This window comes from Acrocarpospora macrocephala (genome assembly GCF_009687865.1).
Taxonomy (GTDB): Bacteria; Actinomycetota; Actinomycetes; order Streptosporangiales; family Streptosporangiaceae; genus Acrocarpospora; species Acrocarpospora macrocephala.
Genome location: NZ_BLAE01000073.1, coordinates 1 through 57,671 on the forward strand (window position 1 = coordinate 1; position 57,671 = coordinate 57,671).

Below are 57,671 nucleotides of genomic sequence, written 5' to 3' on the forward strand. Positions count from 1 at the left end.
GTGGAGGCGGCGGGGGAGGCGTCGTCGGGACGGGCGAAAGAGGACCAGGATCGGGGTCCTCCGTGCATATCAACTCCCCGTTCGTTTGCACCGAGCAGCGGGCGTAGCTCGCGGGGGCGGCCACCACCTGCACCAACCCGACGAACGCCGAGGCCGCCGCGATGGCCGCCGCGGTCACCGCACGGGACCTGCGCGAGCGGCGGCGTTTGCGCCGCACCTCCCGTCTGGCCCGGCTATCTGATGCTGCCATGGGTTTTCTCCTTTCTTCCATTTCTGCCGAGCAGGACGTGGACGTTGGCGGCCGAGGTCACCGCCAGCTCCGCCACGTACCGGCACCAAAAAGCGCGGTCGCCCTCGCGGTAGCGGCGATGCGCCTCCAGGAACCGGGGCATGTTCGCGGCGAACAGCAGGCCCAGCGGCGGAACCAGCGAGCCGACCAGGCCGCGCCGACGGGGAATCACTTGCATCAGGCACCTGCCGAGGCGCCCGTTGCCGTCCATGAACGGATGGATGAACTCAAGCTGGGCATAACCGACGGCCGCCTGCTCCAGCGAAGTGACCAGTTGGTCCGCGCGGCGGTGCCCGGACAGGATCGCGTCACACTCGCGCGCCGCCTCCTCGGCCTCGCCGAAGCCGCCGCAGCTCTCCGCCGTGGCGATCGGTGCGGGAACCAGCGCCGCGTATTCACGGCCGTCGGACCACACGCCGTGCACCACACGCGTCACCGCGCCGGACGCCATAGCAGTCATCGCTCGCTCCCGTCACCGGCCGACTGCCTGGCGGGCACGGTAGTGACGGATCGCGAACACGTACCAGATCAGCGGGAGTTACCAAATTTCCGCAGGCATAACCATGCCACCGGCGGCTTAACCATCTGGCGTCGGCGGAACGTACCACGCCCAGCAGGAATGTGCTGGTCAGCGGCAGAGGGTACAGGCCGACCATCGGCGGATGCGTGCGCTACTGCAGCCGCACTTCTCCCCCCGCCAAATGCGCGCCCTGCGGCCCCGCATCGCCGAATTGACCCGCGGCCTGCTGGACGACCTGGCCGCGCACGGCAGCCCCGCCGACCTGCAGAAGTCCTGCGACATGATCCACTCGTAGCCGGTGGGCGGCACGGAGGATTTCTCGTCACCCTGCTGGGTGACCCAGTGCTCGAGTTTGTGCTCGCTGGCCTGCCCGCCGATGCTATCGACAGGCATCTCGCACAGTCGTGGCTCACCCTAGGATGAGCCGGGACGTGGCGAAACGGCTGGGCGGGGAGAATGCCGGGATTCAAGGTGCGGGCCGTGGTCGAGGATGACATGCCCGCCGTGCGGCACGTGGCCAAGCGCTTTGGGCTGTTGACCGGGTGGCCCGCGGCGTGCGACTTCCTCGACGCCGAGCGCGCTTTCGGCACGCTGCTCATCGCGTCGGCGGATCCCCGCGCCGCCCAGGGCTTCGGTGGCACCCTGCGACGGGAGGCCGTCACCCACCTGGGCGACCTGTTCGTCCTGCGCGAGCACCAGTCCTCCGGGGTAGGACGGGCACTGCTGTCGAATCTGCTCGCCGGCGACGGTCCGAAGGTGACGTTCGCCTCGTCCGACCCCCGTGCGGTGAGTCTCTATGTCCGGTACGGGCTGCGCCCCTGGTGCCCGCTGCTCTACCTGACCGGGCCGGCCGCCGGGCTACCCGCGCCACCGGTGCGGGAGGCGCGGGTGGAGGACGTAGCACCGTTGGACGCTCGCGCCGCGGGAGGGGCCCGGCCAGACACGCTCGCCTGGTACGCCGCCATCCCGGGCGTCACGCCGTACACGACCGACCAGGGATACGCCTTCGCGCGCGTAACCGACGGTCAGATCGTGATCGGCCCCGCCGGCGGCGAGACTCCGCAGGACTGCGCGCAAACCGTGCTCGGCGCCCTCGCCGCGACCGCCGAAGGAATCGGCGCCGGCCCGTTCCCCCAGGCGGCGCGAACGGCCCGGATCGCGGTGCCGGGCGTGCATCCGCTCGTGCCAGTGCTCATCGGGGCCGGCTGGCGAATCAGCGACATGGACACGTTCATGGCCAACGACGCCGCCCTCACCATGATCCACCCCAGCCGCTACATCCCACACCCCGACCTCGGCTGACAACGCGCCCACCGTAGGACGACAGCACGTAGGGGCCCTCCCAGAGCGGGGGCGTCCATGGCTTGGTCTCGCTGGCCGGGGGGGGTTCGTTCGTCGCGGAGATGATCAGGCAGGATGCGCTGGGCGGTGAGGCGGACCCGGCGCTCCGTTTTCGCTTTTGATCTTGACTAAGACCAGCAAGTTGTTCACCGCGTCGACGTCACCCGCCTGGCCAGCCTTACGTAGCCAGGTCTCGGCCTCGACCCACTCGCCCTTCTTCATGAGCACCATCCCCAGCACATTCATCGCCCGCACGTCGCCGAACGTGGTGCTGCGCCGAGACCAAGCCTCGGCCTCGTCCAGCTCATCCCGCCTGATCAGCAGCAGCGCCAGATCCGTCATGGCGCTGTGGCCGCCCGCCTCGGCAGCCCTGCGCCACCAGGGTTCGGCCTCCTCCAGGCGGCCCTGCCGCCGCAACACGATTCCCAACCGGGTCATCGCCATAGTGTCGCCGGCCTCGGCTGCCTTGGCATACCAGCGCGCAGCCTCGTCGAGCTCGTTCCGCTGGTCGTGGAGCACGGCGAGGTGGCGGATGGCGTTCATGTCGCCGGTCTCGGCCGCCTGGCGATACCAGTCGACCTCCTCTCCGAACGGATCGGCGTCCTGCTCGCGTAGCCATTCCGGTACCGGTTCGTTAGTGATCCGCTTCCATTCGGCGGCCACGTCCTTGGGTGCCATTCGATAGGCGGCGCGGAGCAGCCGGGACGCCTGGTAGGTGACCATTTCGCTGCTCTCGAGAGTGATCGCGCCGGGGTGGCCAAACCAGATCGTCGATATCAGCGGCACGGCGGCGTCCACCGGCCGACTCGCCTCCAAGCGCAGGAACCCGAGCAGCAGCAGCACTTGGAGATAGCCGGCGCCGAAGCGCGCCAAGGAGCCCACGGCCAGCTCTCCCCAGAGCGGGGCCATCCTTTCGGCCACATCCAGCGCTCGACCGTGCTCCCCGAGGTGGGCGAGCAGGGACGTGAGAAGGTTCAGCGATCGGGCCAATCCCTCTTGGTAGGCGTCGGGGTCGGCCTCGGCCAGCGGCTCATAGATGTCCACCGCGCGCTGGGCGTGGGCCAGCGCTCCATCGGGCAGCCTGGCGGTCGCGCAAATCATGACCAGGGCGCCCAGCGCCGCAGCGAGGGCAGGGCGCTTCCCGGCGTCCTCCTCGGCCGCCTGCTCATAGAGGGCGACCGAGCGCCGCATGGCAGTCAGAGCCTCGCTTGTTCTTGATGTGGGAAACATCTCCGCGAAGTCTCTCAGCGTGGACGCCAGGAGGAGCCGATGGGCACCTGGGTCCGCTGCGGCAAGGCGTTCGCTGATGTCGAGTGCGCGCTGGATCGCGACGGTGGCGTTGTGCCGTTCCCCCATCTTGGCGAGCTGCTTGGCGAGGTCGGCTAGCACGGAGGCGAACGCGGGCAGGAACAGGTCGGGCTCCTGCTCGGCCAACCACTCGTAATAGCCGACCGCGAGCCGGAAGCCCTGCAGCGCGTCGTGCGTTCGGCTCTGCGCGACCATCTGCCGCGCCAGGTTGGTGGCGGCGGCGGCGAAGGCGTTTAGATCGGCGGCGGTGCGCAGGGAGCCGGTCTCCAGGTGAATGGCGCCGATGGTCGTGTAGACCTGGACCTTGAGGTCGCCGAGGAGCCGACTGCGGGCAGGGAGCGCGCCAGCCAGCTCCCACAGCGGCTCCAGCGACTCGGTTCGGCGGGGCATGTTCTCGACAGCTTCAGTCAGAGCCGACAGCAGCGGATCAGGGTTCTCGGTCTGCAGCGCGATCGCCACGGCGTGCCGGGCGAGATCGGGCTGACCGCCGATCAAGCTAGTGAGCTGGCCGACGAGGTCAGGCTGGTGGAGCGCGGCGCGGGCGAGGACGTGCAGGACATGCCGCGCCCGGGTAGCGGAGGGTTCGGTGAGAGCGCGGGCCAGGAAGCCGGGGTTCTCACGGGTGACCGCCGCGACGAGGTACTCGGCGAGCAGGTCGGGATGCAGCGATCCCCAGTAAGCGTCGCCTGCTGCCGGATACAGTTCATGCAGCCAGACCGCGACGCGGATGTGCAGGTCCTCGTCTCCGGCGGCGATACCGGGTACGGCCGCTATCAGGCGCAATGCCTCGCCCTGGGTTGACGCCCCGCACAACGCGGCCATAGCCACCGCACGAGCCAGAACATGGTTGTGCAGATTGACGCGAGTGTTGGGCGGACGCCGGAGGGCGGTGCTCTTCCAGTAGCGCCGCTCATGGCGCAGGATCTCCTGCTCGGGCATACCGCCTGCGTCCGAGCCGCCCAGCACGACGACGAGGGCAGCCATCTGTATGTCCAGCGCGGTGCGGTAGCGCTCAGCACGCAGATCCGGTGTGCCATCGCCAGCCCCGGTGCCAACGTCGACACCATCGGCCTGGTTACGTCGTGGGCTCGGCTCCGGTACTGCGGGCAGACTCAGCCGACCGGGTCCGGAAAGCCGGTTCAAAGCGGTGCGCAGCTGGGTCACGGCGTGAGTGAATGCCTGTTGGCGGGCGGTGAGGCTGTCGTCCAGTACGGGCAGCGCGGTGACGTGGCCAGGGTCGGCCAGGTAGGCCAGTTCGCCCAGATCATCACCCAGTGTCTGCCACCAGTCGCCCGCCGAGCGGGCCAGCAGCAACACCCGGGTCGGCGCGCCCCGTTCGGCCAGCGCGCGCAGCAGGTCCAGCACTTGCCCGGCGCGGGTCTCGGCGTAGTCGACGATGACCAACAGCCGCTCGGCGCCGGAGGCCAGCCGGGCGAACGCCGCCCGCTCGACCTGGCCGCCGCCCCCCACGAGGGAATCGGCCAAGACCGCGATCACCCAGGAGCCGGCCAGGTCATGGGCGAAGGCGCGGGCCAACCGGGTCTTGCCCTGCCCACCCGGTCCGGTGTACAACCGCACCCTCACCCCACCGCTCCGGTCTTCGGCGTTGGCCCAGGCACGTAGTCCGGCCAGCTCTCGCTCACGGCCGTAGAAGCCCACCGCCTCGGCGTCGGCACGCAGCAGCATCGCCGGCGAGCGCGGCCGCACCCGGGCCGGACTGGTCAGCACCGCCGCCAACTCGGCTGGTTCGGCCACCGCTCGCTGCCCGGTCGCCTGCTCGATGAGGGTGCGGAAGGCGAGATCGAAGACGAACGCACGGACCGGCACCACGCTCAGACGACGGGCTCCGTACTTCGGGGTCTCCTCCACCACCACCCCGACGATCAGATCCCCGGCCAGCACCGCAGCACCGGACAGGCCCGCCCACCGCAGCCCGTCAGGGCGTTGTATCGGGACCGGGCCCTCGATGTCGGCCTGAGCACGCCCGCTGAGCCAACCGGCCCCCGAATTGACCGACATCTGCAAATGCTCGACATCCCGGCTGCCATCTCCGGCCTGCTGAGCCCAGGGAAACCCCATCGCTTCGACCGGGTTGGCGGCGCTTATCCCGGTGTAGACACCCCACCGGGCCGTCGGCACCGCCAGCACCTGGTCCTGCTCGACGGTGACAGCCAGCACCGCCACATCCTCGACCGGGCTTCGCCAGGCGACCCGGCAGAGCCGTTTCCGGTCGTCGCCGAGCAGCCGCACCCCTACCTCGACGGCGGCTTCCACCGCGTGGCGGGCGGTCAGCACCAGACCCGGCGCGATCAGATAGCCACTGGCCAGAGCCAAAGGCCTCGCATCGCGGCGGGCGAGGATGTCGACGACCGGACTCTGACGCATGCCACCTCTCCAGAGCCGCTGGCCAGGCTGATGCCCGCGTACCGGTTACCAGGACCGCGACGGGCGCGACTGCGCCTGGGCCACCTCGTCATTGATCACCGGGCGCTCACCGGTCGCAACCGAGAACGGCGCCAGAGAGAACATAATGCGGTGGGTGTCGGTGTGGCTCCGCTTGCCCGAGGCACCCGCCTCGACCACGCCGAGGGTCAGCTTGCCCTCCCCGCCCTTCTCCCTGCCGATCTGCACCAGGAACTCCACCTCCACCGCGTCCACGGTGAACCGCAACTCCTCCCCCAGCATCTCTGCGCGGTTGCGCGCCTTGACAACCTCACCGCGCACCAACTCCATCGCTTCGGCCAGCGACAGCAACTCATCACCCACGACCGGCTCCCGTCTTTAGGACGCTGCACACACAGGACCTGCCAGTCCTCTTCGAGCTTGACCCCGTACCGGCTCCCGTCTTTAGGACGCTGCACACCCTAAACGCCACACCCGCCGCCGGTCGGCATATGCACCGATTTCCCCAAGATGCCTCACCGACCCTTACCGATCAAGGCCGAGCCGACCGATAGCGCATTGACGGGCGGTCAAGCCGCGTGCTGGCGGACGGTTGATCGCGTAGGGCCGCTGACTCTTAATCACCAGCGGCTCGGACTCGGCGGAACACCATGCCGGCGGTGATGGCGGCCGCTGCGCCCAGCAGCGCGAGTACGGCGGGGATGAGGGTCTCCGTCCAGGGCCACGCGCGGCCGGTCAGCTTGACGTCCTGCAGCGGGTACTCCAGCGTCTTGGCGGCGAACCGGGCGGTCTGCACGTCGTACGTGCGGGCGATGTCGCGCAGCACCGGATCGAAGGCGAACTCCTCGGTGGTGTGGAGGTATTCGGGCCGCAGGCCCGCGGTGCCCGGCACCTGGAGCCTGAAGGCGTCCAGGCCGGGCACGAGCAGCCGATCGAGGTCAGCGGCAGCCGCCGCGACCGTCGAGCGGGGCACGAACGTCAGGCCATGCCGGGAGCGGACCGGGCCGTCGCCGACCGCGACGGTCCGCCCGACCATGGACTCCTCGGTGTAGGAGACGAACGTGGCGGCGAGCTCCAGTTCGCCGATGCCTTCGGTGAGCCGTACGCCGATGGTCGACGGCCTGCTCTGGTAGGAGGAGTTGAGGGCCACGACCACGTCTGATGCTGCCCAGTCTTACACGGGGATCCGCGCGGAGACGCCGGGCGAATAGTGGCGCCAGTGGACGGCCTGGGCCGCCTCGCGGGCGGTGTCCATGTCGACCAGCCGTTCCACGATCCGGAGGGCGCCGTCGGTGCCGGACAGCACGCCCGCCGTGGTGATCACATTGCCGTCGTCCACATATCGCTCGCCACTGATCCAGTTGACGTCGGGGAAGTCGTCGCGCAGGCCGGCCAGCCGGGTCCAGTGCGAGGTCGCGGGCCTGCCGTCCAGCAGCCCGGTCGCGGCGAGCGTGCGCGCCCCGGCGCAGACGCTGACGGTCAGCGTGCCGGCGGCCGACTGCTGCCGCAGCCAGGCGTTGATGGAGTCGAACTCGGCGGGCGCGGGTGGCTGCAGCGCCGGAATCACCACGGCGTCGAGCTTGTCCCGCCGCTCGCCCAGCAGCCGCCCCAGTTCGGCGAAGGTGAGGTCGGGCACGATGTCCAGGCCACCGGTCAGGGGCACCAGCCGGGAGCCGGCCGACACGACGTAGGTGTTGAACCTGCCGGTGCCTGCCAGCACCTCATACGGGCCGAGCAGGTCGGCCACGTTGGCGCCGCTGCCGCCGACCAGGAGCGCCACCGTGGGCTTGGCCGGATCGTGGACCTTCGCCGCGGGCTGAACCGAGACCGCGTCCGCGCGCGCCCGGTACAGGTCGCCGAACTTGCCGACGGTGTTGACCGCCGACACCCCGGCCGGGACCAGCAGCGCGGCCAGCACCACGGCCACCCTCCTGACCCACACGCGGATCTTGCCGGTGCCTGCCTCATGAACTGTCATCGCCAGGCTCCTATCGAAGAACGTGATGTCCCTGGCCGGCCGACGCCAGTTCAACGCTTCGGTCAGGCCCCGGCAAGCGGCCGCCGCACGGTTGTCCGAAAGGGTGGGTTTTATGTCCGATGTGGGCGCTAGCGACCATTGAGCATGGCGACCGGGCCGTACCGGGCATGGGGTGCTCCCACGGCGAACGCCCAGTACCGGTCGCCGTACGACCAGTGCCACCACTCCGTGGGATAGTTCACGAACCCCGTCGCCGTCATGGCGACGATCAGGATCTGCCGGTTGCTCCGCGCCTCCGCGGAGATCCCCGGCGCGTCCGTGTAGCACTCTTCGCCGTGTTCCGGAGGCGTGGCGTTGACCTCCGCGCCCATCGGCAGCTCGGTTCCGTCCACGGTGCACAGCGTGACGTCGACCGCTCCGCCGGCCACGTGCGGCGCCACCTCGGGCGGTGCGACAAACTTGCCCGCCTCGGCGCGCAGCCGCTCCCGCGTCCAGTCGGGGTGGATGCGCCGCATCCTGGCCTGCCAGTCGGCGAAATAGCGTTCCTGGAGCGCGTACGGGCGGTAACCCTCCACGAGCAGCAGCCGGAGCCCCCGGGGGAGCTGGGTCTGCGCGCCCGTCAGGCGGTCGGCGACGCCGAGCCGGACGTGCGCGTAGGCGCCCGCGGGGTCGGCCAGCCGCGGGTCCACGTGGATGACCTGCTCGCCGCGGAGGTCGATGAGGGGCTCGTCGCACTCCCGCACCGGCATGGCGGCGATGCGCGGGTCGGACAGAAGTACGTGCTGCGCCATGGGGCTCTCCAAGCGGACAGACGAAAGGGTCCGACGCAGCATGGACCGGGGCGCTTCGAATACGCTGTAATCCGCTTTACAGCGACAGGCCCGGCGATGACAGCTCGGCGTACTCCCTGGAGCCGTGCAGGCGGAAGATCTCCAACGCCGCCGCGGCGGTCCGCTCGGCGGTGGCGACGTCGCCGAGGGCCTCGTGCACCCGGGCCAGGTCGCGGAGGGTGCGGGCGCGGAACAGCGCGGCGCGCAGGCGTTCCCAGATCCGCAGCGACTCCTCCAGGCAGTCCTTGGCCTGGTAGAGCCGCCCCTCCGCCAGGTGCAGCTCGCCGAGCGTGCGCAGCGTGCAGGCCTCGCCGAAGGAGTCCTGCAGCGTACGCAGGACCGCCAGCGCCTCCTGCAGCGGCTTCCTGGCCTCGTCGAACCTGCCCTGCCGCAGCAGCGCCTTGGCCAGCGCGCGCTCGCAGTACGCCGTCATCATCCGGTCGTCGGCCGTCTGGAAGATGGCCAGCGCCCGCCTGGCGACCTCCTCGGCCCGGGCCGCCTCGCCCCTGGCGCGGTGGTAGAGCGACATGCTGCGCAGCGTCAGGCCCTGGCCGCGGCGCGAACCCGCGGCGGTGAACAGCGCCAGCGCCGCCTCCAGATCGGCCCACGCGCCGGGATAGTCCCCGGTCTCCAGCCGTACGGTGCCGGCCAAACGCCTGACGTGCCCCAGCGCCGAGGCGTCGTCGAAGTCGGCCAGCAGCTCCCGCGCCCGGTCGAGGAAGTGCAGCGCCTCGGGCAGGTACCCCTGCTCCCGGCAGGCGGCGCCGAGTGAGGCCAGCGCGGCGGCCTCGCCGCGGGTGTCCTTGGCCGCGCGGAACATCGACAGCGCCTGGCTGAGGTGGGCCCGCGACTCGGCGAACGAGTCCCGTTCGTAGTGCAGTTGCCCGAGCCCGGCCAGCAGCGTCGCCTCGCCGAGGGCGTTGTCCATGCGGCGGGCGGCCGACAGCGCCGCCTCATGCGTCCGGTGCCAGCTCGCGAAGGGGTCGTCGAAGACGTACTGGTGGCCGCCGAAGGCGGTGCACGACAGCGCGGCGGTCAGTTCGACAGCGAGTTCGTCCAGGTTCATCCCGGCGGCGAGCTCGACGCCGGCGATCAGCGCCTCCTGCTCGCAGCGGAACCAGGCATGCGGATCGGCCACCACCGACCGTGCCACCCTGTCGTCCACCGGGCGGGCCAGCCGGTAGGAGGCCGACACCGAGATCAGGTACGGCGGCGTCGACTCGTTGATCCGCTCGACCAGCCAGATCCACCCGCCCAGGACCCTGCTGACGGCGGCGGCGCGCGCCGTCGTGTCGTCCTCCGCCAGGGCACGTTCCCTGGCGAACAGCCGGATGAGGTCGTGGAGCCGGTAGCGGAGCTGCCCGATCGGGTCGTCTCCCTCGACGTCGACGAGGGAGACGTCCACGAGGTGCTCCAGGATGCGTTCGGCCTCGTCCAGGTCCGTTTCCAGGGCGGCGGCGGCCACCCAGGCGGGGAAGGACGGCAGGCCCATGAGGCCGAGGCGGCGCAGCGCCGTCCGCGCCTCGGGCGGCAGCAGCGCGTAGCTCAGGCTGATGCCGGCGCGCACCTGCTGGTCTCCGACGGTCAGCTCGTCCAGCCTGCGCCGCTCGTCGGCCAGCCGGTCGAGCAGCCGCGCGAGCGGCCACTGGCGCCGCGAGGCCAGCCGGGCGCCGGCGATGCGGATGGCCAGCGGGAGCCGGCCGCACAGCTTGACGATGGCGGACGCGGCGTCGTGTTCGGCCGCCACCCGGTGCTCACCCGCGATCCGCGCGAACAGGTCGATCGCCGTGCCGGAGGGCAGCACGCCCAGCTCGACGAATGTGGCCCCGGCCAGGCCCACGAGCCGGTTGCGTGAGGTGACGAGGACCGCGCAGCCGGGCGCGCCGGGCAGCAGCGGCCGTACCTGCGCCTCGGCCGATGCGTCCTCCAAGACCACCAGCTTGCGCCGGTTCGCCAGCAGCGTGCGGTAGCGGCCGACCCGCTCCTCCAGCGTGGCGGGCGGCCGCGACAGGTCGGGATCGAGCTCCCGCAGCAGCCGGCCCAGGACCTCTTCCGCACCGGCCGGGGCGTCGCTCGTGCCGCGCAGCTCGACGTGCAGCTGGCCGTCGGGGAAGTGCTCGGCGACCTCGTGGGCCACCCGGAGGGCGAGGGCCGACTTGCCCATGCCGCCGGCACCGGAGATCACGCAGATCGGCATCGCCTCCGGCAGGGTCAGCGTCGCGCGCAGCGTCGCGATCTCCTCCTCCCTGCCGATGAAGTCGGCCGGCGGCGGGGGCAGCTGCCGCAGTCTCCTGCGCCGGGCGGGGGGCAGCAAGGCGGGGTCCGAGCGCAGGATCGCCTCGTGCGCCTCCCGCAGCTCAGGCCCCGGCTCGATGCCGAGCTCGTCGATCAGCACCTGCCTGCCCTCGCGGTACACGGCCAGGGCGTCCGCCTGCCGGTCCGCCCGGTAGAGGGCCACCATGAGGTCGCGGCGCAGCCGTTCGCGGGCGGGATGGAGGGCCACCAGCTCGGCCAGCTCGTCGAGGAGGCGCTCACCCTGGCCCAGCGCCAGCTCGGCGGCGATCCGCTCCTCGATGACGGTGACCCTGAGCTCGTCCAGCCGCATGGCCTCGGCCCGCAGGAAGGAGTCGGTGATCCCGCCGAGCGCCGGTCCCCGCCAGAGCGCCAGGGCGGCGCGGAGGCTCTCCCGTGCCTCCTCGTGCCGGCGGTCCCGGACAGCCTGCCGGCCCTCACCCACGAGCCGCTCGAAAACCCGCAGGTCGAGCTCGTCTGCCGGCACCTCGGCGAGGTAGCCGACGGGGTGCGAGACGATCACGCCGGTCATGCCGGCGCTCTCCAGCGACCGGCGCAGCGACGCGATGTACGTCTGCAGAACGGCTCGCGCGGTGGTGGGCGGGCTCTCGCCCCAGATCGCCTCCATGAGCCGTTCGACCGGCACGATCCGGCGGTGATCGAGCAGCAGCGCGGCGAGCAGCGCACGCGGCTTGGCTCCGCCGAGCTTCGCCTGCTGTCCCCCGTTCCACGCCTCGACCGGGCCGAGAAGCCGGAACTTCATGCGTCCTCCCCAAGGACGAGGGCCTCATCGCACTGAGACTAAAGGTCATTTGTCAGGGCGTACCAGGCTCAAGACTGCCCTAAAGCGAAGTTGCAGCGGGGTCACCCACGCTCTCGGTGTCCGATCGAGAACGACCCCGAAATGAGGGATCACCATGGGTGACATTCGTTGCACTGGCCGGCGGCTCGCCGCGGCACTGGCCGCCACCACCGTCGTGGCCACCGGCCTCACGGCCGTCACGGCCGCTCCGGCCTTCGCGGTGAGCAGGCCCGCGATCGTCTCCGCCGCCCAGAGCGAGCTGAACAACGGCACACGCAACCACGAGAGCCCGATGGGCAGCGGTTGCAACTACTACACCGGTTTCTTCCGCCCGTGGAAGCCGGGGACCGGCTGCCCCAGCACCGGTGGCGTGCAGTGGCGCGACAGCGACTGGTGCGCCGACTTCGCCAAGTACGTCTGGCGCAAGGCAGGCGTGAAGTACGCCGACATCCCCGAGGGCAGCGGCGGCGTCCTCGACGGATGGGCCGCCTCGTTCAAGAACTACGGGACCACGTACGGAACCTGGCACACCAGGGGGAGCGGGTACACGCCGCAGCCGGGCGACGCGGTCGTCTTCGACTGGGACCAGAGCGGCGACATCGACCACGTCGGAATCGTCAAGAGCGCCGACGGCTCCACGGTCTACACGATCGAGGGCAACAGCGGCGACAAGATCCAGGCCAAGTCGTACTCCCGGTCGAACGTCGACATCGTCGGCTACAGCGCCCCGGTCAATGGCACGTCCACCCCGGAGGCGCCTCCGGAGGGCCGGGACTCGACGGGTTACTACAACCCGGCTGACGGCACCTTCCACCTGCGTAACGCACTCGGCGACGGCGCTTCCAGCACTGCCTGGGACACCGGGCTGGAGACCATTCCCGGCGCGGTCATCCTGACCGGCGACTGGAACGGCGACGGCAAGGACTCCACCGGCTACTACAACCCCGCCGACGGCACCTTCCACCTGCGCAACACGCATGACGACGGCGCTTCCAACGCCGCCTGGGACACCGGACTGGAGACGATCCCCGGCGCCGTGGTCCTGACCGGCGACTGGAACGGCGACGGCAAGGACTCCACCGGCTACTACGACCCTCGCGACGGCACCTTCCACCTGCGCAACACGCATGACGACGGCGCTTCCAACACCGCCTGGGGCACCGGGATGGAGACGATTCCCGGCGTGGTGGTCCTGATCGGTGACTGGAACGGCGACGGCAAGGACTCCACCGGTTACTACAACCCCGCCGACGGCACCTTCCACCTGCGCAACGCGCACAGCGACGGCGCTTCCGACTACGCGTGGGGCACCTCACTCGAGACCGTTCCCGGTGCGGTGGTCCTGACCGGCGACTGGAACGGCGACGGCAAGGACTCCGTCGGCTACTACGACCCTCGCGACGGCACCTTCCACCTGCGTAACGCCTTGGACGAGGGAGCCTCCGACTACGCGTGGGGCACCGAGCTGGAGACCCTTCCGGGCGCGGTCGTCCTGACCGGCGACTGGAACGGCGCCTGAGTCAAGACGTGCGACCGACACCGAACTCTTAACTCCCCATGGAGCATCTCATGAACCATCGATTCGCCCTGCGCGCCGCCCTCACCGCCCTGACGCTCACCGCGGTGGCCGGACTGTCCGCCGCTCCCGCCCACGCCGACCCCGCAGAGCCGTCCGTCTACGTGGCCGCGGCCTACTCCGTGTCCCCGTGCGATCCCAAGGGCGTCACGTCGTCGGACAATGCCCTGGCCGGCACGCTCAACGGGAAGCTGAACAAGAAGATGCGCGGGTACATGACCGGCTACCGCGTCTCGTGCGCCCGCATGGTCGTCAACACCGTTCGCAACCTGGGCCTGCACTCGCGGGCGGCCGTCATAGCCATCGCCACCGTCATCGTCGAGTCGAGCATCCAGAACATCAACGAGGAGGTCGACCACGACAGCCTCGGCCTGTTCCAGCAGCGCGCGTCCTGGGGAAGCAGGGCGCAGCGGCTCGACCCTGTGTGGGCCACCACCGCGTTCATCAACAAGATGAAACGGGTGTATCCGAACAACAGCTGGATGAACGCACCGGTCGGGCAAGTGTGCCAGGACGTCCAGGTATCGGCCTACCCCGACCGTTACCAGGTAGAGGCTGGCGACGCGCAGATCATCGTCGATCACTTATGGCAGCCGGTGCCAGCGCCGACGCACGGCCGGGACTCGACGGGTTACTACAACCCCGCCGACGGCACCTTCCACCTGCGCAACGCGCTCGGCGACGGTGCCTCCAGCACTGCCTGGGACACCGGGCTGGAGACCATTCCCGGCGCGGTGGTCCTGACCGGCGACTGGAACGGCGACGGCAAGGACTCCACCGGCTATTACAACCCCGCTGACGGCACCTTCCATCTGCGTAACGCCCATGACGACGGTGCTTCCAACGCCGCCTGGGGCACGGGGATGGAGACGATTCCCGGCGTGGTGGTCCTGATCGGTGACTGGAACGGCGACGGCAAGGACTCCACCGGTTACTACGACCCTCGCGACGGCACCTTCCACCTGCGCAACGCGCATAGCGACGGCGCCTCCGACTACGCGTGGGGCACCTCACTCGAAACCGTTCCCGGCGCGGTCATCCTGACCGGTGACTGGAACGGCGACGGCAAGGACTCCGTCGGCTATTACAACCCCGCCGACGGCACCTTCCACCTGCGCAACACGCTTGACGACGGCGCTTCCAACGCCGCCTGGGACACCTCGCTCGAAACCGTTCCCGGCGCGGTCATCCTGACCGGCGACTGGAACGGCGACGGCAAGGACTCCACCGGCTACTACAACCCCGCCGACGGCACCTACCACCTGCGCAACACGCACGACGACGGCGCCTCCGACTACGCGTGGGGCACCGCGCTCGAGACCGTTCCCGGCGCGGTCGTCCTCATCGGCGACTGGAACGGCGCCTGACGAAGGGATCGAGGAGAAGGCATGGCGACCGGGAGTCGCCATGCCTTCCTGCGTGAAAAGGGTCCTGGGTTGGGCTTGCAAGGTGGGCGAAGCGTTGTCAAATGTGGACATCATGGATTTCAACCTCCTCGGCCCGCTCGAGGTCGTGGACGGCGATCGGATCATCCCGATCCGGGTACCGCGCCATCGCGCGGTCCTCGCCGTACTCGCCCTTGAAGGGGGACGCCCCGTCTCCCTCGAGCTGTTGCAGGAGGCGCTGACGGGCGGCCGGGAGATCACTACCGGCGTGATCAAGGTCTACGTCAGCGACCTGCGGAAGATCCTGCCGAGGGACCTGATCGAGACCGTCCCGGCCGGATACCGGCTGCGGGTCGAGCCGGACCGGGTCGACGTGTGGCGGTTCCGCGACCTGGCCGACCGCCGGGACGAGGACCCGGTCACCCGCATCCGCACCCTGGAGCAGGCGCTGGAGCTGTGGCGCGGTCCGGCGCTGGCCGACGTGGACTCCGATCACCTGCGGCGGATGGAGGCCGCCGCGCTGGAGGAACAGCGCGCGGCCGTGGAAGAGGAGCTCTGCGACGTCCGGATCGGGCTCGGTCACCACCGCGAGTGCGTCGTCCGGCTCAGGAATCTGGCCCGCCGGTACCCGCTGCGGGAGCACGTCCACCTGCTCCTGATGGTCGCCCTGTACCGCTCCGGCAACCTCGGCGAGGCGCTCTCCCACTACCACCGGGTGCGCCAGGTCCTGGCCGAGGAACTCGGCGCCGAGCCGTCCGCCGAGCTGCGCCGCGTGCACGAACGCATGCTCCGCGAGGACCCGGCCCTGGACGCCGAGGAGGTCCGTACCCCTGCGGAGCTTCCCCCTGACGACCGCTCCTTCGTCGGCCGGCGCGACCTTCTCAGCGGCTTGTCGGCCGCGATCGCCCGCAGCCCCGCGCACGGGCCGCACCCCATCGTCCTGTACGGCCACGCGGGAGTGGGCAAGTCCACGCTCGCCGTACACGCGGCTTGGCGGCATCGGGCGCGGTTTCCCGGGGGCCAGCTGTTCGCGGATCTGCGCAGGCAGCCGGACGCGGCCGGGACGCTCGCCCGGTTCCTGCGCGCGTTCGGCTACCCAGGCGGTTCGATCCCCGCGACTGTGGAGGAGCGGACCGCGGTCTACCGGACGCTCACCGCGGATCGCCGACTCCTCGTCCTGCTCGACAACGCGACCGACGAGGAGCAGGTGCGCCCGCTGATGCCGACCGGCCCGGGCTCACTGGCGATCATCACGAGCCGCTCGGCGCTGGCCGGGCTGGCTGGAGCCGAGCCGTTCGAGGTGGACGTTTTCACGGCGGCCGAGTCCCGCGAGCTGCTGGAGCGGATGGCCGGGCGGGCGCGGGCCGAGGTCGACGGCGAGGCCACCGCGAGCGTGCTCGACGCCTGCGCCGGGCTGCCCATCGCGGTCCGCGCGGCGGCGGCGCGGCTGGCGGCCAGCCGGGACCGTTCTGCCCGGGGGCTCGCCCGGCGGCTGCGGGACGAGGCCGCCCGCCTGGACGAGTTCCGCGCGGGCGACACCGGGGTCCGGCCGCTGCTCAGCCTGGCCTACGAGGGCCTCGACCCCCGGCCGCAGGCGCTGCTCGCGCGGCTGACCGCGATCACCGCCCCGAGCTTCGCGGCCTGGGTCGCGGAACCCCTCGCCGGTGGTCCCGCCGCCCTCGACGGGATCGCCGACTGCGGCCTGCTGCAGCGGCTGGCCTGCGACGACGCGGGCCAGGACCGGTTCCGCGTGCACGAGCTCACCCAGCTAATGGCCCGCGAACGGCTCCCGCCCGAGGACGCCGCGCCGGCCCTGTCCCGCCTCGCGCGGGTGGCGCTGGCCCGGGTGCGGGCGGCCGTCCTCCCGCTGACCTCGGAGGGGTTCGGCGCGAGCCCTGGTCCGGAGGCGGTCAGCATGGGCACGACCAAGATCCGTGACTCGATCGAGTGGCTGGACGCCGAGCTCGGCTTCCTGACCGCGCTGGTGGCCGACCTGCACGGCCTGCCCGGACACGCGTGGCGGCTCGCGCATGCCCTGACGCCTTTCCTGGAGGTACGCCACCAGCAGGACGAATGGCGGACCGTCAACCGGCACGCGCTCGCCGCCGCACGTGCCGACGGGGACCCGCTCGGTGCGGCGCTGGTCCTGCGCGATCGCGGCGACCAGCAGCGGGCCGAGCGCGACCTCGCGGGCGCGATCGAGACCTACCAGTCGAGCCTCGGGCAACTGATCCGGTACGGCGATGCCGTGGAACGCGCGCGGGTCCTGTTCCGGCTCGGGGTAGCCCGGCTGGACCAGTCCCGGCTCGAGCAGGCGGAGCGCTCGCTCGCCCAGGGACGGGCCGAGTTCCGCGGTTGCGGCGACCGGCGCGGCGAGGCCGCCTGCGTGCGCGCGCTCGGCGTCGTCCGGCACCGGGCCGGCGACCAGGAAACCGCGCTCGCCTGCCTCCTCAGCGCGCTGCGTTCGGCCCGCGACCTCGGCGACCGCTACGGCCAGGCCGCCTGCCTGCATGGCCTGGTCTCCGTACGGCTGGCGCGGGGAGAGGTGAGCGCGGCGCGCCAGCATGCGGAGGAGGAACGGGACCTGGCGGAACGCCGCCTGCGTGACCCGAGATTGACCGCGAACGCGCTGCTCAGCATCGCCGTGGTCCTGGCGGCCCAGGGTGATCCAGAGGCCGGGGAGCACGCGGGCGAGGCGGCCCGACGCCTGCGCGCCCTGGGAGATCGATACGGGCACGCATGGGCGCTCACCACGATCGGCGACATCACCGGCCGAGCGGACGAACTGGACCTGGCCTACTCGATGTTCAACGAACTCGGCGACCAGTACGGCCTCGCCGAGACTTCACGCAAACTGAAACGATCCTGAACCCCTCTGATCGCACGCTGTCCCTGACGCGGGAACCGCCCGCGCAGAGGAAGGGCAGAGCGATGAAACGCATCCTCCAGCTGCTCGCGACCATCACCCTGACCGTCGGCCTCATGACCGGGGCCGCGGCCGGCGCGCAGGCCGCCACCGAGACGACCACGATCACCAGGGGCCTCACGTCCTTCGGGCTCGACTGCGGCCACTGGTACAACGCGACGTGCAACCTCTACTTCAGCCGCAGCCTCACCCGCAAGCTCGCGAAGCTGCCGTCCATCGGCCGGTCGAGCCTCGGAGAGTGCAACAAGTTGTCCGACTGGAAGGCGAAGGCGGCCTGCTTCGGGCTCGTCGTCGTGGCCAGGTCCGTACAGAAGACGGTGAAAACCGCCGCTCGGACCAACCAGTGCCTGAAGATCCGCTTCCAGAAGGCGGCCCCGGCCGTGATCGTCGGGTGGTGGCCCTCGGGCAGCGCAAAGTACTGCAAGAACTGAACGGTTCGAGGTGATGGCGTGGCGAAGGGGCCACGCCATCACCATTTCCCGATCAACGGATGGATGGGAGATCCTTGTGTCGACATGGACGCGACCTGTTGCGTCTGGGCGCCGACATCGAGGGTTGGAACCGACCGTGCCCGACCAGCCGTACCGAATTGGGGGCTACCGGATCGTGCGGCGGTTGGGACAGGGCGGGATGGGGGTCGTCTATCTCGCGGAGGCGGAGTCCGGCGCCCGGGTCGCGCTGAAGGTGATCCATGGCGAGTGGGCCCGCGATCCCAGGTATCGGCGCAGATTCCAGCGTGAGGTGAGGATCCTTCGGCGGGTGGCCGAATCCGCGCGGTTCTGCACCGTGCCCATCCTGGACTCGGGGACTGAGGGCGACCGCGCCTACCTCGTCACCGAGTTCGTCGACGGGCCGGATCTGGCCGAGCGGGTCGCCCGGGACGGCCCGCTCGCCGGGCCCGATCTCCTCGACCTCGCCACCAGGACGCTGCTCGCGCTGGAGGCGATCCACGCCGCGGACGTCGTACACCGCGATCTGAAGCCGGGAAACGTGCTGCTCGGCCCCGACGGGCCGAAGGTCATCGACTTCGGCATCGCCCAGATGGCGGATTCGCTCACGCTCACGACCACCCTCGTCGGCACCCCCGGCTACATGTCGCCGGAACAGGCGCTGGACCACCAGGTGACCTTCGCCGCCGACGTCTTCTCGTGGGGCGCGGTCACCGCGTTCGCGGCGACCGGCCGCTGTCCCTTCGGCGAGGGCAACTCGCCCGCCGTCACCTTCCGGGTGGCGTACGAGGAGCCCGACCTGGAGGGCGTCGACGGGCGCCTGCGCGACGTGATCGCGTGGGCGCTGAACAAGGCCCCGGAACGCCGCCCGACTCCCCGCGAACTGTACGCGGCGCTCACCGGCGAGCCGGGTGACGTGCTGATCCCCGTGGACAGCGGGTGGACCGTACCGGACCCGCACCTGCCGCCCGGGCCTTCCGGCCGCCCGCCGACGGGTGGCCGGAAGGCCCTGCGGCTGGTCGCGGTGGGACTGGCGGTGACCGGCCTGCTGCTGCCGCTGAATGTCCTCACCGGAGTGGTGCCCCTGGGCGCGCCCGGCTGCGCCGACCCCGATGAGACCCGGGCCCTGCCGCTCTCGCTGACGGACTTCGACACCACGAGGAAGGGCCAGGTGGCCGCCACGGAGGACGGCTGGACGGTCGCGTCCCCGGGCGGTTACACCTGGACGGGCGTCCACGGGCGGCTACCCGCCTGGTGTCGCCTCCAGGTCGATCTGGACGTCCAGGTGAAGGGCCCGACCGAGGAACCCTTCCTGAGCATGGGCTGGGGATACGGCATCGGCGTATGCTCCCGCTTCGACGGCAGCCAGCCACGGGGCCTGTCCCTCCAGTACGCCTTCTACCAAGGGGAAGAAGCGCAGGAGAACCACATCAAGGTGGTACGCCTGCCGGCCGCGAACGCCCATCCCGGCCCCCAACCCGCCGATCCACCCCAGGGCCTGGACCAGGGCACCCACCACTGGCGGATCATGTTCGACCAGGACAGGGTGGCCTACCAGCTGGACTACGGCGTGCTTCAGACCGCCTGGTATCCGGTCACCGGCGACCCCCCGCTGCTGGCCGACTGCCTGGACAGCTCGTTCGTGCTCCGCTCCTGGCTAGCCGAGGTCGAGGTGCGCAACGTGACCGTCAGCCCCGGGTGAACTCGATTCTGGGCCTCGACCGTCACCACTCGCGGGCCTACTGTCGGCGGCAGGAAGGGAGCGTCATGAAACTGATCACGATCGCCTCCGCGCTCCTCGTCGGCGGTGCCTGGCTCGTCGTCGTCCCAATCGCCGCGGAGGCCCAAACCGCCTGCTCATGGACGCTGGTCGCGCGGGGGCAGAAGAAAGCGGTGGGCACCCGGACCATTCGACTGCAGAAGTGCGGAGGAAGCATCCGCGCGACACTGACCGGCGGCAGGACCGGAGACGTGGTCAGGCTCGAAATCCGGTCTGGCACCGCCAAGTCGGCGAAGGTCCTCAGCGGGCGGACCACAGCGATAACAGCGTCGCTGACCCTGGGCTCTCGGCAAGCGAGATCCTGCGGCACGCCCGCAAAGGGAAGCAAGTCCTGCACGGCATGGTGGCCATCCACATCGGGCGGTCCTCCACCGACAATTCCATGACTGGGTGCGGCTGGCCCAAGCTACGAGACGGACGGCAGGGGGAGCGTCCGCAAGGCTGGCAGGACCTCGGTAGCCAGCGTTTCGACCACACGGGGGCGGGCTTTCGGTGGAGCCGCGACCTGGAGGAGCAGATGCCGTGCCCCGGCGTCGACGAAGCGGGAGAGAAGCTCCACCACCTGGTCGGCCGAGCCCACCGCGAGGTACTTGTCGGCCAATCGGGTGAAGTCCTGGGAGTAGACCTTGCTGACGACGTCGATTCCGGTGTCCCGGGCCCAGCGTGCGTCGGCATCGGCGCACACCCAGATCAGCAGGCCGCTCGTGACCGCGCCGCGCGGCCGGCCGTGCGTCTCGACGGCCCGCGCCAGGTGCTCGTTCCCCTCGGCCAGCCGCGTCGGCGTGAGCATGTAGGGCAACCAGATGTCGGCAAGGGCCGCGGCCCGTTCAATCGCGCTTGGCTTTCGTCCGCCCAGCCACACCGGCAGGCCGTGTTCACCGGCCACCGGCGGGTCCAGCGCGAGCCCGTCGGCGCGGTGCCCGTCATGCTCGACGGTGATGCGCTGCCCGGAGAGCAGGGACCGGATGACGGAGAGGCCACTTTCGAGGCGACGAAAACGGTCCGCAGGGTTCGTGCCGACCGCGATGAACTCGCCGGGGAACTCGCCACCGGCCCCCACTCCCAGCTCGAAGCGACCCCCCGACACCTCGTCGAGTACGGCGGCGAGCTTCGCCAGCAGAACGGGCGGATACAGGGGCGCGATGGCCACCGACGACACCAGGCCGATCCGGTGGGTGGCACCGGCCGCGGCGGCCAGGTAAATGAGACTGTTGGCCGTCGGGCCGTGGAAGAAGAGATGTTCCCCGACACCGACGAGATCGAACCCGGCGATCTCGGCATCGCGCGCGAACCCCGCTATGTCTGCGGTGGTGCCAGTCGACAATCCCACCCGAAGGGTGCTCCTGATCAACCCCGGAACCGCCCCTGCGGCACTCCCGTGACCCCGAGTCCGCGGACGGCGAAGATGCTGCCCGCGAGCGGCCCGTCCTTCGGGTAAGGCACCGGGAGGTCCGGGTTGGCCATCGTGGTCACGAACAGGACATCGAGGTCGGCGCCGCCGAAGGTCACGCTCGTCGGCTTCAGCACGGGCGTCTGGATCCGCCGGTCAAGCGTCCCGTCGGGTGCGTACCGCCGGATCTCGCCGCCGTAGACGGTGGCGCTCCACACATACCCCTCGGCATCGACGGTTCCGCCGTCGGGCTGCCCCTGCCCCGTGACGCCCTTGTCGTCCACGTAGGAGGCGAAGACCCGCTGCCTGCTCAGCTCACCGGTCGCGGTGTCGTAGTCGAATGCGTAGATCTCGTCCGCCCAGCTGTCGGAGCAGTACATCGTCGCTCCGTCGGGGCTGAAACACGGCCCGTTCGTGATGCCGATGTTCGAGTGGACCGTCTTCACCACCAGATCCGGGTCCAGCCGGTACAGCGAGCATCCGGTTTCGATCTTCCCCACGAGCCAGTTCGTGCTCGGATTGATCAAGGCATAGCTCATGGTTCCCGTGATGAAGCGACCCTGCCGGTCGACCTTGCCGTCGTTGAGCCTGGAGGCCGTGGACGGTTCCGGATCGACGAGTTTGGTGAGCTCGGAGCTCTCGAAGTCGAAGGTGTAGATGCCGTCGTCGAGAGTCACCAGGGCTCCGCCGGCCGTACGGAGGCTGATCGCGCCGACCATGCCCGGCATCTTCCACACCTGGATGTTTCCGCCGGCGCCGTCAGCGCGGTAGATGGCGCCTCCGGTGCTGTCCACCCAGTAGAGGCGCTGCTCGTCGACGTCCCAGATCGGGCTCTCGGCGAGCTCCGTGATGGGAGGGACGAACAAGTCAAAGGCCGTCATGATCACATCTCCTGTCGCTTGGTGGTACGAACCGCGGGCCGTGGCGGTTGACGATGGTCGAGAAACTCAGTCGTAGACGCGCTGCGAGCAGATTTTGGCGAATTCGTCCTTGTCGTGCCCAAAGACGATTCGCGCGTCGAAACGCTGCTCCAGGCTCTTGGTGAACCGCCAGCTGCGCCACCAGCCGGGGTGGTCCCGCATGATCCAGCCCTGCGGGATCGGTTCCTCGTAGTTCCGCCGGAGCGGGAACTGGTCGCTCGCGAAGATCCAGTGGCCGTGGTTCCGCAACTCCGCACGCAGCACGAGGAGCCCGTGGGCGTGGCCGGACATCTGGTAGAGGGTGATCCCGTGGAAGAGGTCCCACTTGTCACCGTGAATGGGGACCCAGTTGAAGGTCGGGTCGATGTAGTGGGGCAGGTAGGGACCGAAGTCCTCCCCCGTCGCCACGTTGTAGAAGGCGTTCTTGAGCTCGGTCTCGTGGACGAACACCGGCACGTTCGTGCCCCGGAAGAACTCCAGGCCACCCCCGTGATCCATGTGCAGGTGGCTGATCACGACCGCCTTGATGTCCGACAGCTCGAAGCCGGCCGCGTTCAGGGCGTTGTCGAGCCGGTGCTCCGGCTCGTAGAGCGACGGCGACGCCAGCTCGATCGACTCCTTCGGCCACAGTCCCTCGCGCTCGGGCGCGACGCCCGTGTCGAACAGGATCGGGCCTGCCTTCGGGTGCTCGATGACGTACGCGCTCATGCACTGGGTGCACATCGCGGCCGCGTGCTCGGGATCGCTCGGCATCGCGAGGCCACCCAAATAGAACGGGAGTCCAGCGTCATTGGTCAGCTCGCCGAGACTCAACGGGTAGACGCGAATACCACTGCTCATCAGATGCTCTTTCCTTGGTCGCCGAGAACGTTGACGACGGACTTCGTCCCGGACGTCCCCATGTTGAGTCCCGCGATCTTCAGGTCACCCGGGTTGTTTCCGAGGCGACGGGCGAGGTCGGTCCCGGCCGCCGAGATGCCGCCGTCCACGGCGACGCAGGTGCCGGTGATCATCGCGGGCTCGGGGGCGGCGAGGAAGGCCACGGCCTCGGCGACGTGTGCGCTCGTCGTCGGTTCCTTGAGAGGCTGCAACTGGAGAGCGCGGTCGACGTCACTCTGGTCTCGCCCCTTCATCCACATCGGGGTGATGACCGACCCCGGAGCGACCGCGTTCACGCGGATACGATGCTCTGCGAGCTCGGCGGCGGTGCTCCACGTCAGGTTCTGCACGGCCGCCTTGGCCGCCGAGTACGCCTGCGGACCGGTCCCGCCGTCCCAGGCGGCGATCGAGCACATGTTCACGATCGAGCCCCCGCCACCCTGGGCCAGGAACTGGCGGGTGGCGTGCTTCGTGCCGAGGAACACTCCCCGTGCCAGCACTCCGAACGTGAAGTCCCAGTGCGCCACGTCGAGCTCGTGGATGGGGCCGAACGCGCCGGAGATCCCGGCGTTGTTCACCATGCAGTCCAGCCGGCCGAATCGGTCGACCGCGGTCTCCACGAGGCGGGCCACCTGGCTCTCCACGCTGACGTCGCAGACGACCCCGACGACGTTCTCCTCGTCGGAGGCGCCGAACGCCTCATGCAGCGTGACGGCGTTGATGTCGCCCGCGACCACCTTCCATCCGTCCGCGACGAGTCGTGTCACGATCCCGAGGCCGATACCGCTCGCCCCTCCGGTGACGGCCGCGACCCTTGGTGTTACCTGACTCACTGTTCTGCCTTTCGCATGGCGGATCGGGATGTCGAGCCGGTGTCGACCGTGTCGGGCGAGATCCCCCACGAGCGCAACGTCTGGACCTGTACCTTCTGCGTCACCGTCCGCGGTAACCGCGGGAGCGCCCGGTAGTAGCGAGGCACGGAGAAGTAGGGCAGCCGGTCCGCGCAGAACGCGCGGAGCGTGGGAGCGTCGAGCACTCCCCGCTTGAGCACGACCGCCGCCATGACCTCGTCTTCGCCGAGGTGGCTGGGCACCGCGTAAACGGCGACCTCCGCGACGTCCGGGTGCTGGACCAGGATGTATTCGACGTCGGCTGGCGCGATGTTCTCGCCCGCTCGGCGGATGACGTCCTTGACGCGGCCGACGAAGGCGTAGAACCCGTCACTGTCCCGAACGAGCACGTCGCCGGTCTGGAACCAGCCGTCGACCAGCGCGGCGCCGAAAGACGGCTGGTCATCCAGATAGCCCAGCGGAAGCGTGCCCGCCCCCGCGGGCCGGACGAACAGCTGGCCGGCATCGCCGTCCTGGACCACCAGGCCCGAGGGGTCGCGCAACTCGGCCTCCCATTCGTCGAACAGGGACCCGCAGGAGCCCAGCCTGCGCACGCCGGCGGGCAGCCCGGTGATCAGACCGACGTCGGTGAGGCCGTACATCTCCGTGGTGCGCACCGCGAACCTGTCCTCGAACTCACGCGTGAGTTCAGCCGTGACGCCCGAGCGGCGAACCACGCGTAGCCGGTGCCGGCGCTCTTTGTCGCTGACCGGCGCCTGCACGAGAATCTGCGTGATGGTGCCCAGGGTGCTGGCCACCGTGGCCCGATGTGCCACGATCTCGTCCCAGTACCGCGAAGCGCTGAAGCGCTCGGCGACCACGATCGAGGCGCCTGACATGAGCGATCCGAAGAGGTCGCACATGAGCGCGGCCCCGTGCACGAGTGGCAGGCAGGTGTAGATGACATCCCCCGGCTCGTACGGCATGCACCGAACGGTCGCCGCGGCGAACTGCAGAGCGGACCGGTGGCTGTAGACGACCACCTTGGAACGTCCGGACGTGGTCCCGGAGGTGAGCATGAGGACGGCGGCGTCGTCCGGTCGCGGCAACGCGCGGCCGGCGGACGCGTCCCCCGGTAGCCGGCGCAGCTCGCTCATCGAAATCGCCGGACGTCCCACCAGCTCCGCCGGAATGTCGGCGTTCGAGCCGACGACGACCAGCTTCGGTTCCGCGACCTCCATGACCCGCGCGAGCATCGGCCCGCGATAGTCCACGGTGATCGGGAGCGGGATCGCGCCCGCGACCACGGCACCGAAGAAGACGTCGACGAACTCCGCGGAGTTCGGCAGCATGACGGCGACGTGATCGCCCGGGGCGACCCCGAGGTTCTCCAGCTGACCGGCGGTCTTCCTGGCCCTGGAGAGAACGTCCCGCCAGGGAGCCGTTTCGCCGCCGACGAACGTGATGCCGCCAGGACCCGCCGCGGCGGACTCGAGCAGGGTGACCAGCGTGTCAGGCATCGGCGGTTCCCGACAGGACGAAGTCGATCCGTGCGTCCGCCGCGTTCCGGTGGTCGGCCACGACCTTCGCGCCGATCGCCACCTGGCCCTCCTCGGCGTCCAGGATGTTGGCGATGAGCCGGATTCCCGGCGCGTCGTCGAGTTCGACGAGCGCGATGGCGTACGGCACCCGGTCGCGAAGATCCGGGGTGAACCCATGGCGAGCCCAGGTGAAGGAGTAGATGGTCCCGGCCCCGTCCAAACGCTGCCAGCGCACTGCGGAGTGCTGACATCCCGGACAGAATCCGGACGGAGGCTGGCGAAATCGGCCGCAGTTCGCGCACTGGCACGCGACGAGCGAACCGGCGAGCAATGCCTCCCAGAAGGGAAGCGTGTCCTTCGTCGGGTAGAGCCCGAGCTGAGCGAGTCGTTCCATCGTCTCCATGTCAGCGCACCGCCCGCAGGAGGGAACCGCTCACCGGCAGCGCGGCGGGGCCACCGGTCACCAACGCCACCTCCGCGCCGGCGACCTGGTTGGCGCCTTCGCCGCGAACCTGCCGCACGGCCTCGGTGACCAAGCTGAAGCCGATCAGGTAGCCGTTCGACAGCTGGCCACCGTTGGGGTTCACCGGGATCGCGCCGTCCATCCGGATGTTCCCGTCCAGGACGAAGTCGTTCGACTCGCCGATCGCGCAGAATCCGTAATCCTCCAACTGCAGGAGGACCATCGGTGCGAAGTGGTCGTAGATCATCGCCACATCGACGTCGGCCGGCTTGATGCCGGCTCGCTCATACATCCTCTTCGCGATCCCGCGATGGCCCGACGAGGAGAAGATCTCGTCCGGCATGTTCAGCCACATGATTCCTTGCCCCCAGTCGCCTTCCCCGCCGTGAACCGACGCGAGCACCTCGACGGGCGTCTTCCTGAGATCCCTCGCCCGCTCCAGCGACGTCACCAGGACGACACCCGCCCCCTCTGACTCGACACAGCAGTCGAAGAGGCAGATGGGGTCGCTGATCATCCGGGCGTTGAAGTAGTCCTCGCGGGTCATCGGCTTCGTCATCAGCGAGCCCGGCGTCTTGCGCGCGTTGTCGCGGAAGGTGATCGCCACCTCCGCGAACGCCTCTCTCGTCGTCCCGTACTTGTGCATGTGGCGCTGCGCGATCAGCCCGAACATCTGGGCCGGCGCCACGAGGTCGGCAGGTCTGAGGTAGTCGTCCTCGGGCGACGCGTGGTTGTACAGGGGGCCGCCCCCGACGCCGTCTCGCGCGTACGCGGCGCCGAACCGCGTGCCGATCTGCTGGAACGCCATCGGGCAGGCCACGACTGTGGCCATCCCCGACTGGATCGCCGCGGCGGCGAGTCCCAATGAGCCGGCCGACCCCCCACCGGCACCGGACAAGGACGCGCAGAATGTGATCTCGTCGATGCCGAGGGTCTGGGCCAGCAGACCGGCGTCAACCCCGCCGCGGTAGAACGCGAAGCCGTCCACATCGGTGACGGCGATTCCCGCGTCGTCGCAGGCCGACATCAGCGCTCGGCACGTGAGGTCGACCTCGGTCAAGGGCGCTGACTGGCCTCGGGGCCAAATGGTGGTCTGGCCCACCCCGACGATGGCAATGCGTTGATCTGGCACTGAGAATCTCTCGCTTTCGCCTTTCCCGACCCTCTGGTTGAGGAGCCTAGGTTCCGGCCTCTTGGCATGTCAATCGATTGCATTCGCGTGGCTAAAACAGTTCCCACCATTGGGTGCGGTCGAGTCCGCTGAGTTCGTGGGCCGCGCCGCTGCGCACCGTCCGCCCGGCGCGGAGCACGATCACCTCGTCGGCGACGCTGAGCGCCTTCGTCACGTTCTGCTCGACGAGGACCACTGCCAGGGACTCCAGGCTAGCGAGCCGGCGGACGGAGGCGAAGAGCTGGTCCTGGATGGCCGGCGCCAAGCCGAGTGACGGCTCATCGAGGAGCAGCACCGAGGGCGCGCGCATGAGGGCCATGCCGATGCTGAGCATCCGCTGCTGGCCACCGCTGAAGAGACCGGCCCTGGTGTGGCGCCGGTGCGCGAGCACCGGGTAGTAGTCGAATGCTCGCGCCATCCGGTCCGGCGCGTCTCTCCGCGACCGGGCCGGCGTGGCGAGCAGCAGGTTCTCCTCGACGGTCAAGTCGGGGTAGACGAACCGCTCGGCCGGCACGAACGTCGTGAAGCCCGACCGGAGCGCCGCGGTGGTGGACCCCGCCGCGCAGGTGACCTGGCCCGCCTGCGGCTTCATGAGACCGGCCATGGTCTTGAGGAGGGTCGTCTTGCCGGCGCCGTTGTGCCCCAGCACGGCGAGGACCCGGCCGCCCAGGGCTCTGATCGTCACCTCGTGCAGAACCCGCTTGCGTCCGTATCCGGCGCAGAGCCGGTCACAGGACAGGGGTGGGTCCGTCATGATGCCGCCCCGAAGTAACTGTCGACGAACTCCGGCCGCCCGAGCAGTTCCTCGACGGTGCCGGTGGCGGTCAGCGCTCCCGCCTCCATGAAGAAGACCTGCGTGGCCAGCCGGCTCACCACGTGGAGGCTGTGCTCGACGATGCAGATGGTGTGGCCGTCCGCACGAAGCCGCTCGAGCAGATCCATGATCGTGTCCACCCATCTCTCGTCGACTCCGCTGAGCGGTTCGTCCAGCAGCAGCACCTCCGCTCCAGACGCGAGCGTGCGAGCCAGGGCGACCAGCTTCTGCTCCGCGAACGACAGGTCCCCGGTGGGGCGGAGATCGTCGGCATCGACGCCGACGTACTCGAGCCAGTAACGCGCGGCCTCCCGGGACGACCTCTCCGCTCGCCGGGTGGCTCGCGGGCGCAGCAAGCCACTGGCCAGATCGGAGCCCCGGCGGGCGGGCACGGCCACCGTCACGCTGTCGAGTGGCGACATCGTCGCGAATGACCGCACATCCTGAAAGGAGCGGACGAGCCCCAGCCGCGCGCGGTACGCCGGCGACTTCAAGGTGACGTCCGTGGCACCGATGAACACCCGGCCGCCTTCCACCGGGAGGAAGCCGGTCAGCGCGTTGAACAGCGTCGTCTTCCCCGCGCCGTTGGGGCCGACGAGCGCTGAGATCTGTTGCCGGGGCAACTCGATCGTGACTCCGTCGAGTGCGGCCACCCCGCCGAAATGCTTGCTGAGACCCTCGGCTCGTACGGCCAGCGCACCGGCGCGGGGAGCCGAGGGACTCAGTCCCACCGCAGCGGCGAAAACGTTCGAAACGATGCGAGACCCAGGTCTGCGGCGGATCAGTCCGCCCGGACGCACCAGGATCATCCCGATGAGCAGGACAGCGAAGATGATCTGGCTGTAGAGGCCGGCCCGGTCCGGAGGCATGCCGGCGAACTGAAGCGCACGTGGCAGGACGGTGATCACGACGGCCCCCAGGCACGGGCCGGCCAGCGTTCCCGATCCGCCGACGATGACCATGATGATGATGAGGAGCGTCTGGTTGAAGCTCCACATCGCGGGCGAGGTCACCTGGTTGTAGTAGGCGCTGATCGCTCCGGCGAACCCGGCCAGGCCGGCCGCCAGCGCGAATACCTGCAGCCGGAGGAGCTGGACCGGCATACCCAGGGCACTCGCCGCCGTAGGCTCGTCCCCCACGGCGCGCAGCCGGCGTCCGTAGGGTGATCGGGTGAGATACCAGCAGATGGCGAGTACGCACCCGAACGCCAGGATCAGGTAGGGCAGCCAGTCGGACGGCCGCAGGAGGGTGCTGCCGGCTACGGTCACCTGCTCGATGCCGAGGAGACCGTACGCGCCGCCAAGGTCGGGGGCACTCGTCACGACCCCGGTGAACAGGGCGCCGGTACAGAGCGTGAGCAGGATGAGGAACTCGTCCGCGAGCCCGAGGGACGGGAGTCCGACCAGGACACCGGAGACGAGCGCCAGGCCGGTGCCGATCGCGACACACGTCAGGAAGGGCAGTCCTTGCTGGATGGAGACCCACGTGGCCGCGTACGAACCCACCCCGGCGAACGCGGCGTGCGCCACCGAGATGTGGCGGGTGTAGCCGAGCAGGAGGTTGATCGACAGGGCGAGCACGCCCGCCAGGAGGCAGGCGTTGACCACGTCTATCTGGATCTGGGAGTTCATCCGGTCCCTCCTACTCCGACGGCCGGCCGGGAGGCAGGGCGGCGCCTCGTCGCATGGGCGACGAACCAGCGGCTGGCCAGCGCCGCTCTGAGGACCAGGAGCAGGAACAGCACCCCGAAGATCGCGACCTGGGTCTGGGCCGGGCTCATGAGGTTGAGCAGCATTCGCTCGGTGACTCCGACCGCGAGCCCCGGGACGAGCGCGTGGAAGAAGGGGCGCCCGAGCCCGGTGACGAAGGCGATCACGAAGCCGTAGAACGCCGGAGTGAGACCCATGTCCGGCGTCGCGGACGTGCGGAGCGCGGCGAAGACACCGAGGCCGCCGACGGCGGCGCACCCGAGCGTGAAGACGAGCACGTTCACGTGCCGCGGGTTCACCCCGTGGACCGCGGCCAGTTCCCGGTTCGAGCGAACACCGCGGACCCGGAGGCCGGCACTCGTGGTCACGAGCAGGAGCTGGATCGCCAGGAGCGCGAGCAGCACGTACGCGACCTGCCAGAGGTTGAGCTTCGTCATGGTCACGCCGAGGAGCGAGATCTGCTGGTCGCTGAACCCGCTCACCTTGCGGACACCGCCACCGCTGGAAAGCAGGAGGCGCAGCGCGCCCTCCGCGATGGACATGAGCGCGAACGCGACCACGAAGATGTTGAGCAGCGCACTCGCGGGAGCGGAACGTTCCACCCGGTCGTACAGGCCCGCTTCGATGAGCGCCCCGCTCACACCGCCGGCGACGACACCGGTGGCAACGGCCATCGGCCACGGCAGGACCAGTGAAGCCGCCACCGCCGCGTACGCGCCCAGGAGGTAATTGACGCCGATGGCGAAGTGGAATCGGCCGGTCGTGCCGACGATGAGGATCAACGAGGCACCCAGGAGCGCATAGCCGAGGCCAGCGGCGGACCCCTCGATCAAGGCGCCGACGGTGTCGCGCATGGTGTCAGCCGTCGAGCCGGAAGTCGGAACCCGACACGTCGAACGTGGCCACGGCGACCACCTTGCCGTCCTTCTGCGTGTAGATGCCGGACGGACGCTTGCTGACGGAGTGGGTGGACTTGTCGAAGGAGATCACGCCCGTTTCTGCGCCGCTGCCCCCGTAGACGCTGGGGAAGACGGGGTTCGCCTCGAACGCGGCCAGAAGTTCCGACCCCTTGCTCGGGTCGCCGCCCTTCTCGTTGACCCGGCGTACGCATTCCCACAGCACCAGGGTGTCCTCGTAGAAGTTCGCGGACAGGCTCGTCGGGTCCGTCTTGTACGCGTCCTGGTACGCCTGGGTGAAGTAGCTGCCGAAATCGCTGGTCGCCGTCGTCCCGTCGAAGTAGTCGTAGCAGAAGTGGTAGTTCGTCAGCGCGTCCGAGCCGGCCACCGTCTGGTAGGTCTTCGGCGTGAAGTTCGTCGTGCTGACGAAGACGACGTCCTTGCGGCCCGTCACCGCGTACTGCTTCAGGAACGCGGCGATGCTGACGTCGTCCAGGACCGAGATGATGACCGCGTTCGCCCCGGACGACTCGATCTCGCGTATCTGGGCGCTGTAGTCGCTGTTCGTCGGCGCCGACGACACGTGCGCCGCGGCGCTGAAGCCCGCGGACGTGATCGCCTCGCGCGAGGAGTCCAGCAGCTGCGTCGTGGACGGGCCGAGGTCCCACGTCAGGTGAGCGATGCTCTTGACCTGCGGCTGCGCCTGCTTGAACCACTGGAAAGTGCCCGGATAGATGTCGTCGGGGATGATGATGCGAGCGCCGTAGAAGTACGGCTTGGACTGCGCGAAGGTCCCCGTCCCCCCGGCCCCGTCGAGCGTCAGCATCTGATACTGCGCGATCCCCGGCACCTGTGCTCCCAGGTCGGCGATGTAGGAACAGAGCATCGCGGGCGTCCCCGTCAGCCCGAGATCCTTGGTCGCGTCGATGCCGGCCTGGGGATCGCCACTCTTGTTGTCCTTGTACTGGGGACGCCACTCCAGGGCGCCGGCGCCGGTCAGCTGTGCCACGGCGAGTTCGACGCCGTTCTTCATCTCCGACGCGTAGGCCGAACCAGAGCCGGAAGACGGCAGCACAACGCCGAGGTCGAGTTGCGTCCCCTTGCCCGCGTACTGGTCGATGCGGAGAAATTCTCCGAGCTTGGATGAAGTATCCGCGGTCACCGCGCTACCGGAGCCACCGTCGCCGCAGGCCGCGAGAACCGCGGACCCGCCGACGACCAAGCCGCTCAGCTGCAGAAAGTGTCGCCTGTCGAGACCCCGAGAGTGTCGATTGATGGCCATGTGAAGGGTCCTTCCGGAGTGCTGCGTGGGTCTGCTCCACCGAGTGTCGAGAACCGTACGGCGGCGAAACCGGAGATGTCAATCGATTGCATTGATTGATAGAGTGATACTTAGTGGCCGGAAGCGGCCCAGAGCCTCCGGGACGGTCCCTGAGCGAGTCGGGAGAAGCGCAGTAGATGGCCCAGTTCACAATGAAGCACTTGGCTGAGTCGCTTGGCCTGAACCCCGCGACCGTCTCGAGGGCTTTGGACCCCGACAAGTCGCACCTCGTGGCCGAGGCGACCCGCCTGCGTGTCATTCGCGCGGCTGAGGAGGTCGGCTACACGCCCGACCCGGCGGCCGCCAGCACGCGCCGCCGGCGTTCTTCGACCGTCGGAATCCTCGTTCCCGACCTGGCCAACGAGGCGATCGTCAATGTTCTCCGCGCCGTCGGCGACGTGCTGGAACGCAACGACCTGACGGCTCTCATCGCCGAGTCCGCGGACTCACCGGAGCGCAGCAGAAGGACCCTCGAAAGGTGCCGGGCACGACGCGTCGAGGCCATCATCTCCCTGGCGGCGACGGAAGCCGACGCGGAGCTCATGGCGAGTCTTGCTCGGACGATTCCGACAGTCCTCGCGATCCGGACGCTCGATTCCGTCAAGCTCCCCACGGTGTGCTGCGACGACGTCCGCGGGGCGGCCCTCGTCGCCGACCACCTCGCCGACCTCGGACACACCCGGCTGATCCAGTTGATGGGTCCTCCCGAGGCGGCCACCTTCCGCAACCGGGCGAGGGGCTTCGAGACCGCGGCCAGCCTGCGGGGGATCATGCCGGCTCCGACGCTCTTCGCCGCCCACGCCACGGCGGCCGAGGGTCGCCGGCTGGGTGAGCAGCTCTTCTCCGGACCGCGCGACCAGCTCCCCACCGCGGTTTTCGCCCACAACGACCCGATGGCCCTCGGCCTGATCGAGGCGGCCAGGGTCGCGGGCCTCCGCGTCCCGCACGATCTGTCGGTCGTCGGCTACAACGACACCACCATGGCCCGGGACTTCTCGCTACCGCTCACGACCGTGCGGTACCCGGCGCAGGACGTCGGCACCCAGGCAGGCATCCTCGCCGTATCGCTCATCCAGGGGGGTGCGGCGCCGAAGAAGCCCTTCATCTTCCCTCCGCAACTCGTGGTCCGCGAGTCCACCGCACGCCCCCGGTCCCGCTGACCGTTAGCACTCGATTGCCGAAACTGGACATTCGTCGATGGCCTGGCTCATCAGCGTCACGTCCGACGAGCCCGCGGGGTCGGCGTACCCCTGTCCGTCAACCAGGGAGAACACGCCGGGAGCAAGGCGGACGCAGTTGGCCGCCCCCACGCAGACGTCGCGGTCGACGACAGGGCGCACCACATCACCCATCCGAGAATCCCTTCGATTTCAGGCCGGAGATCGTGACGTCGAGCCGTTCGAGGCCTCGTGTCAGCAGGTTCGGCTGCCAGCTCAGGTCACCGGCGAGCGCCAGGCCCTCCGTACGTCTCAGCAGGATGGGCAGTGCCAGACGAGCCTCGAGACGCGCCAGCGGGGCGCCCAGGCAGTAGTGCGGACCGGACCCGAAGGACGTGTGGGCGCCCGCGTTCGCGCGGGTGAGGTCGAGCACGTCGGGGTCGGCGAAGACCTCGGGATCACGGTTGGCCGCGGACTGGATCAGGAGGATGCGGTCCCCCTCCGACACCCGCGTTCCGGCGACCTCCACATCCTCCAGCGCGACGCGAATGACGGTCTTCGCGGGACTGTCGTAACGCAGCAGTTCTTCGACGGCCAGGCCGGCGTCCACGTCGCCAGACCTCAGCGCGTCGGCGGCCGGAGGGTTGGCGAGCAGCGCCACGACCGAATTGCAGATGAGGTTGGTCGTCGTCTCGTGGCCGGCGAACAGGAGCAGGATGGCGTGGGCCACAATCTCGAGATGCGTGAGCTTGTCCTGCTTGCTTCCCGCTTCGATGAGATGCGAGATCAGGTCGTCGCGTGGGCTGGCCTCCCGCTCGGCGATCAGGTCGGCGATATACGCCGACAGCTCGTCGGTCGCCCGCGCGGCCGACTCATGCCGGTCGGCCACGTCGCTGGCCGCGAACACCAGGGCGGAAAGCCCTTGGGACCATTGTTTGAACCGATCACGGTCCTCGACGGGAACGCCGAGCATTCCCGCGATGACCGTGGCAGGCAGCGGGAAGGCGAAGCGCTCCAGCAGGTCGAAGGACTCGCCGACAGGGAAGGTGTCGACGAACTCGTCGGACAGCTCCACGACCAGGCTGGCCATGTCCTTGACCACACGCGGGCTGAACGCTCGCTGCACCAGCGACCGGAGGCGGCTGTGGTCGGCGCCCTCCTTGAGGCTCATCCACTCCTGGGCGACGCGATAGAAGGTCGCGGCCGCCTGGGCTTCGGGACTTTCCCCGTGCTTGCGCAGGTAGGTCCCCACCCGGTTCGCCGTGAGCCGGGGATCGCGGAGGAGCGCGGTCACGTCACCGTGGCGGGTCGCCACCCATGCCTTGTGCCGGGAGCTCCAGACCAGACCTGGTCCGCGTCGGGTCTCGGCGAGGAACGTGTACGGGTCCGCGATCGCCTCGGGTGCGAGGAGGTCGAGCGATTCCACTGCAGTATTCACATGCTCATCCCAATCGTGTGGTGATGCAAAGAATGCACCGTAATGTCACTTGTCGCGGCATATGTGAAGAATCTCATCGAACAGGTTGTCGGCTGACGGGAGCCAGGCCCGCTCCAGCGGTGGCGAGTAGGGAACGGGACTGAAACGCCCGGCCAGGCGGCGCGGCGGCGCGTCCAGGTTCCAGAAGCCGGACTCGGCGGCCTCGGCGAGGATCTCCGCGGAGATGCCGAACTCGCGGACCGCTTCGCTGTACACGATGATGCGGGAGGTCTTGGCGAGAGAGGCGAGCACGGTCTCCCGGTCCCACGGACTGATGGTCCGCAAATCGACGACCTCGACGGAGATGCCGTGGCCGGCGGCCCGCTCAGCTGCTTGCAGGGCCGTCCAGACGCCCTGCGACGCGCTCACCACCGTGACGTCGTCGCCCTGGCGGGCGATTCGCGCCTTCCCGAGCGGTACGCGGAAATCGAGTTGCGGCTCGAACGCCTCCTTCTCGTACAGCAAGCGGTTCTCGATGAACACCACCGGGTCGGGAGAAGCGATCGCGGACCGCAGCAAGCCGTAGTGGTCCTCGGGAGCGGAGGGCATCACGACGACGAGACCAGGGATGTGGGCGAGCAGCGCCTCAAGGCTCTGCGAGTGCTGGGCGGCCGAGGAGCGGCCCACGCCGTACTGCGTCCGCACCGTGAGTCCGACGCGAGCGGCGCCTCCCGTCATGAAGCGCAGCTTTGCCGCCTGGTTCAGCAATTGGTCCAGGCACACCCCCAGGAAGTCGAGATACATGAGCTCGACGACAGGCGACATTCCGTCCAGAGCAGCGCCGACGGCGGCGCCGATGATGGCCGACTCCGAGATGGGCGTGTCGATCACGCGATCCGGGAATTTCGCCGCGAGGTCACGGGTGAGGCCGAACACGTTGCCGCCCAGACCGACGTCGATGCCGGCGAGGAAGACGCCCGGGTCGTCATCGAGCGCGTCCGCCATCGCCTTCTTCAGGAGGCGGCTCACCCGGGTGCGCGGTCCGCGCTCCGCGAAGCCGGGCGATTCCCGCTCCGGGTAGGTGGCCGCCAGCGGCGACACCATCCGGTCCGGTTCCGGCCATGGGGCCGCCGAGGCGCGGGCGAGGGCGGCGTCGACGAACGCGCGCTCCTCCTGCTCCCACCGATCCACATCCGCAGCCGGCACGCCCCCTTCGACGAGGGCTTCTCGCGCCTGGTCGAGCGGATCCCTGAAGGAGGCGTCGAAGGCCTCGGATCGGTACCGCTGCGGGTCGCCCTCGTAGTGTCCGCGCCGGCGGAGCGTACGAGCGACCAGAAGGGCAGGACGGGAGGTGGACCGCACGACGCTCACCATCCGCATGGCGGCGTCGTGCACGGCGGCCACGTCGTTGCCGTCCACGACCTGCGCCGGCAGGTCGTAGGCCCGCGCCCGTTCCGCCACGGGCACCGGATGCTGGGTGTGGGTCGAGGAGAACTCGGAGTAGCCGTTGTCCTCGCAGACGAGCAGCAGGGGAAGCGACAGGCAGGCCGCGAGGTTGGTCGCCTCGTGAAAGGCGCCGGTGGCCACGGCTCCGTCGCCGAAGAAGGCCACCGCCACCCGCCGTTCCCGCTTCAGCTTCATGGCGAGCGCGGCGCCGCCGGCGATGGGGATGCCCGCACCGACGATCCCGTTGGCCCCGAAGATGCCGAGCCGAGGGTCGGCGATGTGCATGGAGCCACCCATTCCGCCGCAGGTGCCGGTGGCTCGTCCCATCAGTTCCGCGAACATCGCTTCGATGTCGGCGCCCTTGGCGATCGCGTGACCGTGACCACGGTGGGTGGACGTGATCACGTCCTGGCGCCGCAGCGCATGACAGACTCCGACCGCGACGGCTTCCTGGCCCGTGGACAGGTGCACGAAACCAGGGATCTGCCCATCGCGATAGAGACGGGCCGCATGGTCCTCGAACACCCGGATCCTGACCATCGTCCGGAACCGGGCGACCGCGTCCGTCGCGGTTGCGCTCATGTCACTTTCCGGCGGTGAGATGCGTCACGAACCACTCGGTCGCGTGACCGGCGGCCACCTCGAGCTTGCCGCGATCGCTGTAGAGCGTCATGTGCGTCGTGTGAGGCAAGATCTCCAGCCGCTTGGCGGGCGACGGGATCTCGTTGAACGCCTCGATCTCAAGGTCCCAGAGCGTCAGGTCGTCCCCCTCTGCCGCGATCATGAGGACGGGGGTCTGGAGCAGGCGGCCGAGGAACGGGCCGACGTGGTACTCCATGAGCAGCGCCACGGACTCGACCGTGCTGCGGTTCTCGTACCCGGGCGCCTCACTGGCCTTGAGCGCGGCGAAGGTCTCGTAGGTCTCGGGGAACGGCCAGGCGGATATCTCCTCGTGCGGCACCGCGGAGGCGTGCGCGAGGTAAAGCTGCTTGTCGGACGAGCCGGCGCGCAGCCGCCGATCCTCCTCCACCAGGCTGAGCAGCTTGCGGAAGCCGACCGTGCCGTGGACCCGCCGCATGTTGCGGTAGCCGTCGATCACCGGGATCTGGCTGACGATCACCTTGATCCGGGGATCGATGGCGCCCAGGATCAGCACGTGACCGCCCGAGTACGAGATGCCCCAGACACCGAGACGGTCACTGTCCACGTCGGCGCGGGTCTCCACGTAGCTCAAGGCGCTCTGATAGTCGCGGATCTGTGCCCAAGGGTCGAGATGCTGGCGGTTGCCGCCGTCGGAGACGCCGAGGTTCCGGTAGTCGAAGACGAGGGCGTTGACGCCTCCGGCCGCGAAACGCTCGGCGTAGTACGGCATCACGAGTTCCCGCACGTAGCACCAGCCACCAGCCAAGATGACCGTCGGCGCGGGGCCTTCGGCGCCCGACGCGGGATAGAACCACCCGCGGACCGTCTCACCGCAACTGTCGAACTCGATGTCTTCGCGTGTCATATCTCTCCTAGTGATGTGTCGCGATGCCCGCCGCCAAGGCCCGCAGCTCACGCCGCAGAACCTTGCCTGACGTGGTCTTGGGCAAGTCGTCCAGCAGGTGGATCACCCGCGGGTACTTGTACGCGGCCATTCGGGCGCGGCAGTGCTCGACAAGCTCGTCAGGTGCGGCGGACACGCCCGGCTTGAGGCTCACGAAGGCCGCCACCGTCTCACCGCGGTACGGGTCCGGAACGCCGATCACAGCGCACTCGTGCACCGCCGGGTGCTCATAGAGGACGTCCTCCACCTCGCGCGGCCACACCTTGAACCCCGACGCGATGATCATGTCCTTCAACCGGTCGACGACGAAGAGCCACCCGTTCTCGTCGACGAATCCCACGTCGCCGGTCCGCAGCCAGCCCGCACGGATCGCGGCGGCCGACTCGACCGGCTTCGCCCAGTAACCGTCCACGACGCCCGGTCCGGAGATCTCGATCTCTCCCGGCTCGCCCGGGCCGAGAGCCAGCCCGGCCTTGTCCACGACCTTGACGGAAACGCCGGTCACGGGAACGCCGACGCTGAGCGTCCCGGAGCCGGGGTCCACGGCCGGGTCGACCCCTGCCGGCACCAGATGACTCGAGGACGTGGTCTCGGTCAGCCCGTAGGTAGGCGTGATGGAGATCCCGAAACGCTCGCGGAAGGACTCGACCACCGCTCTGGGCACGGGCGCCCCGCCGGATACCACCTGGCGCAGCGAACGGAGACTCTCCGGACGCACGGCTGGCGTCCTGAGGAACGACGTGAAGACGGTGATGGCGCCGACCGTGAAGGTGCATGACCGGTCCTCGCAGAGTTCCGCCATCACCTCCGGGTGGAACCGGTAACCGAGCACCAGGGGCATGGGAGTAACGAGACAGACGCCCACGTGCGCGATGAGTCCCGTGATGTGACCGAGCGGCGAGACCGCCAGCACGGAATCCGACGCACCCAGGTCGAACCAGTCCCGGAAGAGGCACGCCTGGTGGAACGCGCCCGCGTGGGTGACCCGCGCGCCCTTCGGCGGACCGGTCGTTCCCGACGTGTACGGCAGAATGGCCAGGTCACCGGGACGAATGCGGAACTCGTGCACGCGCGCGTCCACGGTGGCCGTCAACTCATCGAGACCGACCAAGCGCGCGCGACCGGCGTACGGCTCGCTGACCGGACCCGGCAGGCTCAGCCGCGGCTCACGCCGCTGGGCCAGTCCCCAGCCTTCCGTCACGACGATGAGGTCCAGCGCGAGCCGGCTGAGCCCGGCATCGGCGGTGGACGGATGGCAGATCAGTACCCGAGCCCCGCAGTCGTCGATGACGGCGGTGAGCTCGCGTGCGGTGTACATGGGGTTCAACGGCACTACGACGGCGCCGAGCTTCCAGGTCGCGATCACCGAGGCGACGTACTCGGGGACGTTCTGCAGCATGATCGCTACGCGGTCACCCTTTCGCACCCCACCGTCCTGAAGGCCTGTCGCGATCGCGTCGGCCCACCGGTCCAGAGATCGCAGACTCACGTCCCGCCCGAAATAGTGGACCGCCGTACGGTCAGGAGCCGCTTTGAGAGCAGCCGCGAAGCTCGAAGGAATGGTGCCGGAGTCCGAGGCCATCCCGTCCGAATCATGCATTGATGTCCTCGATTCGAGCAGTTTCAGGTGTCTTGACGCCCGAGGCAATGCCATGCTGGCACACGATTCAATCGTTTGCAAAGCTCTGTCCGGCGAAGGTAGTGTGCGGACCGCCCGCCCATGACGGCCGGTTGGACCGCCACTGACATTGAGGAGTTGTCATCCCAAGGGTGATCTACGTCCAAGCAAACGGGCATCGCCAGGTGACCGACATCCAACCGGGCGAGTCCGTGATGTCGAACGCCATCGCCCATGGCATCGAAGGCATCGTCGGTGAGTGCGGGGGCTTCCTGTCCTGTGCGTCCTGCCACGTCTACGTGGTCGGCACCTTGGACGGACTGCCGCCATTGGGCGACCTCGAGGACGCCATGCTCGAGGGGACCGCCGCCCCGAGGCGTGATTCGTCCCGCCTCGGCTGCCAGCTGTTCATCGAACCCCCGCGAGACGGGGTCGAGATCGAAGTGCCACCCGCGCAATGAGCTCTCAACGGGCCCTGGTGATCGGGGCGGGTCAGGCTGGTCTCCAGCTCGCTGAGAGCCTTCGTGCGTTCGGCTTCGAGGGATCCGTCCTGCTGGCCGGTGCCGAGAAGGGGCTTCCTTATCAGCGGCCGCCGCTGTCCAAGGAATTCCTGCTCGCCGAGTCCGTGGCGCCCACGGTTTTTCGATCGGGAGAGTTCCTGGAGAGCCGCGGGATCACACTGCTGGACGGCCATCGCATCGTTTCGGTCCGAAGGGACGCGGGCGGCGGCGAGGCGCGGGACTCGACGGGAAGGACCTGGGCCTTCACCCATCTCGCGCTCACGACAGGCGCCTGCAGCCGGGTGCTCGACCTGCCCGGCGCCGACAGCCCGGCCGTCCACTATCTCCGAGATCTGGCGCACGCGCGTCGGCTCGGGAACGCCGCGAGATCCCCTCGGGTCCGGCGAGTCGCCGTCATCGGTGGCGGGTTCATCGGGCTCGAGCTGGCCGCGGCGATGACGGCGCTGGGGAAGAGCGTGACCGTTCTCGAGGTGGCGAAGACGGTCCTGGCCCGCGCCGTCGATCAGCGCATCTCCCGGTACGTCGAGGGGGCGTTGCTCAACCGCGGTATCGACCTGCGGTGCGGTGTGCAGCCGGTTGCCGTGCTCGACTCTCCCGGCAGGGCGACCGAGGTGCTGCTCGGCGATGGCACCACCGTGTCGGCTGATCTCGTCGTCGCCGGGGTCGGCGCGACTCCCCGGACCGAGATCGCGGAGTCGCTGGGCCTCGCCTGCGCTCCTGGCATCGTGGTCGACGGCCGGAATCTCGCCAGCGACAATCGCACGGTTGCCGCAGGCGACTGCACGCAGCCCGAACGTTCGCTCTTCAATCCCTTAGGGCTTCGCCTGGAGTCGGTCAACAACGCCGTCACGCAGGCTCGAGTCGGAGCGGCGACCCTTGCCGGGGTGGAGCCTCCGCCGCCGTCCGTGCCGTGGTTCTGGTCAGTTATCGGGGATATCCGGCTGCAGATGGCCGGTATGCCCTCTCCAGGGGCGACTGCGGATGTTCAGGGAGATCCGTTGTCCGGGAGTTTCTCAATCGTGTTCCACCAAGGGGCCACGCTGGTGGCTGTCCAATGCGTTAACGACCCGGCACGTTTCGCGGCTGGCCGGAAAGCTATCCAGCGCGGAAGCGTAATCCGCCCCGGACAGAAACCATGAGGTCGACGAGCCCGTCGGCTACAGGCTATTCAACGGACCACAGCCGAGTTGGCGGTGACCACGACTAGCCGCAGCCCCGCTAGCCGTGTCCGGTCTTGTCCTGAGCTTGTCCTGTTCTGTCCTGAGCTTGTCCTGTTCTGTCCTTAGCTACCCCGTGGGCCTCGACCTCCAGCTCACGGCCCTCTCAAGGTGGGACTCAAGTACGACGCCGGACCGTCCGCAGAAGTGATTTCCGCGAACCGGTCTGACGGGGCTGACGTGACCTCACCTGGGGAGTGGACCTGTGACGCATCCCTACCTGCGCAAGCACAAGCGGCCTGTGTTCTACGGGCCCATGGCGCGATTGCTCGACATGCTCAACGGACGCCGGGACGGAGAGCTCGAAACCCCGGTGCTGCCCGACCTGCGGTATATGCACGTTGGGTCGACCGTGCGGTTCGCTCCCGGTGTCGAGTTCGGCGCTCAGGAAACGGCCGAAGTTGATCCGCCCTACGGCAGGCAGCAACTCGGTACGGGCATGAGCGCGGGCGGCCAGGCGGGGCCGCGTGAGGACACCGGCAGCGCGGGACCTGACGACACGAACCCTGCGCAACCTCATGACGTGGTCCACGAAGCCACGGATCTCGATGGTGAGGGTGCCCGGGACGCCGAACCTGAAAGCGGCGCTCGGGATGACATCGAGCCTGAAAGCAGCGCTCAGGATGACGCCGAGCGTGAAAGCAATGCCCGGGATGACACCGAGCCTGAAAGCAATGCCCGGGATGACACCGAGCCTGAAAGCAATGCCCGGGATGACGCCGAGCCTGAAAGCGATGCTCGGGATGACGCTGAGCCTGAAGGCACGGCTTCGATTACCAGAATCGAAGGTCCGGCTGACCTGCACATCATCGTGGATGAGGCCCCCACCGCTGTGAATGGCTTCGGCTGTGGGTCTGCCGGAGATTTCGAGCTGCGCACATTCTGGGTCTGCTATCTGCGTTCCCGTGCTGACGAGCAGGCCGCCAGCGAGTGGATCGACTGCCAGATTCATTGCGACAAGCTCCGGGAAGATCTCGCCGAAATCCAGGGGGAAATCGAAGAGGCCGTGGCGAGAGAGGCCTTCCTCGAGTCTCAGCTCAACCTCATCAGGAAGCGGATCGAGAGCCTGAATGACGACATCGCGCTGGGCGTGTTTCCCCCACGCCGAATCGGCGAGGACGGGCTGCCCGATGAACTCATCGTCCGGCGCCGGCAGCGAGAGCTCGCGAATGAACTGAAGAAAGCTCAGGGACCTTTCCACGAGGTGCGCCGGAGTCTGAACAAATCGCGCGGCAAAATTCGGCGACTGGCGGAGAAGATCAGAATCTGCCAGGAGGCATATCAGCTGCGCGTCCTCCGTATTTACGCGCATGCGCGAACGCGCGAGAACGTCTACTGGCTCTATCTGACCAGGTCTCATCCGTACGGCGCCGCGCTGAATTACTACCGTCCCGCACAGCCCGAAGTGCCCAGCTGGGTGCTGGAACCGCAGCGAGCGGTCGAGAAGAGGGTGATTTGATGGAAGTCTCATTGAGCCAAGCAAAGCCGCGTTGGCGTGCGGCTTCCTGGCGGAGCAAGCCTGGATGGTTCAGCTGGGGCCGCCGGTCCAAGCGCGCTGCCGACTCGCCGGAAGTGCCGCTGTTCCAGGCTCCCCCCATTGATGCGGCCAGCCTGCACACGTACCTCGCGCAACTGATCGAGCGCTTGGCCCCGGATGGGGTGGACGAGGGCACTGGTCCGATCTTCGACACCTTCATCGACGCGTTGACCGACCAGCTGATCACCGAGCTCCAGGTCAGTTATCAGCTCTATCTCGGACAATCCGCAGCCCTCGGCAAAGCAGGTGCCGCGGTGGCCGATTTCGCGTGGTGGAGCGCAATTCACGAAGACAACGTGCGGAATCTTCAGCAGATAAACCAGGCGGCCGAAATCGTCGTGCGCCGCCTGCTCGGCGACGGCGCTTCAGATCACTGAAAGGAGATCGAGAATGACGACAGAGCATCGCCTCCCGCCCAACCCAGGCGAGCCGGAGCGGGGAATGATCCCCAGCAGACCGCAATTTCCCGAACGCCCGTCCCGGCGGGGCACGGGCTACGAGGATCCCGCCTTGCTCGCCGGCCACTCAAAGGCGACTCTCCGCTACTTGATCGCCCTCTTCCTTGCCGCGCTGGCCGATCTCGGGCAGTTCCTTCCTGTCGTGGAGCGCGCACAGCCGGAGCTGACGGACTGGCAGGCGGGCATCCTCGTCACCGGGTTCATCGCGATGGCGCTGTTCGTCACCCACATGTCCGGGGTCCTGTTCCGCGAGGTCAAGGCCAGGAATCCGATTGCCCGGCGGATGGCCGCGTACTTCTGCCTGATGGCCTGGGCGGGGCTTGGCCTCACCGCATTCCTCGTACGGCTCTGGGTGCCGCAGACGGCCGGGAGCTCCCCATTGTTGCTGGACACCACGCTGACGACCGACTCAGATCACGACACCGCCTTCGCGAGCGCCGTGTTCTTCCTGGCGCTCTACCTGGTCACCGGAGTCGTCGCGATCATCGGCGCCTACCTGACCCACAATCCGTTACGCGCGGGCGCGCGCGAGACGCTGCGGGCCCGGCGCAAACGTACGCGGGAGGCCGCGAGTTCGGCGGCCAGCCTCGCGCTGGCCAAGGAGCAAATGCTGGCCATCGGCACGCAACAGGCGGCCAGCCTGGCGATCTACGAGCAGGCCCTTGAGTCGCGCCGGGCCTACGGGCGGCAACTCAAAGAGCTGGCCAAGCTGCTCGTGGCGATCCGCGCGCAAGATCCGGTGGTCACCGGATCGCTGTTCCAGAACCGTCCCCCCACCGGCCCGTGACAAGGGAAAAGGGAAATGAAAACGCCTCATCCGCGCAAGGTCACCGGGCTGCTGGCAGTGGCCGCCGTATCGATGGCGGCCACCGGTTGCACGGAAAGTGTGGCTTCCCCCAACCCGGACGGCTATCAGTGCGCCTACAACTACAACGCGCCGGTCGCCCTCGTTATCGGAGCTCGGGCCAACAGCCCCGAACCACAGCTACCCGCGAAAGCGCATGAACTCGTCTCCGCCGCCGCGGACAACGGTCAGCTCGTCACGATCGTGCGGATCGATGGAAACCCGAGGATCGTCTTCCAGAAACAGCTCAAACACACCGCACAAAATAACCAGGGCCGCAGGGACGAGTCGAACCGTTTCCTCGGGGAAATCCGCTTGGTGCTGCGTGGCACGCCCCCTTCCCCTTGGCTGCCGGTGGGCGCGGTGCAGCCCGAGGCCGACGTTTTATCTGCGTTCCGGCTGGGTGTGCGTGCGGTGCCCGCGAAAGGCACGGTCATCGTGGTCGATTCGGGCGTGCAGACCGTGGCGCCGCTCAACTTCCAGGGCGACGGCATGCTGACCGTAGAGCCGGCTGATCTGGTGGACTACGTCAAGCAGATCAAGTTGTTGCCCGATGCCAAAGGACGCCAGGTGCTGTTCTCCGGCTTGGGCGACACGGCCCTCCCGCAAGCCAAACTCGAGGCGTACCGAGCCAACATCGTGGCCCTCTGGCGGGGGATCGCGAAAGCGGGCGGCGCTTGCGTAGACGTCGATTCCCAGGCCACCACGCAAGACGCGCGGACCGGAGTCCCATCGGTCAGCGTGGTCAATCCGCCGCCTCCGCCGCCTCCGCCGACCCAACCGCCCCCGTGTTCCACGGTCGATCTGGCGGACAACAACAATGTCGGCTTCCTGCCGAACCAGGATGTGTTCCGGAATCCGAGGGGTGCCAGGGCCACCTTGAAAGAGCTGGCCGCGGCTCTTCTCAGCGACCCTCGGCAACATCTTCGGCTCACTGGAACGTCGGCCAACTTCGGGACCGAGGCCGGCCGGATCCAGCTCTCAAATGATCGCGCGAAAGCGGTGGAGAACGCCCTCGTCAACGACATGGGCGTACCCAGGGAGAGGATCTCCTCCACGGGTGTGGGCACCCATTTCCCCGGCTTCAAGGAGGACCACGGGCCCAACGGCGAGATGCTGTCCGCGGCGGCCGAGCAGAACCGCAAGGTCATCGCCGAACTGGTCTGCGAGCCCTGATGATCCCGCGCCGGCTGCCGGCGATCGGCTATGGGCCGTTCGCCCGGATGTCTGACTGGTATCAGGGGTGGCGGGATGGCCGGGCGGGCATTCCCGCCCGGCCTCCGCAGGGCGCTCCCCCGCGCCCGGTCAGCACGGGACATGTGGACATGCTGGTCCATCGCGCGCAGGACGCGCTCCACCACGAGCACCTTCACCTGCTGGCGGAGTGGGATGACCAGGAGGTCGACGGCGGTCGACGTGAGAACCGAGGCCTCGGCGCCGCCCGGATCAGGGCCTTGCGGATCTACGAACACACGAGCATGCGCATCGCCGCCTATCGCCGTTCGCTGGTGCGCTGGCACCGGCACGGCGTGTGGGTCAACGACGCGATGACGAAGGACCGGCTGGACCGGCCTAGCTGGGCGTTTCCGCTCCCTCTCGCCCCCTATGACGATCCGTCCCGCACAGCTGCGGGCCCGACCGGACCTGGATCGGGAAAGGTCACGCTACGCGGGCGCGTGATCTCTCTCCGGCCGGTGACCGTGTTCGGGTCCGCAGCTCCCCCCGCCGACGAGGTCCTCCCCACTCCCGGTCTGGCGCCCCGTCACTTCCGGCTGGAGCGCGCGGCGGATGGGGTACGCGTGCGTGGCTTCGGTTATGGTCACGGGCCCTACATCGATGGGCGGATCGCGCGAAACGCGGTGTTACGGCCGGGCGGGCACTTCGATGTGGGCGCGTTCCGCTACTGGCTGCTGGACGGCGGGGACGCCTTGCGGGAGATCCCGCTGGGCGCGGTGCCCGCGCGCGACGCCGACGAGGTCACGCTGACCGCGCGCCGCTGCGACCTGATCGTGTCCGAGGTGGACGCCAAGTTCAAGGACAAGCCCCGGCTGACGAGAATGTCGTTCGTTCAGCACGCCGGGGACCTGCTGGCGATCGTGGGGCCGTCGGGAGCCGGGAAGACTTCACTGTTCTGGGCTCTGCTGGGAGAGCTCCCGATCGCCTCAGGGGAGGTCTACTTCCGAGGTCTGGATCTTCGTAAGCACAGCGGCCAGATCCGCGAGCAGCTCGGCTTCGTGCCGCAGCATGACGACCTGCACACGACGTTGAGCACCCGCAGCCTGCTGCGCTACGCCTACCGGCTCCGCGCCGCCGGACGCGCGGGCAGCGACGCGCGCATCGCCGAGGTCTGCCGGCAGCTTCGCATCGAGAAGGAACTCGACAAGCCGCCCAGCCAGCTGTCGGGCGGGCAGCGGAAGCGTGTGTCGATCGCTTTGGAGCTGCTGGCGGAGCCTTCGCTGCTCATGCTGGACGAGCCGACCTCGGGACTGGACGTCGGTCTGGATCGAGAGGTCATGGCGGCGCTGCGGGACTACGCGGCGGCCGACCACGCGGTGATCATCATCACGCACTGGCCTAACCATTTGTCGATCGCTCAGCAGGTGCTGGCGGTGGCCGAGGAGGGACGCCCCGTCTATTCCGGGCCCCCGGACGGGTTGTGCCCCGCGCTGGGCGGAGCCGATCACGCCGACGTCATGGACGGCATCCGGGCCGACCCGCGGCCCAAGGCGGAGGCGTACGCGGCGAGTTCGGCGGCTACAGTCCGGGACGCGGCCCGACAGGCCCGGGCGGGCTCCGCTGCCGCCGCCTTGGTCCGCAGGAAGCGGGGTGCGCCGGCGGTGCTCGCCCATCAGCTGCCGGTGCTGATCGCCAGGCAGGCCGCGCTCGTGGCGGCTCGCGGCACTGCCAGGAGCCGCGAGACGCCGACGATCTCCGACTGGGTCAGGAGGGTGTGGAGCCGCGTCTGGCTGTGGGCCGTGCCGTTCGGCGGCGCGGTGCTCACCGCGCTGGCGGGCGACGCGAAGGGCCTGGGCGCGGGGGCGACGTCCAGTGCCGGGTCGCTGAATCTGCTCGTCACCTTCAGCATGTTGACGGGGCAGGCGTTGACCTACAGCGACCTGGTCACCGAGTTTCCGATCCTCCGGCGCGAGCATCGGACCGGCGTGCGGACCGCATCGGTCACGCTGTCCAAGTGGCTGGTCTACGCGGTGATCGCCATGGCGCAGGCGCTGGTGATCGTGTGGGGATTTACCCGGATACGGCCAGGTCCGGTCCACTCCGTGATGTTCAGTCCCGTGGTCGAACTGTGGTGTGATCTCGGGGCGATGACGATCACCGCCATGTCGCTTGGGCTGCTGATCTCCGCGGCGGTGAAAACGCTGAAGCAGGCCGTCAATGTGGTCACGTTCCTCACCATCGCGCAGATCGTGTTCAACGGGGTCACGAAGAACCTCTCGGATGAGCCGGTGGCGAGCGTGTTCGCCGCGCTGCTCCCGGCTCGCTGGGGTTTGGCCGCGGCCGCCGCCTCAATCGACCTGCGCGGAATCGGGCCCGGCGCCGCCCCCGACGCGCTGTGGCGGCACACCGCCGGCCAGTGGCTCTTCGACCTGGCCATGTTGGGCGTCATGTCCGCGACCTTCCTCGCGATCGCGACAGTGCTGCTGCGGCACCGCCTCACCACGCCGGACCGATGAGTTTCCTGGTTTCCGCACCAGATAGGCAACAAGGCAACCATCCGGACCGTCTCCCCGGGCACCAAGATGACGCCAGAAAGCGATCTGGCGTGACAGGGCTGATTGCGGGTCCTGAAGGACGGGGCGGGTGCGCATGCGAGCGAACGAGGTTGATCTCGACACCCTGAACACGATCAAGAGCAGGCCGGAATTCGGTGCCGCGTTACGTCGGCTGTTTCCGGAGGGCATGACGCTGCGGGCGATCGCAGACGAGCTTATAAAGCGGGACTCCATCCACGGCCGGACGAAAACAGCGATCGACAGTTGGTTCAAGGGGATATCCGTCCCCAAATCCCAGGCGCTGGACGTGATCCTGGACACCTGCGACGTCACCGATCCGGAGCTTCGGACCGCGTGGAAGAACGCCCGGGAACGCGCCTCTCGATGGAATCCGGTGCCTTGCCCCTTTCCCGGGTTCACGAGCTTCGTAGCGGCGGACGCCGAGCTCTTCATGGGCCGGGCGAGACTCACGCAGGAGCTGGTCACGCGAGTCACCGGACTGCGGGCGGCGGGCGGCGGACTGATTCCGGTGGTGGGGCCGTCCGGGTCGGGGAAATCCTCCCTGCTGCACGCGGGTCTGATTCCCGCGCTCGGGCCTACCTGGACCGTGACATCCCACACACCGAGGGAGCGGTTGGTCGCGGAACTGGCCGAGTCGCCCCGGACAGGTGGCGGTAAGCCGTACGAAAACCTCCTGCTGATCATCGATCAGTTCGAGGACGTCTACGCCACCGGAATCGCGGACCCCAATCGGGCAGCCCTCATCAACCGGCTGAGCGATATGGCCAAGGACGGGGCCGTGATCGTGCTGGGGGTGCGGTCCGACTTCCTGCCCCACCTGTTCTGGCCGGACGCGATGCTGCCGCTGCTGAACGGCCCGCTGTTCGGCATGGTGCCGATGAACCGGGACGAACTCCGCGAGGCGATCGAGGAGCCCGCCCAGAAGGCGGGACGCAGGATCCAGCCCGAACTGATCACCATGCTTCTCGACGAACTCGCGCATCCCACCAACACCGAGGCAGGGCACGAGGACGGCACGCTGCCGCTGCTGTCGCACGCGCTCCGCATGGCTTGGAATCGCAACCCCTCGCCAGGGGAGGTGACCGTGACCGATTACCTCGCCGCCGGAGGTCTCGCCGGCGCGGTCAAGGACGCGGCCGACCAAGCCTACGATCAGCTGAACTCCGCCCAGCAGGCCGTGATCCGGGACCTTTTCCTCCGCATGATTCATGTCACGAGCGAAGGCCCGGTAGTCCGGCGCAGGCTCCTGCTCAACGAGATTCCCAGCTATCCGGGAGTGACCCCAGACGAACTCAATGACGCGCTGGAGGAGTTCGTCGACCAGCGTTTCGTCACGCGGGACGACAAGGGCATGCAGATCAGCCACGACGCGCTGATCAGGGAGTGGCCGCGGCTGCGCGCGTGGATCGACAGCGACCGGATCGGCCTGATCATCGCCCAGGACCTCACCGTGGCCACGCACAAATGGGCACAGCACGAGCACGCGTCAGACGCGCTGTATCAGGGCGTCGTCCTGCGCGGCGCCGTGGAGTGGGCCGAGGCGCGCGGCCATGCGCTCACTCCGCTGGAGCGGGAATTCCTGCGCGCGAGCTCCCGCAGGGAGCGGTCGCGGCGGCGCATCCTGCGCTCGGCGGTGAGCCTGCTCACCACCCTCTCCATCGTCGCGACGAGCGCGGGATGGGTCGCCTTCCGCGAGCGGAATGAGGCGATCAAGCAAGGTGCGCAGGCCAGCCATAAAGGCGCGCTGGCGGAGTCACAGCTGATGGCGACCCGCGCCGGGGCCCTGTATGGGACGGATCCCGCGCTGGCCGCGCAGTTCAGCCTCGTCTCCCGGCGGATCGCCGACACCGAGGCCGCCAGGTCTCGCGTGCTGGACGCGTCCGCCGCCCCGGCGGTGACGCGGATGGTGGGCCCTGGCGGGCTCACCCACGCGGTCGCGCTCGGGCGTGGCATCGTCGCCGCCGGCGGGGAAGACGGCAAGATCTGGCTGTGGGACCTGGCCCAGCCCGGGCGTCCGGTCCTGATCGGCACGCCCATCGACAACGGCACACCCAACGTGACCACGCTCGCCTTCGACCCCGCCAAGCGCTATTTGGCCAGCGGCAGCGGAGACGGCGTGGTCCGGCTATGGGACCTCCAGGATCCGGCGCATCCCGTCGCCGCGGGGACGGCTCAGACCGGATCACCGCTTGCGGTCAACTCGGTCGCGTTCGGCCAGGACGGGCGGATGCTCGCGGCAGCCGGCTCCGATGGCCAGGTACGGCTCTGGCGCCGGGATCGGCTCGACCGGCCCACGACGCTACAACGACCGGCGGACGCGACGCGCGCCGTCGCGCTGAACTCTGTCAGGTTCAGCCCGGACGGCCACACGATCGCAGCGGTCGGGGAAGACGGGCTGGTCTGGCGCTGGGATATCTCCGGCGACCAGGTCGGATCCTCCCTGGGCGGACCGGGCACAGCGTTATGGTCGGTCGCGTTCAGCAAGGACGGGCGGATGCTCGCCGCAGGAGGGACGGACGACAAGGTCTGGCTGTGGGATCTCACCGACTCCAAGCCGGCGCCCATGCGCGAGCCGTTGACCGGTCCGACGAGCTGGGTGTACTCCGTGTCCTTCACCCCGGACGGCCGCGGCCTGATCGCCGGATCCGCCGACACGCACGTCTACATGTGGGACCTCGCGACCCGGCAGATCGTCGCCGAACTGCCCCACCCCGACGTCGTCACCTCCGTCGCGCAAGAGGTGGACGGCCAGCTGGCGTCGGGCGGCGCGGACGGCGTGGTACGGCTCTGGACGCTGCCCGGTCCAGTGCTGAGCGGGTCGAGCCCGATCTTCACGCTGGCCTTCGACCCCAGCGGTGAGTCACTCGCGGCCGCGTCCGGCGACACGAAAGTGCGCCTGTGGCGGACGGCGAAGCCGGGAGAGCCGATCCGGCTCTGGGATCCCGCGATTGCCGGAAGCCCGGCTCAAGGGCCTCCAGCGCAAGGCCAGCTCTCTGATCCGCATCTGGTGGGAACGCTCGCTTACAGCTCGACCGGGTGGCTCGCGGCCGGCCGCAATGACGGGACCGTCGCGTTGTGGAACGCGAAGCACCCCGGCGATCCGGTGGTCCCGGCGAGCAATCTGAGCGGCGTCATCGACGCGGTGGCATTCAACCCGGAGGGCACGGTGCTGGCTGCGGGCAGCAGGATGGGCGGCGTGCAACTGTGGGACACCCGTGATCCGGCGAACATCCGGCTTCTCGGCAAGCTGGAGGCTCCGGGCGGGGTGATATCCCTCGCTTTCACCCCGGATGGCCGTACTCTGGCCGCGGCGTCCCACCAGAGCATTCTCCTGTGGAATGTGCGGGATCCCGCGAAACCCGAAGCCATCGCCGTCGCGCCAAGCAACTCGAAGTACACCTTCAACCACGTGGCATTCAGCGACGACGGGCGGGTGATGGCCGCGCCGCTCAACCACTGGGTGCGGCTGTGGGATGTCACGGATCCTAGCTCTCCGCGCCAGCTCGGCAAGGACCTCTCCATCGGGCCGAAGGGGCAGGTGCAGGCCGTGGCGTTCGGCCCGGATCGGCTGCTCGCCGGGGCCGCCTCCGACGGAACCGTGCCGGTCTGGCAGGTGCCCGCCGGCGGGGCGCCGAGCACGGTCGCGGTGCTGTCCGGACCTAGCGGCACCGTCTTCTCCGTGGCCTTCGCCCCGAAGGGCAGGGCGCTGGCCGCTGCGGGGATGGACGGCACCGTGCGGTTGTACAACCTCGATTTCGACGCCGTCGCCGCGTACATCTGCGCGATCAGCGGTGACCCGATCACCGTGCGCGAATGGCAGGATTACGTGTCGGACCCGTCGTCCCCCGACGCCCCCGGCCTGCCGTACAACCCGCCGTGCAGCCTGGGGGGCTGACGGTCACTCACCCAGCTTCCGCCACATCCAGGTGGGCAAGTGGACCAGAGCCGTGGAGATGCCCGCGCGCATATAGAGGTCGGTGAAACGGCCGACCGCGTCAGCCGCTGCCCGCCGGCTCGCGGCGAACATCTGCGCCGCGGCTCGGGTGTCGCCCGTCAGCTTGAGGGCCACGCCGTACTCCTGGCGGGTCTCGGCCGTGTGCGGATGCCCGGGACCGAGCACGGCGAGCTGTCCGTCCAGTGCCTGGGCGAAAAGGCCGCGCGCTGATTCCCAGTCGCCGGTCTGCTCGAACGTCTGCCCCAGCAGAAACATGGCGCGCAGGAGCAGGGGATGCCGGTTGCCCGCGTGCCGCCGGAGCAACGCGATCGTGCGGGTGAGTTCGGCGCGTCCCCGCTCCGGCTCGCCGCGCGAGACCAGCGCGTAGCCCAGGCCCACGGCCGCGCCCAAGGTCACCAGGTGATATTCGCCGTGGCTGCGGCGGTACTCGTCGCCGAGCCGGCGGAGCGACCGCTCCGCGCGTTCCCAGCCGCTGTGATCGGGACGCAGGTCGGTCAGGTGCGGGGTGAGCAGCGCCTCGGCCAGGACCTCCTGGGCCTCCGAGCACCGGCTGTGGTGCGGCAGATCCAGGTCCCGGTAGTGCCCGATCACGGACTCCGCCAGCGCGCGGGCGCCGGGCGAGTCGCCGAGCGCCAGCCGTACCCGGGCCAGTTCCAGCCGCGCCTGCTGGAGCCCGTCCGCCTCGACCGCATGCCGGGCCAGCAGGTTCCTGGCCTCGCGTTCGGCGTCGCGGAGCCGCCCGCGTAGCCGCAGACCGCGCAGATGGGCCAGTCCGGTCGCGAGCTCGGGCGGGGCGCTGAGCAGGTCAGCCCAGTACGGCTCGGCCTCGGCGAACCGGCCCAGGGCGTCCAGGGACGCGGCGTGGATGAGCAGGGCCTGCCGGCCCCGCACGCGCGTGGCGCGGGCGATCGCCATGTCGTAGGCGCCCGCCTCATAGTGCGCGCGAGCCGCGGCCAGGGCCAGGTCCGGATCATCCGGCCGGCCCTCGATCAGCCGGTCGCGGTACCGCGCGGAGGACACCGCCTCCCCACACGACTCGTAGTGGTCGGCGAGCAGCCGCAGGAGAGCTTCCGTCAGTTCAGCGGGTAGTTCGGCGCGCCCGGCCAGGACGTCCGCGTGCGGCAGCAACTCGCTCCGATCGGTCTCGGCCGCCAGCGTGGTCAGCGCGCGTGCCATCGCGAGCTCGGCTTGGGATTGGAGCGGTTGGAGGTAGCGCCGCGCCGCGTCCAGCACCAGCGGATGGATCTGCCAGGAGGAGCCCGTGCGGGTGGCGAGCAAGCGCCGCCGGAGACCTTCCAGCGCGGTGGCCACCGTCGCCTCGGGGCGCAGCGAACGGGCCGCCGAGTCGATCAAGCGGGCTGGCAGCGGGGCCGGCGCGACCGTCAGCGCGACCTCGATGATGAGCCGCTGCGTGTCGTCCAGGGCGAGCACCGCGTCATGGAACATGGCTGTGACCGGCTCCGGCACCGTATGGTCGGTCATCAGCCGGTCGGCGTAGTCCTGGTAGGAAATCAGCCCTTGCTGATCGCGGAGCTCCAGTCCGGCCAGCGCGGCGGCGTACGCGTTGCCGCCCAGGCGTCCCACGATCCGGTCCAGCGCCTCGACCTCGCCGGAATCCGTGGCGGGGCGGTAACCGCTCAGCAGCAGGCGCCCGTCGGCTGAGGTCAGCGGGCCGACTTCGATGCTGGTGACAGCTCTCCCGTACGGATTCTCGCGCGTGGTCAGCCCGTAGGCGAGGCTACGCGAGATGAGCACGGTCCGGATCCGCTGCTCGGCCGGGATGAGCAGCTGGTCGGCCACCTCTGGAGCCAGATCGGGCGGGACGTCGTCGATCACCCACAGGCTCGGCTCCGGCCTGGCGGCGAGATACTCGGCGAGGATGTGCGACAGCCGGCTCTGATCGGCTCCGGCGTAGTCAAGTCCCAGCATGTCGGCGATCGCCCGCAGCTCGACGGCGTATCTGGCGAGCGCGTCCCGCTCGGTGGCGCCCGTCAGGCGCAGCCAGTGGACACCGCCTCGGAAGGCGGCGCCGTACTGCCAGGCGTACGCGGCGACCAGCGAGGTCTTTCCCATGCCCGCGGCTCCGGCCACAGCCGCGACCGGACCGCAGGTGGGCTCGGTGATCGCGAGATCGCTGCCGTGCAGCGCGCTGTGCAGCAGCCACTGTTCCCGGTAGCGGCCGTGAAAGCCGGCCTGGCCTGGGGGCCTGCCGTACCAGCGCGGGCGGTCGTGGAAGGGGACGTCGCCGATGTGCCCGGAGATCGCGGCGACCCAGGACCGGATCCGATCCGCGAGCCGGCGCACTTCTTCCGCCGTGGTCGGCGCGAGCGCGAACCGGGCGTCCGCGACTTCCACCGGCAGAATGTGATCGGTCTCCTCCTCGGGATTGATCACGATGATCCGGCCGGCGGGGTTTCCCTCCCGTTGACCCGCGAGGAACGCCGAGGTGAGTTCCCACTGGCAGGCGGGTCTGACCGCGTAGGCCGCCGAGTAGTACGCCACCAGGGTCTTGGACGAACGCAGCGCCTGCTCGAGTCCGGCCGAGATGCTGGCGAAGTACCCCAAGCCGTCTTCGTCGATGAAGACACTGAGATCCTTTTCCAGCTCGCGGCAGAGCTTTCGAACAGGCTCCCGATCACAACCGGCCAGAGACATGAAGACGTCGTACGGCGGCTTACTGCCTTTTGGGGTCATAATCTATTTTAAGAGGATTTTGGGTTTTCGGTCCGTACGGTGGCGTTGGAAGGCCCACTATGGAAGGTCATCCGGCATTCGGTAATGAGTTGCGGCGAGTGCGGGAGGCCGCGGGCTTGTCACTGGCCGAACTGGGGAAATTGATCCACTACAGCAAGGGATATCTGAGCAAGATTGAATCCGGCGCCAGGCCGGCCAATCTCAAGCTGGCCTGGGCCTGCGACAACGCGCTGGGCACGGACGGCGCCCTGGCCGCGCTCGTCGATCTCCAACCGGCCAAGGAGAATCCTAAAGATCCAAAGCCCTTCTCCGGGCTACCTCCGGATTCCGTCCACTTCACCGGACGGGCCGAGGAGCTTCGGCGGGTCATTTCGATCCTCCGCTTTGAGCGGAATACCCCGGTTATCCCAAACATAGTGGTTGTGTCCGGTATGGCGGGCGTCGGCAAGACCGCTTTCGTGACTCGTGTGGCATATCGGATCGAGCGGAGCTTCCCCGGCGGATGCCTGTTCCTCGACCTGCACGGCTACAGCCCGACAGTTCCTCCGGTCACCCCCGCGGACGCGCTCGACCGGCTGCTTCGCCGCTTGGGCGTACCCGGAGAGCAGATCCCCGATCATGTCGACGACCGCGCCGCGCTGTACCGCGATCGGCTCATCGGGAAAAATATGATCATCGTGCTGGACAATGCCGTGAGCGCGGACCAGGTACGCCCCCTGCTGCCGGCCACGCCGGACTGCCGCGTGCTGATCACCAGCCGGGACCGCCTCCCCTCGCTGGACGACGCGTGCCATCTCACCCTGGACACGCTCCCCACGGCCGAGGCCACGGCCCTGTTCCGTTCGGTGGCCGGTCAGGACGCGCCGGACCGGGAGGAGATGATCGGGAAGATCGTCGAAGCCTGCGGGCGCCTGCCCCTCGCGGTCCGCATCATCGCGGCTCGATGCCGCGGCGGCAGCACCCGGAAGCTGGCGGACCTGAGCGCTCGCGTCGCCGACCGGCACAGCCGGCTCGACGAACTCGATGACGGCGAGCGCAGCGTCACGTCCGCTTTCACGGTCTCCCACGAGGGCCTGCCCGCCCGGCCACGGCGCGTCTTCGCGCTGCTCGGCCTGCATCCTGCCGCGGACTGGGACGCGTACGCCGTAGCGGCCCTCGCCGACCTGAGCGTGCCCGAGGCGGAACGCGACCTGGACCGGCTGCTCCGGGCCAACCTGGTGATCGAGGACTCGGCCGGCCGCTACCACTTCCACGATCTCGTCGGCCTCCATGCCCGCAGGCTCGCCCGATCGGTGATCCCCGAGCAGGAACAACGGGCGGCGGTCCAACGGCTGCTCGTCTTCTCCCTGGCCACCTTGGTCCAGGCTGACCGGGTCATCACACCCCATCGCTACCTGCCGCCCTCGGCCATCGTCGACAAGCCACCGGCGACCCCGGCCCTGGCCGGCTATCAGCAGGCCCTGGCATGGGCCGAAACTGAACGGACGAACCTGGTCGCACTCTGCCGCGCGGCGGTCGAGCTGAACCTCGACGCCTTCTGCTGGGAGATCGCATACCTGCTGCGTGGCTATTTCTTCCTCACCAAGCAGTGGGACGACTGGATCCAGACCCATACCCTCGCGATCGCCGCGGCACGACACTCGGGAAACCGGCACGCCGAGGCCAGGACGCTCAACAATCTGGGTCTCGCCCTGCTGGAGCGGGGCTCATTCGACGCCGCGGAACAGCACTATCAGAGCGCGCTGGAAATCTTCCGCGAACTCGGCGACGAGTTCGGGGAGAGCAATGCGCTGGCCAACCATGCCGCCGTGCTCTACTACCGCGGCGACCACGGCGCGGCACTGCTGGAGAACAAGAACGCCCTGGCCTTCTACGAACGGATGGGAATGCTCCGGAACGTGGCCATCACTCTGCGCAGTATCGCCTTGGTCGAGGTGGAGCTGGCCCGTTTCACCGAGGCGATCGAGCATCTTCATCGAGCCCTGCGCGTGTTCACCGAACTCGGACTTCATCTGGACGCCGCCATGGCGGAGAACTGCCTGGGCGAGACCTACCACCGCCTGGGCGACCTGAAGAATGCCCGGCATTGGCACCTCCAAGGCCTCGAGCACAGCCAGTCCTGCGGCAGCTCGTACGAGGAGGCACGCGCGCACGGACAACTCGGCAACCTCGCCGCGGATCAGGGAGACCGCGCCACCGCGACGCACCACTGGGAGCGGGCACTGCGCCACTACGCGGCTCTCCAGGCCCCGGAGGCCGAGAAAATCCGCCGCCGCCTCTCCGCCGGCAACCGCGAGATTCCGGTCGCGAATTGAGGTGCCGGATGCCAGGAACCGCTTCCCCGGCATCCGGCCGGTCCTCACGTCAGAGGCGCTGGAGCAGCTTCTCCATCTGGTCGATCTCTGCCTGCTGGCTCGTCTGAATCGTCTTGGCGAGCTCGATCGCCCGCGGGTTCTTGCCGTAGCCCTGTTCTTCGACCGCCATCTGGATCGCGCCCTGGTGATGGGCGATCATCATTTCGGCGAACAGCTCGTCGAACTCCGTGCCCCGAGCGGTCTGAAGCTTGACCATGTCCTCCTCGGTCATCATCCCGGGCATGCTGTGTCCGCTGTGCCCTCCTTCGGGGACAGCGGGCTTGCCCCATGCCGACAGCCAGCCGGTCATGGTCTTGATCTCCGGATCCTGCGCGGCTTCGATCTTCGCCGCCAGGTCCTTGACCTCCGGGTCGGCGGCCTGGGTCGCGGCGAGCTTGGCCATTTCGACCGCCTGCTCGTGGTGCGGGATCATCATCTGCGCGAACTGCACATCGGCGTCGTTGACGGTGACCGTGGACTGGGGGGACGCGGTTGCCGGCGGAGCGCTGGTCGCTCCGGGTTCAGCCATCGATCCCTCATCAGCCCCGCAGGCGGTGAGCAGGACGAGGGCACTGGCGCCCGCCGTGGCGGACAGCGCGAGACCGCGCAGGTCGGAACGGTTGATGAACATGACTATGTGGTCTCTTTCCGGTTCGTGAATCCTGTTATTTCGGCCATGTACGGGCAGACGCCTGTAAGCGCCCGCCATCGAGTCGGCCTAAATACGCAGAACCGAAAGACGTGCCAAGCGGAGAGCGGTTCTCTCCGGCGGTGGCCGGGCGGCCAACGGACCCGATGTACCGCTGGCCGCCGCGATCCCAGTGGCCAGCCGTGACCAGGTCGACGGCAAGCCGAGCAGCAGCGCGAGCACGGTCAGCACGGCCACGCACACCGAGGTGGGATCCGGCCCCGGCACCTGGCCGCCAGCCACAGAAATGCCATCCGCTGGTGGCCCGGCGAGGACAGGTGCTTCCAGGAATCCGTGAGGATTGACGGCATGCTCGGATACTGGGGGTAGCTCCGCGTGAGCATGCTCGGCGTCGATGTGCCCGAGCGTGTGCATCCCCAAGACGCCCAGGACCAGCGCGAGGAGCAGCAGCCAGCGCGACGCTTCTAGACGCCGAGCGGCCTGGCCGTCCATCGCTCCCCTGACGATCGCCTACTATCTGACTTAGTAGGTTGCTTCTCCTGAGAGTACCGGACGATTCCCGGCGCGTGCCGCGAACTAGAAGATCGACAGATGATGGCAGTGATGGGCCAGCAACGCCGTCACACCAGGGAAGGCGGCCACGATCGCCGGGCCCAGGAGCAGGGCGCCGATGGCCGCCAAGCCCGCCAGGCG

At 68.9% G+C, this 57,671-nt stretch carries 45 protein-coding genes (1 of these 45 running past the window's edge); 17 read left to right on the forward strand and 28 right to left on the reverse strand.

Annotation, left to right across the window (positions count from 1 at the left end):
- Together Amac_RS44060 and Amac_RS44065 are read right to left on the reverse strand one after the other, a co-directional pair.
- On the reverse strand, positions 1-250 hold a 250-nt coding region (locus Amac_RS44060; protein WP_155360411.1), incomplete at its 3' end, for a hypothetical protein.
- Positions 234-749 carry a Fic family protein gene (locus Amac_RS44065; protein WP_155360412.1) on the reverse strand — a complete coding sequence of 172 codons (516 nt, stop codon included), beginning with the start codon at positions 747-749 and terminating at the stop codon, positions 234-236. The genes Amac_RS44060 and Amac_RS44065, both read right to left, overlap by 17 nt.
- A gap of 202 nt (positions 750-951) precedes the next feature.
- Here Amac_RS44065 and Amac_RS44070 point away from each other — a divergent pair, with 202 nt between their 5' ends.
- Together Amac_RS44070 and Amac_RS44075 are read left to right on the forward strand one after the other, a co-directional pair.
- Complete coding sequence (locus Amac_RS44070) at positions 952-1,104, forward strand: hypothetical protein (RefSeq protein ID WP_174900299.1); 153 nt, start codon at positions 952-954, stop codon at positions 1,102-1,104.
- 185 nt (positions 1,105-1,289) lie between these two features.
- A complete protein-coding gene (locus Amac_RS44075) occupies positions 1,290-2,111 on the forward strand; it encodes a GNAT family N-acetyltransferase (RefSeq protein WP_170322959.1) in 822 nt (273 codons plus the stop codon).
- A gap of 105 nt (positions 2,112-2,216) precedes the next feature.
- On the opposite strand, the gene Amac_RS44080 is transcribed toward Amac_RS44075, so the two are convergent.
- The 6 genes from Amac_RS44080 to Amac_RS44105 all read right to left on the reverse strand — a co-directional run bounded on the left by Amac_RS44080 (position 2,217) and on the right by Amac_RS44105 (position 11,724).
- Positions 2,217-5,843 (reverse strand): tetratricopeptide repeat protein, encoded by a 3,627-nt coding sequence (locus Amac_RS44080; RefSeq protein ID WP_155360414.1) that lies wholly within the window; start codon positions 5,841-5,843, stop codon positions 2,217-2,219.
- 45 nt (positions 5,844-5,888) lie between these two features.
- Positions 5,889-6,224 carry a trypco2 family protein gene (locus tag Amac_RS44085; RefSeq protein ID WP_155360415.1) on the reverse strand — a complete coding sequence of 112 codons (336 nt, stop codon included), beginning with the start codon at positions 6,222-6,224 and terminating at the stop codon, positions 5,889-5,891.
- 253 nt (positions 6,225-6,477) lie between these two features.
- The gene (locus Amac_RS44090; RefSeq protein WP_155360416.1) at positions 6,478-7,017 is read right to left on the reverse strand and encodes a hypothetical protein; all 540 of its coding nucleotides are present in this window, start codon (positions 7,015-7,017) and stop codon (positions 6,478-6,480) included.
- Between the two features lie 18 nt (positions 7,018-7,035).
- A complete protein-coding gene (locus Amac_RS44095; protein WP_155360417.1) occupies positions 7,036-7,839 on the reverse strand; it encodes a DJ-1/PfpI family protein in 804 nt (267 codons plus the stop codon).
- Between the two features lie 128 nt (positions 7,840-7,967).
- On the reverse strand, positions 7,968-8,630 hold the full coding sequence (locus tag Amac_RS44100; protein ID WP_155360418.1) for a M15 family metallopeptidase: 663 nt from the start codon (positions 8,628-8,630) through the stop codon (positions 7,968-7,970).
- Between the two features lie 76 nt (positions 8,631-8,706).
- On the reverse strand, positions 8,707-11,724 hold the full coding sequence (locus Amac_RS44105; protein ID WP_155360419.1) for an AfsR/SARP family transcriptional regulator: 3,018 nt from the start codon (positions 11,722-11,724) through the stop codon (positions 8,707-8,709).
- Positions 11,725-11,878: 154 nt separating this feature from the next.
- On the opposite strand from Amac_RS44105, the gene Amac_RS44110 reads away from it, so the two are divergent.
- The 5 genes from Amac_RS44110 (at position 11,879) to Amac_RS44130 (ending at position 19,801) form a co-directional block, all read left to right on the forward strand.
- Positions 11,879-13,282 (forward strand): CHAP domain-containing protein, encoded by a 1,404-nt coding sequence (locus tag Amac_RS44110; RefSeq protein ID WP_218041659.1) that lies wholly within the window; start codon positions 11,879-11,881, stop codon positions 13,280-13,282.
- A 50-nt stretch (positions 13,283-13,332) separates the two neighbouring features.
- Positions 13,333-14,706 carry a hypothetical protein gene (locus Amac_RS54565; protein ID WP_174900300.1) on the forward strand — a complete coding sequence of 458 codons (1,374 nt, stop codon included), beginning with the start codon at positions 13,333-13,335 and terminating at the stop codon, positions 14,704-14,706.
- 112 nt (positions 14,707-14,818) lie between these two features.
- A complete protein-coding gene (locus tag Amac_RS44120) occupies positions 14,819-17,593 on the forward strand; it encodes an AfsR/SARP family transcriptional regulator (RefSeq protein WP_170322960.1) in 2,775 nt (924 codons plus the stop codon).
- Positions 17,594-17,655: 62 nt separating this feature from the next.
- Positions 17,656-18,081, forward strand: coding sequence for a hypothetical protein (locus tag Amac_RS44125; RefSeq protein WP_155360421.1), 426 nt, complete (start codon positions 17,656-17,658; stop codon positions 18,079-18,081).
- 136 nt (positions 18,082-18,217) lie between these two features.
- Positions 18,218-19,801: a serine/threonine-protein kinase gene (locus tag Amac_RS44130; protein ID WP_170322961.1), complete on the forward strand. Its 1,584-nt coding sequence runs from the start codon at positions 18,218-18,220 to the stop codon at positions 19,799-19,801.
- A 484-nt stretch (positions 19,802-20,285) separates the two neighbouring features.
- Here Amac_RS44130 and Amac_RS44135 read toward each other — a convergent pair whose 3' ends face one another.
- From Amac_RS44135 to Amac_RS44185, 11 genes are all read right to left on the reverse strand, one after another.
- The gene (locus Amac_RS44135; protein WP_170322962.1) at positions 20,286-21,209 is read right to left on the reverse strand and encodes an LLM class flavin-dependent oxidoreductase; all 924 of its coding nucleotides are present in this window, start codon (positions 21,207-21,209) and stop codon (positions 20,286-20,288) included.
- Positions 21,210-21,226: 17 nt separating this feature from the next.
- Positions 21,227-22,150, reverse strand: coding sequence for an SMP-30/gluconolactonase/LRE family protein (locus Amac_RS44140; RefSeq protein WP_155360424.1), 924 nt, complete (start codon positions 22,148-22,150; stop codon positions 21,227-21,229).
- Positions 22,151-22,216: 66 nt separating this feature from the next.
- A complete protein-coding gene (locus tag Amac_RS44145; RefSeq protein WP_155360425.1) occupies positions 22,217-23,029 on the reverse strand; it encodes an N-acyl homoserine lactonase family protein in 813 nt (270 codons plus the stop codon).
- Positions 23,029-23,970 (reverse strand): SDR family NAD(P)-dependent oxidoreductase, encoded by a 942-nt coding sequence (locus Amac_RS44150; RefSeq protein WP_307729837.1) that lies wholly within the window; start codon positions 23,968-23,970, stop codon positions 23,029-23,031. The genes Amac_RS44145 and Amac_RS44150 overlap by 1 nt, the downstream gene beginning before the upstream one ends.
- Positions 23,898-25,418, reverse strand: a complete 1,521-nt coding sequence (locus Amac_RS44155) for an AMP-binding protein (protein ID WP_155360427.1) — start codon at positions 25,416-25,418, stop codon at positions 23,898-23,900. Before Amac_RS44155 ends, Amac_RS44150 begins: the two co-directional genes overlap by 73 nt.
- Entirely contained in the window at positions 25,411-25,833 is a 423-nt protein-coding gene (locus tag Amac_RS44160) for a Zn-ribbon domain-containing OB-fold protein (RefSeq protein ID WP_170322964.1), read from the reverse strand. The genes Amac_RS44155 and Amac_RS44160 overlap by 8 nt, the downstream gene beginning before the upstream one ends.
- A 10-nt stretch (positions 25,834-25,843) precedes the next feature.
- Entirely contained in the window at positions 25,844-26,962 is a 1,119-nt protein-coding gene (locus tag Amac_RS44165; protein WP_218041660.1) for a thiolase C-terminal domain-containing protein, read from the reverse strand.
- A gap of 163 nt (positions 26,963-27,125) precedes the next feature.
- Positions 27,126-27,827 carry an ABC transporter ATP-binding protein gene (locus tag Amac_RS44170; protein WP_170322965.1) on the reverse strand — a complete coding sequence of 234 codons (702 nt, stop codon included), beginning with the start codon at positions 27,825-27,827 and terminating at the stop codon, positions 27,126-27,128.
- Positions 27,824-29,518, reverse strand: coding sequence for a branched-chain amino acid ABC transporter ATP-binding protein/permease (locus tag Amac_RS44175; protein ID WP_155360431.1), 1,695 nt, complete (start codon positions 29,516-29,518; stop codon positions 27,824-27,826). Before Amac_RS44175 ends, Amac_RS44170 begins: the two co-directional genes overlap by 4 nt.
- On the reverse strand, positions 29,515-30,450 hold the full coding sequence (locus tag Amac_RS44180) for a branched-chain amino acid ABC transporter permease (protein ID WP_155360432.1): 936 nt from the start codon (positions 30,448-30,450) through the stop codon (positions 29,515-29,517). Before Amac_RS44180 ends, Amac_RS44175 begins: the two co-directional genes overlap by 4 nt.
- A gap of 4 nt (positions 30,451-30,454) precedes the next feature.
- Complete coding sequence (locus tag Amac_RS44185) at positions 30,455-31,654, reverse strand: ABC transporter substrate-binding protein (protein WP_170322966.1); 1,200 nt, start codon at positions 31,652-31,654, stop codon at positions 30,455-30,457.
- 320 nt (positions 31,655-31,974) lie between these two features.
- Here Amac_RS44185 and Amac_RS44190 point away from each other — a divergent pair, with 320 nt between their 5' ends.
- Complete coding sequence (locus Amac_RS44190; protein WP_170322967.1) at positions 31,975-32,973, forward strand: LacI family DNA-binding transcriptional regulator; 999 nt, start codon at positions 31,975-31,977, stop codon at positions 32,971-32,973.
- 3 nt (positions 32,974-32,976) lie between these two features.
- Here the strand turns inward: Amac_RS44190 and Amac_RS44195 are convergent, their stop codons facing one another.
- Genes Amac_RS44195 through Amac_RS44215 form a run of 5 tightly spaced genes read right to left on the reverse strand, consistent with a single transcriptional unit; the run spans position 32,977 to position 38,979 of the window.
- Positions 32,977-33,165: a ferredoxin gene (locus tag Amac_RS44195; protein ID WP_246269089.1), complete on the reverse strand. Its 189-nt coding sequence runs from the start codon at positions 33,163-33,165 to the stop codon at positions 32,977-32,979.
- Positions 33,158-34,408 (reverse strand): cytochrome P450, encoded by a 1,251-nt coding sequence (locus Amac_RS44200; protein ID WP_155360435.1) that lies wholly within the window; start codon positions 34,406-34,408, stop codon positions 33,158-33,160. The genes Amac_RS44195 and Amac_RS44200 overlap by 8 nt, the downstream gene beginning before the upstream one ends.
- Positions 34,409-34,453: 45 nt before the next feature.
- A complete protein-coding gene (locus Amac_RS44205; RefSeq protein WP_155360436.1) occupies positions 34,454-36,415 on the reverse strand; it encodes an alpha-ketoacid dehydrogenase subunit alpha/beta in 1,962 nt (653 codons plus the stop codon).
- A gap of 1 nt (position 36,416) precedes the next feature.
- Positions 36,417-37,340, reverse strand: coding sequence for an alpha/beta hydrolase (locus Amac_RS44210; protein WP_155360437.1), 924 nt, complete (start codon positions 37,338-37,340; stop codon positions 36,417-36,419).
- A gap of 7 nt (positions 37,341-37,347) precedes the next feature.
- Entirely contained in the window at positions 37,348-38,979 is a 1,632-nt protein-coding gene (locus Amac_RS44215; RefSeq protein ID WP_218041661.1) for a class I adenylate-forming enzyme family protein, read from the reverse strand.
- Positions 38,980-39,149: 170 nt separating this feature from the next.
- Here Amac_RS44215 and Amac_RS44220 point away from each other — a divergent pair, with 170 nt between their 5' ends.
- The 8 genes from Amac_RS44220 (at position 39,150) to Amac_RS44255 (ending at position 51,221) form a co-directional block, all read left to right on the forward strand.
- Positions 39,150-39,458, forward strand: coding sequence for a 2Fe-2S iron-sulfur cluster-binding protein (locus tag Amac_RS44220; RefSeq protein WP_281356407.1), 309 nt, complete (start codon positions 39,150-39,152; stop codon positions 39,456-39,458).
- On the forward strand, positions 39,455-40,657 hold the full coding sequence (locus tag Amac_RS44225; RefSeq protein ID WP_155360440.1) for an NAD(P)/FAD-dependent oxidoreductase: 1,203 nt from the start codon (positions 39,455-39,457) through the stop codon (positions 40,655-40,657). The genes Amac_RS44220 and Amac_RS44225 overlap by 4 nt, the downstream gene beginning before the upstream one ends.
- 283 nt (positions 40,658-40,940) lie before the next feature.
- A complete protein-coding gene (locus Amac_RS44230; RefSeq protein ID WP_155360441.1) occupies positions 40,941-42,194 on the forward strand; it encodes a prolipoprotein diacylglyceryl transferase in 1,254 nt (417 codons plus the stop codon).
- Complete coding sequence (locus Amac_RS44235; protein ID WP_155360442.1) at positions 42,194-42,649, forward strand: hypothetical protein; 456 nt, start codon at positions 42,194-42,196, stop codon at positions 42,647-42,649. Before Amac_RS44230 ends, Amac_RS44235 begins: the two co-directional genes overlap by 1 nt.
- 13 nt (positions 42,650-42,662) lie before the next feature.
- Positions 42,663-43,517, forward strand: a complete 855-nt coding sequence (locus Amac_RS44240; RefSeq protein WP_155360443.1) for a hypothetical protein — start codon at positions 42,663-42,665, stop codon at positions 43,515-43,517.
- Between the two features lie 15 nt (positions 43,518-43,532).
- Entirely contained in the window at positions 43,533-44,750 is a 1,218-nt protein-coding gene (locus Amac_RS44245) for an OmpA family protein (RefSeq protein WP_155360444.1), read from the forward strand.
- Entirely contained in the window at positions 44,750-47,266 is a 2,517-nt protein-coding gene (locus Amac_RS44250; protein ID WP_155360445.1) for an ATP-binding cassette domain-containing protein, read from the forward strand. Before Amac_RS44245 ends, Amac_RS44250 begins: the two co-directional genes overlap by 1 nt.
- Positions 47,267-47,399: 133 nt before the next feature.
- The gene (locus Amac_RS44255; protein WP_246269091.1) at positions 47,400-51,221 is read left to right on the forward strand and encodes an NACHT and WD repeat domain-containing protein; all 3,822 of its coding nucleotides are present in this window, start codon (positions 47,400-47,402) and stop codon (positions 51,219-51,221) included.
- 3 nt (positions 51,222-51,224) lie between these two features.
- On the opposite strand, the gene Amac_RS44260 is transcribed toward Amac_RS44255, so the two are convergent.
- Positions 51,225-53,936, reverse strand: a complete 2,712-nt coding sequence (locus Amac_RS44260) for a tetratricopeptide repeat protein (RefSeq protein ID WP_170322969.1) — start codon at positions 53,934-53,936, stop codon at positions 51,225-51,227.
- Positions 53,937-54,034: 98 nt separating this feature from the next.
- Between Amac_RS44260 and Amac_RS44265 the strand changes: the two genes are divergently transcribed.
- Complete coding sequence (locus Amac_RS44265; protein ID WP_155360448.1) at positions 54,035-56,290, forward strand: helix-turn-helix domain-containing protein; 2,256 nt, start codon at positions 54,035-54,037, stop codon at positions 56,288-56,290.
- A gap of 49 nt (positions 56,291-56,339) precedes the next feature.
- On the opposite strand, the gene Amac_RS44270 is transcribed toward Amac_RS44265, so the two are convergent.
- From Amac_RS44270 to Amac_RS44280, 3 genes are all read right to left on the reverse strand, one after another.
- On the reverse strand, positions 56,340-56,960 hold the full coding sequence (locus Amac_RS44270) for a DUF305 domain-containing protein (protein ID WP_174900301.1): 621 nt from the start codon (positions 56,958-56,960) through the stop codon (positions 56,340-56,342).
- A gap of 87 nt (positions 56,961-57,047) precedes the next feature.
- On the reverse strand, positions 57,048-57,470 hold the full coding sequence (locus tag Amac_RS44275) for a DUF6153 family protein (RefSeq protein WP_155360449.1): 423 nt from the start codon (positions 57,468-57,470) through the stop codon (positions 57,048-57,050).
- An 84-nt stretch (positions 57,471-57,554) separates the two neighbouring features.
- Positions 57,555-57,671, reverse strand: the final stretch of a protein-coding gene (locus tag Amac_RS44280) for a M56 family metallopeptidase (RefSeq protein WP_155360450.1). The gene runs 834 nt beyond the window's last position; the window shows 117 of its 951 coding nt (coding positions 835-951); its start codon lies beyond the right edge, outside the window — the gene reads right to left on this strand; its stop codon occupies positions 57,555-57,557.

Excerpts from the sequence above, each read along its gene's own strand:
- Amac_RS44065 (WP_155360412.1), bottom strand. The coding sequence starts at position 749 with ATGACTGCTATGGCGTCCGGCGCGGTGACGCGTGTGGTGCACGGCGTG.
- Amac_RS44070 (WP_174900299.1), top strand. The coding sequence starts at position 952 with ATGCGTGCGCTACTGCAGCCGCACTTCTCCCCCCGCCAAATGCGCGCC.
- Amac_RS44080 (WP_155360414.1), bottom strand. The coding sequence starts at position 5,843 with ATGCGTCAGAGTCCGGTCGTCGACATCCTCGCCCGCCGCGATGCGAGG.
- Amac_RS44095 (WP_155360417.1), bottom strand. The coding sequence starts at position 7,839 with ATGACAGTTCATGAGGCAGGCACCGGCAAGATCCGCGTGTGGGTCAGG.
- Amac_RS44100 (WP_155360418.1), bottom strand. The coding sequence starts at position 8,630 with ATGGCGCAGCACGTACTTCTGTCCGACCCGCGCATCGCCGCCATGCCG.
- Amac_RS44105 (WP_155360419.1), bottom strand. The coding sequence starts at position 11,724 with ATGAAGTTCCGGCTTCTCGGCCCGGTCGAGGCGTGGAACGGGGGACAG.
- Amac_RS44110 (WP_218041659.1), top strand. The coding sequence starts at position 11,879 with ATGGGTGACATTCGTTGCACTGGCCGGCGGCTCGCCGCGGCACTGGCC.
- Amac_RS54565 (WP_174900300.1), top strand. The coding sequence starts at position 13,333 with ATGAACCATCGATTCGCCCTGCGCGCCGCCCTCACCGCCCTGACGCTC.
- Amac_RS44120 (WP_170322960.1), top strand. The coding sequence starts at position 14,819 with ATGGATTTCAACCTCCTCGGCCCGCTCGAGGTCGTGGACGGCGATCGG.
- Amac_RS44125 (WP_155360421.1), top strand. The coding sequence starts at position 17,656 with ATGAAACGCATCCTCCAGCTGCTCGCGACCATCACCCTGACCGTCGGC.
- Amac_RS44140 (WP_155360424.1), bottom strand. The coding sequence starts at position 22,150 with ATGACGGCCTTTGACTTGTTCGTCCCTCCCATCACGGAGCTCGCCGAG.
- Amac_RS44145 (WP_155360425.1), bottom strand. The coding sequence starts at position 23,029 with ATGAGCAGTGGTATTCGCGTCTACCCGTTGAGTCTCGGCGAGCTGACC.
- Amac_RS44155 (WP_155360427.1), bottom strand. The coding sequence starts at position 25,418 with ATGCCTGACACGCTGGTCACCCTGCTCGAGTCCGCCGCGGCGGGTCCT.
- Amac_RS44160 (WP_170322964.1), bottom strand. The coding sequence starts at position 25,833 with ATGGAACGACTCGCTCAGCTCGGGCTCTACCCGACGAAGGACACGCTT.
- Amac_RS44170 (WP_170322965.1), bottom strand. The coding sequence starts at position 27,827 with ATGACGGACCCACCCCTGTCCTGTGACCGGCTCTGCGCCGGATACGGA.
- Amac_RS44175 (WP_155360431.1), bottom strand. The coding sequence starts at position 29,518 with ATGAACTCCCAGATCCAGATAGACGTGGTCAACGCCTGCCTCCTGGCG.
- Amac_RS44180 (WP_155360432.1), bottom strand. The coding sequence starts at position 30,450 with ATGCGCGACACCGTCGGCGCCTTGATCGAGGGGTCCGCCGCTGGCCTC.
- Amac_RS44195 (WP_246269089.1), bottom strand. The coding sequence starts at position 33,165 with ATGGGTGATGTGGTGCGCCCTGTCGTCGACCGCGACGTCTGCGTGGGG.
- Amac_RS44205 (WP_155360436.1), bottom strand. The coding sequence starts at position 36,415 with ATGAGCGCAACCGCGACGGACGCGGTCGCCCGGTTCCGGACGATGGTC.
- Amac_RS44210 (WP_155360437.1), bottom strand. The coding sequence starts at position 37,340 with ATGACACGCGAAGACATCGAGTTCGACAGTTGCGGTGAGACGGTCCGC.
- Amac_RS44215 (WP_218041661.1), bottom strand. The coding sequence starts at position 38,979 with ATGCATGATTCGGACGGGATGGCCTCGGACTCCGGCACCATTCCTTCG.
- Amac_RS44225 (WP_155360440.1), top strand. The coding sequence starts at position 39,455 with ATGAGCTCTCAACGGGCCCTGGTGATCGGGGCGGGTCAGGCTGGTCTC.
- Amac_RS44235 (WP_155360442.1), top strand. The coding sequence starts at position 42,194 with ATGGAAGTCTCATTGAGCCAAGCAAAGCCGCGTTGGCGTGCGGCTTCC.
- Amac_RS44240 (WP_155360443.1), top strand. The coding sequence starts at position 42,663 with ATGACGACAGAGCATCGCCTCCCGCCCAACCCAGGCGAGCCGGAGCGG.
- Amac_RS44245 (WP_155360444.1), top strand. The coding sequence starts at position 43,533 with ATGAAAACGCCTCATCCGCGCAAGGTCACCGGGCTGCTGGCAGTGGCC.
- Amac_RS44250 (WP_155360445.1), top strand. The coding sequence starts at position 44,750 with ATGATCCCGCGCCGGCTGCCGGCGATCGGCTATGGGCCGTTCGCCCGG.
- Amac_RS44255 (WP_246269091.1), top strand. The coding sequence starts at position 47,400 with ATGCGAGCGAACGAGGTTGATCTCGACACCCTGAACACGATCAAGAGC.
- Amac_RS44260 (WP_170322969.1), bottom strand. The coding sequence starts at position 53,936 with ATGTCTCTGGCCGGTTGTGATCGGGAGCCTGTTCGAAAGCTCTGCCGC.
- Amac_RS44265 (WP_155360448.1), top strand. The coding sequence starts at position 54,035 with ATGGAAGGTCATCCGGCATTCGGTAATGAGTTGCGGCGAGTGCGGGAG.
- Amac_RS44270 (WP_174900301.1), bottom strand. The coding sequence starts at position 56,960 with ATGTTCATCAACCGTTCCGACCTGCGCGGTCTCGCGCTGTCCGCCACG.
- Amac_RS44275 (WP_155360449.1), bottom strand. The coding sequence starts at position 57,470 with ATGGACGGCCAGGCCGCTCGGCGTCTAGAAGCGTCGCGCTGGCTGCTG.